Origin of the sequence: Pseudomonas serbica, from assembly GCF_028823535.1 — a bacterium.
Lineage (GTDB): Bacteria > Pseudomonadota > Gammaproteobacteria > Pseudomonadales > Pseudomonadaceae > Aquipseudomonas > Aquipseudomonas serbica.
The window spans coordinates 115344-173014 of record NZ_JAQIYM010000005.1 but is presented as its reverse complement, the minus strand read 5'-3'; the positions used below and the strand labels follow the sequence as shown (position 1 = coordinate 173014).

The 57671-nt window shown below is 62.2% G+C and carries 47 protein-coding genes and 1 other RNA gene (1 of these 48 only partly in view); 19 read left to right on the top strand and 29 right to left on the bottom strand.

The annotated features are described in order from the left end of the window. The first annotated feature begins 247 nt into the window (after positions 1–247). The 3 genes from NQL71_RS09795 to fabF all read left to right on the top strand — a co-directional run bounded on the left by NQL71_RS09795 (position 248) and on the right by fabF (position 2894). Positions 248–583 (top strand): ComEA family DNA-binding protein, encoded by a 336-nt coding sequence (locus NQL71_RS09795; protein ID WP_274642576.1) that lies wholly within the window; start codon positions 248–250, stop codon positions 581–583. Between the two features lie 210 nt (positions 584–793). Then, the gene (locus NQL71_RS09790) at positions 794–1588 is read left to right on the top strand and encodes an SDR family NAD(P)-dependent oxidoreductase (RefSeq protein WP_274642575.1); all 795 of its coding nucleotides are present in this window, start codon (positions 794–796) and stop codon (positions 1586–1588) included. 31 nt (positions 1589–1619) lie between these two features. Continuing rightward, entirely contained in the window at positions 1620–2894 is a 1275-nt protein-coding gene (gene fabF, locus NQL71_RS09785) for a beta-ketoacyl-ACP synthase II (RefSeq protein WP_046819446.1), read from the top strand. Here the strand turns inward: fabF and NQL71_RS09780 are convergent. Continuing rightward, entirely contained in the window at positions 2875–3447 is a 573-nt protein-coding gene (locus tag NQL71_RS09780; protein WP_046819447.1) for a TetR/AcrR family transcriptional regulator, read from the bottom strand. The two genes, fabF and NQL71_RS09780, sit on opposite strands and share 20 nt — an antisense overlap. 175 nt (positions 3448–3622) lie before the next feature. On the opposite strand from NQL71_RS09780, the gene NQL71_RS09775 reads away from it, so the two are divergent. The 3 genes from NQL71_RS09775 (at position 3623) to ffs (ending at position 5512) form a co-directional block, all read left to right on the top strand. After that, the gene (locus NQL71_RS09775; RefSeq protein WP_077184005.1) at positions 3623–4276 is read left to right on the top strand and encodes a GntR family transcriptional regulator; all 654 of its coding nucleotides are present in this window, start codon (positions 3623–3625) and stop codon (positions 4274–4276) included. A gap of 15 nt (positions 4277–4291) precedes the next feature. Continuing rightward, positions 4292–5143: an urea carboxylase-associated family protein gene (locus tag NQL71_RS09770; RefSeq protein WP_274642574.1), complete on the top strand. Its 852-nt coding sequence runs from the start codon at positions 4292–4294 to the stop codon at positions 5141–5143. A gap of 272 nt (positions 5144–5415) precedes the next feature. Continuing rightward, positions 5416–5512: signal recognition particle sRNA small type (ffs, locus tag NQL71_RS09765), an RNA gene on the top strand. A gap of 179 nt (positions 5513–5691) precedes the next feature. On the opposite strand, the gene NQL71_RS09760 is transcribed toward ffs, so the two are convergent. Then, a complete protein-coding gene (locus NQL71_RS09760) occupies positions 5692–6006 on the bottom strand; it encodes a helix-turn-helix domain-containing protein (protein ID WP_046819450.1) in 315 nt (104 codons plus the stop codon). Positions 6007–6287: 281 nt separating this feature from the next. Between NQL71_RS09760 and NQL71_RS09755 the strand changes: the two genes are divergently transcribed. Continuing rightward, positions 6288–8024 (top strand): putative bifunctional diguanylate cyclase/phosphodiesterase, encoded by a 1737-nt coding sequence (locus tag NQL71_RS09755; RefSeq protein ID WP_166619403.1) that lies wholly within the window; start codon positions 6288–6290, stop codon positions 8022–8024. On the opposite strand, the gene NQL71_RS09750 is transcribed toward NQL71_RS09755, so the two are convergent. Beyond that, complete coding sequence (locus NQL71_RS09750; RefSeq protein ID WP_046819452.1) at positions 7991–8743, bottom strand: substrate-binding periplasmic protein; 753 nt, start codon at positions 8741–8743, stop codon at positions 7991–7993. The genes NQL71_RS09755 and NQL71_RS09750 overlap by 34 nt on opposite strands. A 123-nt stretch (positions 8744–8866) precedes the next feature. Here NQL71_RS09750 and dnaX point away from each other — a divergent pair, with 123 nt between their 5' ends. From dnaX to NQL71_RS09725, 5 genes are all read left to right on the top strand, one after another. Next, positions 8867–10936: a DNA polymerase III subunit gamma/tau gene (dnaX, locus tag NQL71_RS09745; RefSeq protein WP_274642573.1), complete on the top strand. Its 2070-nt coding sequence runs from the start codon at positions 8867–8869 to the stop codon at positions 10934–10936. A gap of 66 nt (positions 10937–11002) precedes the next feature. After that, a complete protein-coding gene (locus tag NQL71_RS09740) occupies positions 11003–11341 on the top strand; it encodes a YbaB/EbfC family nucleoid-associated protein (protein ID WP_007933349.1) in 339 nt (112 codons plus the stop codon). Positions 11342–11528: 187 nt separating this feature from the next. Beyond that, entirely contained in the window at positions 11529–12566 is a 1038-nt protein-coding gene (gene curA / locus NQL71_RS09735) for an NADPH-dependent curcumin/dihydrocurcumin reductase (RefSeq protein WP_077183983.1), read from the top strand. Between the two features lie 62 nt (positions 12567–12628). Continuing rightward, positions 12629–13231, top strand: coding sequence for a recombination mediator RecR (gene recR / locus NQL71_RS09730; protein ID WP_046819456.1), 603 nt, complete (start codon positions 12629–12631; stop codon positions 13229–13231). Positions 13232–13425: 194 nt separating this feature from the next. Then, positions 13426–14574 (top strand): acyl-CoA dehydrogenase family protein, encoded by a 1149-nt coding sequence (locus NQL71_RS09725; protein ID WP_046819457.1) that lies wholly within the window; start codon positions 13426–13428, stop codon positions 14572–14574. 117 nt (positions 14575–14691) lie between these two features. On the opposite strand, the gene NQL71_RS09720 is transcribed toward NQL71_RS09725, so the two are convergent. The 8 genes from NQL71_RS09720 to ccoG form a co-directional block, all read right to left on the bottom strand. Further along, positions 14692–15240 carry an adenine phosphoribosyltransferase gene (locus tag NQL71_RS09720; protein ID WP_046819458.1) on the bottom strand — a complete coding sequence of 183 codons (549 nt, stop codon included), beginning with the start codon at positions 15238–15240 and terminating at the stop codon, positions 14692–14694. Between the two features lie 79 nt (positions 15241–15319). Beyond that, positions 15320–16054 carry a fumarate/nitrate reduction transcriptional regulator Fnr gene (gene fnr / locus NQL71_RS09715; protein ID WP_046819459.1) on the bottom strand — a complete coding sequence of 245 codons (735 nt, stop codon included), beginning with the start codon at positions 16052–16054 and terminating at the stop codon, positions 15320–15322. Between the two features lie 91 nt (positions 16055–16145). Then, on the bottom strand, positions 16146–17528 hold the full coding sequence (hemN, locus tag NQL71_RS09710; RefSeq protein WP_077184510.1) for an oxygen-independent coproporphyrinogen III oxidase: 1383 nt from the start codon (positions 17526–17528) through the stop codon (positions 16146–16148). 116 nt (positions 17529–17644) lie between these two features. Further along, positions 17645–18328: a sulfite exporter TauE/SafE family protein gene (locus NQL71_RS09705; protein WP_274642572.1), complete on the bottom strand. Its 684-nt coding sequence runs from the start codon at positions 18326–18328 to the stop codon at positions 17645–17647. After that, positions 18321–18539, bottom strand: a complete 219-nt coding sequence (gene ccoS, locus NQL71_RS09700) for a cbb3-type cytochrome oxidase assembly protein CcoS (RefSeq protein ID WP_008057874.1) — start codon at positions 18537–18539, stop codon at positions 18321–18323. The genes NQL71_RS09705 and ccoS overlap by 8 nt, the downstream gene beginning before the upstream one ends. Before the next feature lie 22 nt (positions 18540–18561). Then, positions 18562–21012: a heavy metal translocating P-type ATPase gene (locus NQL71_RS09695; protein ID WP_077183978.1), complete on the bottom strand. Its 2451-nt coding sequence runs from the start codon at positions 21010–21012 to the stop codon at positions 18562–18564. Positions 21013–21147: 135 nt separating this feature from the next. Beyond that, entirely contained in the window at positions 21148–21687 is a 540-nt protein-coding gene (locus NQL71_RS09690; protein WP_046819462.1) for a FixH family protein, read from the bottom strand. Between the two features lie 11 nt (positions 21688–21698). Next, positions 21699–23114 (bottom strand): cytochrome c oxidase accessory protein CcoG, encoded by a 1416-nt coding sequence (gene ccoG, locus NQL71_RS09685; protein ID WP_166619400.1) that lies wholly within the window; start codon positions 23112–23114, stop codon positions 21699–21701. A 286-nt stretch (positions 23115–23400) separates the two neighbouring features. On the opposite strand from ccoG, the gene NQL71_RS09680 reads away from it, so the two are divergent. Further along, positions 23401–23556 carry a hypothetical protein gene (locus NQL71_RS09680; RefSeq protein ID WP_166619399.1) on the top strand — a complete coding sequence of 52 codons (156 nt, stop codon included), beginning with the start codon at positions 23401–23403 and terminating at the stop codon, positions 23554–23556. Positions 23557–23631: 75 nt separating this feature from the next. Here the strand turns inward: NQL71_RS09680 and ccoP (NQL71_RS09675) are convergent, their stop codons facing one another. The 8 genes from ccoP (NQL71_RS09675) to ccoN (NQL71_RS09640) all read right to left on the bottom strand — a co-directional run bounded on the left by ccoP (NQL71_RS09675) (position 23632) and on the right by ccoN (NQL71_RS09640) (position 30531). Continuing rightward, the gene (gene ccoP, locus NQL71_RS09675; RefSeq protein WP_046819465.1) at positions 23632–24615 is read right to left on the bottom strand and encodes a cytochrome-c oxidase, cbb3-type subunit III; all 984 of its coding nucleotides are present in this window, start codon (positions 24613–24615) and stop codon (positions 23632–23634) included. Then, positions 24612–24797 (bottom strand): CcoQ/FixQ family Cbb3-type cytochrome c oxidase assembly chaperone, encoded by a 186-nt coding sequence (locus tag NQL71_RS09670; protein ID WP_003175465.1) that lies wholly within the window; start codon positions 24795–24797, stop codon positions 24612–24614. The genes ccoP (NQL71_RS09675) and NQL71_RS09670 overlap by 4 nt, the downstream gene beginning before the upstream one ends. Before the next feature lie 5 nt (positions 24798–24802). Then, a complete protein-coding gene (ccoO, locus tag NQL71_RS09665; protein ID WP_046819466.1) occupies positions 24803–25411 on the bottom strand; it encodes a cytochrome-c oxidase, cbb3-type subunit II in 609 nt (202 codons plus the stop codon). After that, positions 25411–26853: a cytochrome-c oxidase, cbb3-type subunit I gene (gene ccoN, locus NQL71_RS09660; RefSeq protein WP_046819467.1), complete on the bottom strand. Its 1443-nt coding sequence runs from the start codon at positions 26851–26853 to the stop codon at positions 25411–25413. Before ccoN (NQL71_RS09660) ends, ccoO (NQL71_RS09665) begins: the two co-directional genes overlap by 1 nt. Before the next feature lie 486 nt (positions 26854–27339). Continuing rightward, on the bottom strand, positions 27340–28290 hold the full coding sequence (gene ccoP / locus NQL71_RS09655; protein ID WP_046819468.1) for a cytochrome-c oxidase, cbb3-type subunit III: 951 nt from the start codon (positions 28288–28290) through the stop codon (positions 27340–27342). Then, positions 28287–28484: a cbb3-type cytochrome oxidase subunit 3 gene (locus NQL71_RS09650; protein WP_046819469.1), complete on the bottom strand. Its 198-nt coding sequence runs from the start codon at positions 28482–28484 to the stop codon at positions 28287–28289. The genes ccoP (NQL71_RS09655) and NQL71_RS09650 overlap by 4 nt, the downstream gene beginning before the upstream one ends. A 3-nt stretch (positions 28485–28487) precedes the next feature. Continuing rightward, the gene (gene ccoO / locus NQL71_RS09645) at positions 28488–29096 is read right to left on the bottom strand and encodes a cytochrome-c oxidase, cbb3-type subunit II (protein WP_046819470.1); all 609 of its coding nucleotides are present in this window, start codon (positions 29094–29096) and stop codon (positions 28488–28490) included. Between the two features lie 10 nt (positions 29097–29106). Beyond that, positions 29107–30531 (bottom strand): cytochrome-c oxidase, cbb3-type subunit I, encoded by a 1425-nt coding sequence (ccoN, locus tag NQL71_RS09640; protein WP_046819471.1) that lies wholly within the window; start codon positions 30529–30531, stop codon positions 29107–29109. A gap of 81 nt (positions 30532–30612) precedes the next feature. On the opposite strand from ccoN (NQL71_RS09640), the gene NQL71_RS09635 reads away from it, so the two are divergent. Continuing rightward, on the top strand, positions 30613–31296 hold the full coding sequence (locus NQL71_RS09635) for an alpha/beta family hydrolase (protein WP_274642571.1): 684 nt from the start codon (positions 30613–30615) through the stop codon (positions 31294–31296). Positions 31297–31499: 203 nt separating this feature from the next. Beyond that, positions 31500–32033, top strand: a complete 534-nt coding sequence (locus NQL71_RS09630) for an REP-associated tyrosine transposase (RefSeq protein ID WP_046819473.1) — start codon at positions 31500–31502, stop codon at positions 32031–32033. A gap of 902 nt (positions 32034–32935) precedes the next feature. Here the strand turns inward: NQL71_RS09630 and aer are convergent. Further along, complete coding sequence (aer, locus tag NQL71_RS09625; RefSeq protein ID WP_046819474.1) at positions 32936–34501, bottom strand: methyl-accepting chemotaxis protein; 1566 nt, start codon at positions 34499–34501, stop codon at positions 32936–32938. Between the two features lie 383 nt (positions 34502–34884). Between aer and NQL71_RS09620 the strand changes: the two genes are divergently transcribed. Both NQL71_RS09620 and NQL71_RS09615 read left to right on the top strand, forming a co-directional pair. Continuing rightward, positions 34885–42441 carry a type I polyketide synthase gene (locus NQL71_RS09620; RefSeq protein ID WP_274642570.1) on the top strand — a complete coding sequence of 2519 codons (7557 nt, stop codon included), beginning with the start codon at positions 34885–34887 and terminating at the stop codon, positions 42439–42441. 2 nt (positions 42442–42443) lie between these two features. Further along, positions 42444–43793, top strand: a complete 1350-nt coding sequence (locus NQL71_RS09615; RefSeq protein WP_077183968.1) for an aminotransferase class I/II-fold pyridoxal phosphate-dependent enzyme — start codon at positions 42444–42446, stop codon at positions 43791–43793. A 669-nt stretch (positions 43794–44462) separates the two neighbouring features. On the opposite strand, the gene NQL71_RS09610 is transcribed toward NQL71_RS09615, so the two are convergent. From NQL71_RS09610 to NQL71_RS09580, 7 genes are all read right to left on the bottom strand, one after another. Then, on the bottom strand, positions 44463–44921 hold the full coding sequence (locus tag NQL71_RS09610) for an REP-associated tyrosine transposase (RefSeq protein ID WP_274642569.1): 459 nt from the start codon (positions 44919–44921) through the stop codon (positions 44463–44465). Positions 44922–45867: 946 nt separating this feature from the next. After that, positions 45868–47295 (bottom strand): capsular polysaccharide export protein, LipB/KpsS family, encoded by a 1428-nt coding sequence (locus NQL71_RS09605; protein ID WP_077183965.1) that lies wholly within the window; start codon positions 47293–47295, stop codon positions 45868–45870. A gap of 11 nt (positions 47296–47306) precedes the next feature. Further along, complete coding sequence (locus tag NQL71_RS09600; RefSeq protein WP_046819479.1) at positions 47307–47903, bottom strand: GNAT family N-acetyltransferase; 597 nt, start codon at positions 47901–47903, stop codon at positions 47307–47309. Beyond that, entirely contained in the window at positions 47893–49401 is a 1509-nt protein-coding gene (locus NQL71_RS09595) for an LTA synthase family protein (RefSeq protein ID WP_248686291.1), read from the bottom strand. The genes NQL71_RS09600 and NQL71_RS09595 overlap by 11 nt, the downstream gene beginning before the upstream one ends. 4 nt (positions 49402–49405) lie before the next feature. Continuing rightward, a complete protein-coding gene (locus NQL71_RS09590; RefSeq protein WP_077183963.1) occupies positions 49406–50182 on the bottom strand; it encodes an SDR family NAD(P)-dependent oxidoreductase in 777 nt (258 codons plus the stop codon). Beyond that, complete coding sequence (locus tag NQL71_RS09585; RefSeq protein ID WP_077183962.1) at positions 50179–51501, bottom strand: capsule polysaccharide biogenesis protein; 1323 nt, start codon at positions 51499–51501, stop codon at positions 50179–50181. Before NQL71_RS09585 ends, NQL71_RS09590 begins: the two co-directional genes overlap by 4 nt. Beyond that, positions 51438–53471 (bottom strand): capsule polysaccharide biogenesis protein, encoded by a 2034-nt coding sequence (locus tag NQL71_RS09580; protein ID WP_274642568.1) that lies wholly within the window; start codon positions 53469–53471, stop codon positions 51438–51440. Before NQL71_RS09580 ends, NQL71_RS09585 begins: the two co-directional genes overlap by 64 nt. Positions 53472–54117: 646 nt before the next feature. Here NQL71_RS09580 and NQL71_RS09575 point away from each other — a divergent pair. Next, on the top strand, positions 54118–54420 hold the full coding sequence (locus tag NQL71_RS09575; RefSeq protein WP_248686287.1) for a DUF6124 family protein: 303 nt from the start codon (positions 54118–54120) through the stop codon (positions 54418–54420). Positions 54421–54538: 118 nt separating this feature from the next. Here NQL71_RS09575 and NQL71_RS09570 read toward each other — a convergent pair whose 3' ends face one another. Further along, positions 54539–55519: a phosphotransferase family protein gene (locus NQL71_RS09570; RefSeq protein ID WP_274642567.1), complete on the bottom strand. Its 981-nt coding sequence runs from the start codon at positions 55517–55519 to the stop codon at positions 54539–54541. Positions 55520–55856: 337 nt separating this feature from the next. Between NQL71_RS09570 and NQL71_RS09565 the strand changes: the two genes are divergently transcribed. Beyond that, complete coding sequence (locus NQL71_RS09565; RefSeq protein WP_274642566.1) at positions 55857–56789, top strand: KpsF/GutQ family sugar-phosphate isomerase; 933 nt, start codon at positions 55857–55859, stop codon at positions 56787–56789. Between the two features lie 223 nt (positions 56790–57012). Here NQL71_RS09565 and kdsB read toward each other — a convergent pair whose 3' ends face one another. Then, positions 57013–57671, bottom strand: the 3' portion of a protein-coding gene (gene kdsB / locus NQL71_RS09560; protein ID WP_274642565.1) for a 3-deoxy-manno-octulosonate cytidylyltransferase. It continues 628 nt past the right edge of the window; the window shows 659 of its 1287 coding nt (coding positions 629–1287); its start codon lies off the right edge, out of view; it ends in the stop codon at positions 57013–57015.

The following is a 57671-nucleotide window of genomic DNA, read 5'->3' as shown; positions in this document are numbered from 1 at the left end:
GTTTCGGTACGTTATGACCAAGGCGCACATATTAAAGCAATGCCTTGGTCAGGCAATCGGATATTTCAAACTCCGTAACATACGCAATAGCCCAATTTCGACTGGATCTACCAGCAACGTCGCCTCGAACCCTGATTGTCTTACATTCCGCAACAGACACATTTTTGACACCCTCCCTACATCGCCTAACTTGAGGAAGCAGCTGCGGAAAAGCTGCTTCCTCAACCGATGTCATGGAGCGTCATTTATGCGTACAGGCTATTTCTATTCCCTGGTTTTTGCCCTGCTCACCAGTCTATCTATCCCTGCTAACGCTGCGCCTACGACCAAGACGGAGGCGTCCAAGGCTCCGGTGGCGATGGAGGCTTCGGCGGGTGCGCAAACCGCAAAGGTGGATCTCAACAAGGCCGATGCGCCGACCTTGCAGCGTGAGTTGTCCGGGGTGGGGGAGGCCAAGGCTTTGGCGATTGTTGCGTATCGTGAAAGTAATGGCCCGTTTGCATCCGTCGACGAGTTGCTCGAAGTCAAGGGTATCGGCAAGGCCCTTCTGGATAAAAATCGCGAGAAGCTTCAGGTGAACTAAGCTTGTCACTCAGCCTTGGAGGCCGGTCATTGACCGGCCTTTTTGCTTTCTGGCGATTGCTGCAAGGTTTTGCCATTCGTCAGCGTTTAAAAAATTACGGCTATCATACTGCGAATAAATTATGCATATAATAAATAACCTGTCCGCTCAAACGCGCTGAGATCTGGCGCCTATCTATCCATTCCTCTGGCATTTCCAAGGAGCAACCACATGACTCCCCTTCAGTCCCAAGGCACCGCCCTCGTCACCGGCGCCTCATCCGGTATCGGCGCTATCTACGCGCAGCGCCTGGCGGCGCGTGGTTTTGATTTGTTGTTGGTCGCTCGTGATCTGGAGCGGCTTGAAGCGGCGGCGAGCGCGTTGCGTGATGCCCATGGTGTGCAGGTCGAGGTGCTCAAGGCGGATTTGACGCAGAGGGATGACGTGCTGAAGCTTGAGCAGCGTTTGCGCAGTGATTCGAGCATCAGCCTGTTGTTGAACAATGCGGGAGTGGCGGCGGATGGGTTGTTGGCCAATGCCGATCTGGACCAGCTGGAGCGTATGATTCAATTGAATATCACGGCGGTCACGCGTCTGGCGTCGGCTGCGGCGGCGGGTTTTGCCAAGGCGGGGCGGGGTACGATCATCAACATTGCATCCGTGGTGGCGTTGTTTCCCGAGCGTTTTAATGCGACGTACAGCGCGAGCAAGGCGTATGTGTTGAGTCTGACCCAGTCGTTGAACGCCGAGCTCGACGGCACCGGCGTCAAGGTCCAGGCTGTGTTGCCAGGGGTGACGCGCACTGAGATCTGGGAGCGTTCGGGTATCGACGCTTCGCAGATTCCGGCGGAGATGGTCATGGAGGCGGGGGAGATGGTCGATGCGGCCCTCGCGGGTCTGGATCAGGGTGAGTTGGTGACCATTCCTTCCTTGCCGAATGCGGGCGACTGGGATGCATTTGTGGCGGCGCGTCTCGTCATGGCGCCTAACCTTTCCAAAAGCAAGGCTGCCGCGCGTTACAAATGACGCGGGCGAACCGGTATGAGGTGGTTGCGGTATGAGTGATCGTCGAGTGGTAGTGACAGGCATGGGGCTGGTGTCTCCCCTGGGTAGCGGCGTCGAAGCGGTCTGGGCGCGGCTGTTGGCCGGGCGTTCAGGGCTGCGCAACTTGCCAGCCGAGGTGGTGGCGGATCTGCCGACCAGTGTCGGCGGGGCCGTGCCGACGCTGGCAGAGGATCCTGAGGCGGGTTTCGACCCTGATCGGGCTACTGCGCCCAAAGAACAGAAGAAGATGGATCGGTTCATCCTGTTTGCCATGGAGGCGGCGCGCCAGGCTATCGAGCAAGCGGGTTGGCAGGCGCAAACCGTCGAGGCCCAGGAGCGCACGGCCACCATCATCGGTTCCGGCGTCGGTGGTTTCGGCGCGATTGCCGATGCGGTGCGCACCACGGACAGCCGCGGGCCGCGACGTTTGTCGCCGTTCACCATTCCTTCGTTCCTGGTCAACCTGGCGGCGGGTCATGTGTCGATCCAGCATGGGTTCAAGGGCCCGCTGGGTGCGCCGGTCACGGCCTGTGCGGCCGGCGTCCAGGCCATTGGCGATGCGGTGCGGCTGATTCGTTGCGGCGAGGCGGATATTGCGGTGTGTGGCGGGGCGGAGGCGGCGATCGATCGGGTCAGCCTGGCCGGCTTTGCGGCGGCGCGTGCCTTGTCCAGCGCGTTCAACGACACCCCGGAGCGCGCCTCGCGACCGTTCGATCGGGACCGCGATGGCTTTGTCATGGGCGAGGGTTCGGGCCTGCTGGTGGTTGAGTCCCTGGAACATGCCTTGGCCCGGGGCGCTCAGCCCCTGGCAGAAGTGGTCGGCTATGGCACCAGTGCTGACGCCTATCACCTGACCGCGGGGCCTGAGGATGGCAGTGGCGCTCGTCGCGCCATGTCATTGGCATTGGCGCAGGCAGGAATCTCGCCGGAGCAGGTTCAGCACCTGAATGCGCACGCTACTTCGACGCCAGTGGGCGACCTGGGTGAGTTGGCTGCCATCAAGGCACTGTTCGGTGCGAACAACGGCATTGCGGTGACATCGACCAAATCGGCCACCGGGCACTTGCTCGGTGCCGCCGGTGGCATCGAAGCCATTTTCACGCTGCTGGCGATCCGCGATCAGATCGTGCCGGCGACCCTCAATTTCGATAACCCGGACCCGGCTTCCGAGGGCGTGGACATTGTCCATGGCCAGGCTCGACCGATGGCGATCGAGTACGCGCTGTCCAACGGTTTCGGGTTTGGCGGGGTCAACGCCAGCGTGCTGTTCAAGCGCTGGGTTGGCTAGTCCCGGACAGATTGAGCCAGGTGCGTGTCACCTCGAGAATCTCGGCGGCCAGTTCGGGGTTCTCGACGCTGCGCGATAGCAACAGCGCGCCGATCAGTGTGGACATGATGACGATGCTGCGGTGCTCGGTGTTTTCACCCTCGAGCGTGCCTTGAATCTGGCGCAGTCGTGCCTGGAGTACCGCGTCTGAAGTCGGGCTCGGCTGGCCGCGCAGGCCGAGTTCCGACGACATGGTCGGCAGCGGGCAGCCTTCGTGGGGCGAAGTCTGGTGCCATTCGGACAGATAGGCATTGATGAACGCCTCCAGCGGACGGTCCTGGGCGAACAGCTCGGCGCATCGGACGTCCACTTCATCCCCGGCGGCCTGTAACGCTTTTTCCACCAGTTCATCCTTGGACTTGAAGTGTGAGTAAAAGCCTCCGTGGGTCAAGCCCAGCGCTTTCATCAGGGGCTGCAGGCCGGTCGCACCAATGCCGTCTCGGCGAAAGCGCACGGAAGCTTCCTTGATGATGCGTTTGTTGGTCTGGGCTTTATGGTCCTGCGAGTAACGCATCTGATATCTCCACATCAATGCGCCATATTAACCAATGAAAATTGGATGGTGACTGTACTTCTATTTCTAAAAAGCATGCAGATGCGTCGAACTTGATCCAAACGCCAATGAAATATGGCACGAATAGTGATTACTCATTCTTTACCGATTGTTGAACAATCCGAGGTAATGAGGCATGAGCAGCGGACTGTCACTGGCCGATCAGATCACTCTGGAGTTACGAGGCGACATCATTGGTGGGCGCTTGCTGCCGGGCATGGCCTTGGTGGAAAGCGATCTGGTGACCGCCTACAACGCTTCGCGCAACACCATTCGCGAGGCCCTGCATCGCTTGGGGCAGGAGGGGCTGACCCGCTATGTGCGCAACAAGGGAGTGATGGTTCGCCGGTTGGGGATCGAGGATGTGCGAGACCTGTTCCAGGTTCGCCGCACGCTCGAGTTGCAGGCTATCAGTACCGCTCGGCCCCTGCGCGAGTGCCAGTCCGACCGCATGCGCCAGGCCCTGGAGGCCGCCGAGTTGGCCCGGGAGCGCGAGGACTGGCGCGCCGTCGGCACCCATGGCCTGGCCTTTCACCAGCATATCGTCGGGCTGTTACACAGTACGTTGTTTGACGAGTTCTTCACCAACGTCGTCGCGCAGTTGCGCCTGGTGTTCTGCACCGCCCCCGATGAATCACGTTTCCAGGCGCCCTGGCTGGCTCGCGATCGGCAGATCCATGAGTTGCTCGCTGAGGGTGACCGGCGTGGGGCCGCAGAGGCCATGAACCTGTATCTCGACGATTCCGAACACTTGCTGTTGCAAATGCTTGCCCCTGCTTCCCATCACTGATTGAGGAACTGTGCCATGTACAAAGACTATCCGGCGGCCTATCAAGTCAGCAAAGGCTCGGCCTTGCAGGTGGACAAGGCCTTCTACGAGCGGGTTCGCGACGCGAAGGACGGGCGCACCCTGATCGAGTCGTTCGAAGTGCCGATTCGCACCGGCCGTGCCTGGAAGGTCCCGGCTGGGCATGTGTTTCGCATCACCACGCCGGTCGGGCCGCAAGTGGGGGATTTCAATGTCTGGAATGCCAACGATCCGCGCGAACGCTTGTGGGCAGCGCGGACCCGGCAATTGCAGGGCGCGCATGTCAGCACCCACGACCGACTCTGGTCGAATCTGCCTTTTTTGCGGCCGCTGGTGACCATTACCGATGACAGCCTCGCCGCGTACGGTATCGATGAGCATGGCGGGCGCCTGCACGACTTGCTGGGTACCCGCTGTGATCCCTATGTGAACAAAATGCTCACCGGCGAGGACTTCCATCATCACTGTCATTCCAACCTGACCCGCGCGGTACTGCCCCACGGCTTGACTGAATTCGACGTGCATGACGTGCTGAACATTTTCCAGTGCACGGGGCTCAATCATGACGACATGTACTTCATGAAGGCCTGTCCGGCGCAGAAGGGCGATTACCTGGAGTTCTTCGCCGAGATTGATTTGCTCTGTGCCTTGTCGACCTGCCCGGGTGGTGATCTGTCGCTGGCCATGTGGGGGCCGGATGCCCAGGACCCGCTGAGCGTGTGTAGGCCGCTGGGGGTGGAGGTCTATCGACTGGACGATGCGTTGCTCGAAGGCTGGAGTCAGCCAGAGCGAGCGTCGTACAAGGGGTTGCATGGGTTGCAGATTGCCAAGGCGGATTGGGAAATGTAGGCGCTGGCTTGCCGGCGAATAACGCAAGAGCGGTGCGGTGAACCAGTTAACACGCGTTATCGTTGACGACCTTCGCTGGCAAGCCAGCTCCTACAGGGGGATGCGTACAGATCACGATCAGGTCCGCCGGCCAACCCACTACGAGATTTTCAAGCCCATTGCATGTCCTTGAAGCAGCTCATATTTTTTAATCCGCTCGAACGGTTGTAACTTCGTCTCAGATAGGTACAATGGCGCGGCTCGCCGTCAGGTGAGCGTCGTTATGGTGACCCCATCGGTCCCCCCGCAACGATCAGCCGTGAACCCGGTCAGGCCTGGAAGGGAGCAGCCGCAGCGGTGACATTGTGTGCCGGGGTGTGGCTGGTGGGGTTACCACCTTAACGAACCGCGAGACCCTCTCTCGCGTCATCTGCCATAAACCATTTTTCATTTGCTGCCATGGCATCTGCCCATCGCGGTTTCTTGTCGTCCGCGATTTACCGGCGACATGAAAAAGGAGGGCGACCTGTCGAGCGCGACACGCCGGTCTCCTTTTTTCTTTACTGGCTCTAAGGCTTGGACAAGGCCTGGTCAACCGCTGCAATCAGCTTTCCCAGATCCTTTGGGGGGGCTTTATGTATGACATCGAATAGATACGCCCGCTGTTCATCCTCATCGCCCAGGTCGGCGAAGAAGGCTTTCAGCTTCACCCCCAGCACATTGGCAAACATGAACAGTGCGTCCACGCTGGGGGTATAGGTGCCGGTTTCGAAGCGGCTGATGGTTTTGGGGTCAAAACCGGTTTTTTCGCCTAGTTCAGCCTGAGTAAGCCCCGCGACCTTGCGGTACCGCCGGATGGCTGGACCCAAACTTGAAATGTGCATCGCTCAATTCCCATTTAGAATCAAGAACTTAACGACAGATTTTGGCATTAGACAACTGCATGATCCATCACCTCGCTTTGCAAAATGTGATGCATTTCGTAGAATTGCCGGTCAAGCGCGACATTGAGTGAGCTTGTTTCAGATTATGGAACGATATGAAAAAGCCACTATTGCGCGTTCACGCAAGGTGGCGAGAACTACTTGAAGCCTTGCAGAATATTACCAGCATCGGTGTTGCTGCCTTGAACGGGTTCCACCGCCAGCGACAGCGAGCCTGACTCATGGATGAGAAGTACCGCAGGGCGGTGGATGCCGCCGCGATTTTTTCCGAGACTGATCTGAGCGGCCGGATCACTCACGTCAATGACCAGTTTTGCGCGGTGTCCGGCTACAGCCGTGAGGAGTTGCTTGGGCAAAACCATCGCATGCTCAACTCTGGCATGCACGCCACTGAATTCTTCGTCGAGATGTGGCGCACCATCGCCCTGGGTCATATCTGGAAGGGCGAGATCTGCAACCGTGCCAAGGATGGCAGCCTGTATTGGGTCGAAAGCACCATGGTGCCGGTGATCGATACGGCCACCGGGCGGGTCGAGCGGTACCTGTCGATTCGTTTCGACATCAGTGAAAAACGTCAGCTCCTGCATTCCCTGCAATGGCGGGTCGGCCATGACGTGCTCACCGGGCTACCCAATCGTGCCTTTCTCTCGGATCTGCTGGACCAGGCGCTGGAGTTCTCCCGGCAGGAGAGCATACCGCTGGCGGTTTGCATGCTCGACCTCGACGGCTTCAAGGCGGTCAATGATGGCTACGGTCATGCCACTGGCGATCTTTTACTGGTGGAGGTGGCCAAGCGCCTGCGCAACATTGTGCGTGGCGAGGACGTGGTCGCGCGGCTGGCCGGCGATGAGTTCGTTCTGGTATTGCGTCATGTGCAAGACCTGCCGCAATTGCGGGCCACGCTGAGCCGGGTGCTGGGGGCCATATCGGTGCCGTATTCGCTGCACGGTAAGGACATCAACGTGTTTGCCAGCATTGGCGTCACGCTGTTTCCTGACGATGACGAAGATGCCGGAACCCTGCTGCGGCATGCCGATCAGGCCATGTATGTGGCCAAGCAGAGCGGTCGCAAGCGCTTTCATTTGTTCGACGTGATCCGCGACCGCCAAGTCCAGGCCACCCATGAGACGGTCGAGCGGGTACGCCAGGCGCTGGTGACCGGCGAATTGCGCGTGCATTACCAGCCCAGGGTCGACATGCGCCACGGCCGGGTCGTCGGCTTGGAGGCCGCACTGCGCTGGGAGCACCCGCAAAACGGCCTGGTCCCCGCGCGGGATTTTTTGCCCCAGGTGGAAGAAACAGACCTGATCATCGATATCGGTGAATGGGTACTGGACCGAGTGTTGGCCCAACTCGATCATTGGCAGCAAGCCGGCCATGACTGGCCGGTGAGCATCAATATTGCGGCGCGGCATTTTCAGCGGGCGGATTTCGTCGAGCGGCTCAAGAACCTGTTGGCGCGGCACGAGCGGGTCGCACCGCAGCGCCTTGACCTGGAGATCGTCGAGTCGGTGGCGATCGAGAACATCCAGCATGTCAGTGCGTGCCTGCAGGCCTGCCAGGCGCTGGGGGTGCAGTTTTCCCTGGGGGATTTTGGCACCGGTTACTCATCCCTGAGTTACCTCAAACGCCTGCGCACCCAGACCATCAAGATCGACAAGTCCTTTGTGCGCGACATTCTTCACGACGGCGATGACCTGGCGTTGACCACTGCTGTGATCGGTCTGGCCCGGGCATTTGGCCGCCAGGTGATCGCCGAGGGGGTGGAAAGTATCGAGCACGGCAAGTTGCTGTTGCGCCTGGGCTGCGAGGTGGCCCAGGGGAGTTTCATCGCGCAGCCGATGCCCGCTGTCGACGTGCCGGGCTGGGTCGCGGGTTTTGTCACGCCAGCGCAATGGCGGGTGGCGGATGCGACCGCCTGCGGTCACGGCGCGGCTTCAGCCTTGTCGCCAATGTAGAGCCGAATGATGTCATCGATCTCCCCTGACATCTTCATGCGTAGCAACGTGCGCAGGATGCGCTGCACCGGCACCTTGGGATCGTTGCGCACATAACAGCCGACCTTTTGCTCCTGCAAGAGAGCCACGCTTTGCAGTTGCTGCTGCGGTAGCAATCGCTGGTTGAACCAGTCCAGGGTCCATTGGTTGCTGACCGCATAACGGTTGCGTCCGGCCTGCAGCTTTTCCAGCACCTGTTCCTGGTTGCGGGCATCGTCGCGATGCAGCCGGTTGGCGTCGAACAGCGGTTGCAGGGTCGGGTAGCTGTAGCCGAGGACCGTGCCGATCGATTGATGCGCCAATTGGGTCGGGGTCACTGACGTCGTGGCGCCAGGCAGGCTGACCAGCAGGTCGGGTTGAGTCCAGAGCGGAATGCTCCAGATATAGTCGCCGGACTGGTTCGGCGTCCATGACTGCGCGGCGTAGCAGCGAATGTCGACCTCACCATGCTCCATAGCGTTCTGCACCCGGCCGCGGGGCAAGACGTGAAACTGCGCCGGTACACCGACCTGGGTGGCGAGGCTGAGCATCACGTCATACAGGATGCCCTGGGTCGGCCGCCCACGTTCGAGTTGCACCATCGGCATGGCCCAACTGTCAGGTATAACGAAGCGCAACGGCGCGTCAGCGGCCGCCCCGTCCAGGCTGATCAACAGCAGTGCCCCCAAGGCCAGCCGCATAAACGCTCCGATAAATCCTGCCAAAGTGCAGCTTAGCCAGATTAGACGAGCGCACCGGATGCAATTTGTGCCTTGCTCCGCTAGCATTAGCCGCTTCTGCTTCCTTCGCTGCGACGGTTTTCGATGAGTTATCAGGTTCTTGCACGTAAATGGCGTCCGCGCTCGTTCCGCGAAATGGTCGGCCAGACCCATGTGCTCAAGGCTCTGATCAATGCCTTGGACAGCCAGCGGCTGCACCATGCGTACCTGTTTACCGGTACGCGCGGGGTCGGCAAGACCACCATTGCGCGGATCATCGCCAAATGCCTGAACTGTGAAACAGGTATTACTTCAACGCCCTGTGGCGAGTGTTCGGTGTGCCGCGAGATCGATGAAGGCCGCTTCGTCGACCTGATCGAGATCGACGCCGCCAGCCGCACCAAGGTCGAGGACACCCGCGAGCTGCTCGATAACGTGCAGTACGCCCCCAGCCGTGGGCGCTTCAAGGTCTACCTGATCGACGAAGTGCACATGCTTTCCAGCCATTCCTTCAATGCGCTGTTGAAAACCCTCGAAGAGCCGCCACCCTACGTCAAGTTCATCCTGGCCACCACCGACCCGCAGAAACTTCCTGCAACGATACTCTCGCGTTGCCTGCAGTTCTCCCTGAAGAACATGACCCCGGAGCGGGTGGTCGAGCATTTGAGCCACGTGCTGAGCGTGGAGAACGTGCCGTTCGAAGACGACGCGCTGTGGTTGCTCGGTCGCGCCGCCGACGGTTCGATGCGCGATGCCATGAGCCTCACCGACCAGGCGATCGCCTTCGGTGAGGGCAAGGTCATGGCCGCTGACGTGCGGGCGATGCTCGGCACCCTCGATCACGGTCAGGTCTATGACGTGCTGCATGCGCTGATCGAAGGCGACGCCAAGGCCCTGCTCGAAGCGGTCCGCCACCTGGCCGAACAGGGCCCGGACTGGAACGGCGTGCTCTCGGAAATCCTCAACGTGCTGCACCGTGTCGCCATTGCCCAGGCCTTGCCTGAGGGCGTCGACAACGGTCATGGCGACCGCGACCGGGTCTTGGCCCTGGCCCAGGCCCTGCCGGCCGAAGACGTGCAGTTCTATTACCAGATGGGGCTGATTGGCCGCCGCGACCTGCCACTGGCGCCGGACCCTCGTGGCGGCTTTGAAATGGTGCTGTTGCGCATGCTGGCTTTCCGGCCTGCCGACACCGCGGAGGCGCCGAGGCAACCGCTAAAGCCAGTGGGGATCAGCCAGGCCACGGTTGATTCCGCCAAACCAGTGGCTGCCACGCCGGTCGTTGCGTCAGTAGCCGCTGCGCCCGTTACGGCGCAGGCTCCGGCACCTGCGCCAGCGGCTCCTGTCGTTGTGCCCGAGCCGGAACCCGAGCCGATGCCGGAGCCGGTCGTCGAGGCGGTCGTGGTCGAAGCAGTGGTCGACCTGCCGTGGAATGATCCGGTCGAGCCTGAAGTCGTTCAGCAGCCCGCCGTCGAGCCGGTGCTGGAAACCGCCAGCGAGCAGCCCGAGTTGCCGCCGATGCCGTTGCCGACGCCGGACAGCGTGGTGCCGGACGCGCCGGAGTGGGCTGCCGCGCCGATTCCTGAACCGACGGTGGCCGAAGTCGATGCCGGTACGCCGGGCATGGACCTGGATGACGAGCCACCGTTGGACGAAGATTACATCGAGCCTGACATGGACTCGGCCTACAGCTACCTCGACGAGTTGGCCAGCGAGCACGCCGCCGAGCCGGCCGCAGAGCCGGAGCCTGAGCCTGCCGCGGCACCTGCCACCGGCCTGGCCCTGCAATGGCTGGAGTTGTTCCCGAATCTGCCGATCTCCGGCATGACCGGCAGCATCGCCGCCAACTGCACGCTGATCGCCGTCGAGGGCGACAACTGGTTGCTGCACCTGGACCCGGCCCACAGCGCCCTGTTCAACGCCACTCAACAGCGGCGTCTCAACGAAGCGTTGAACCAGTATCACGGGCGGACCCTGACCCTGACCATGGAGCTGATCAAGCCTGAGCAGGAAACCCCGGCCCAGGCGGCCTCGCGCCGCCGTGCCGACCGTCAGCGCGAGGCCGAGGAGTCGATCCACGGTGATCCGTTCATCCAGCAAATGATGCAGCAGTTCGGTGCGGTCATCCGTAACGATACTATTGAACCTGTCGAGGCCCTGGTCAGTCAGGGCTAATAACTGAAGGCGTTCGCCCGAGCGGGCCGGGCGCCGTTTAATCCAAGTACTTTTGAGGTGATTCCCATGATGAAAGGTGGCATGGCCGGCCTGATGAAGCAGGCGCAGCAGATGCAGGAAAAAATGGCCAAGATGCAGGAAGAGCTGGCCAACGCCGAAGTCACCGGTAAAGCCGGTGGCGACATGGTCACCGTGGTGATGACCGGTCGTCACGACGTCAAGCGCGTGACCATCGACCCAAGCCTGGTCGAAGGCCTGAGCGAAGATGACAAGGAAATGCTCGAGGCGGTGTTCGCTGCGGCCGTTAACGACGCCGTGCGCAAGATCGAAGCCAACAGCCAGGATAAAATGGGCAGCATGACCGCAGGCATGCAACTGCCACCGGGCATGAAACTGCCATTCTGATTCGCCATCAGGCGTCGGATGAGCTACAAAAAATGCCAGGCATCGCGCCTGGCATTTTTTTTGGCCGAGTCTGATCGTTCCCACGCAGCGCGTGGCGATCAGGGCGAGACAGAAACATCGAACGCGACCCCGCCCCAACGGTCTGCTCCCTATACCGCTGAATTCATCGATCAAAGGAGACTCTGCCATGTCCGACCCCATGACCCTCAACCAACGAATCGTCCTGGCCTCGCGCCCGGTCGGCGCGCCAACGCCGGAAAACTTCCGCATGGAGCGGGTGGCGCTCCCTGATCTGGAAGAGGGGCAGGTGCTGCTCAAGACCCTTTACCTGTCGCTGGATCCCTACATGCGCGGGCGCATGAGTGATGCGCCGTCCTACGCCGCGCCGGTGGAAATCGGCGAGGTGATGACCGGCGGCGCGGTCAGCCGGGTCGAGCGTTCGCGCCATCCCAAATTCCATGAAGGCGATCTGGTGGTCGGCGCCACGGGGTGGCAGAGCCACAGCATCAACGACGGCCGCAGCATCATCCCGATACCTTCGGGGCTGCCCAGCCCCTCCATGGCCCTGGGCGTGCTGGGCATGCCGGGCATGACCGCCTACATGGGCCTGATGGACATCGGCCAGCCAAAGGAAGGCGAGACCCTGGTGGTCGCGGCGGCTTCTGGCGCCGTGGGCTCGGTGGTGGGCCAGGTGGCGAAGATCAAGGGCCTGCGCGTGGTCGGTGTGGCCGGTGGCGCGGACAAGTGCCGTTACGTGGTCGAAGAGCTGGGCTTCGATGCCTGCGTCGACCACAAGAGCCCCGACTTCACCGATGAGCTGGCGCAGGCGTGCCCCAAGGGCATCGATATCTATTACGAGAACGTCGGTGGCAAGGTGTTCGACGCCGTGGTGCCGTTGCTCAACCCCAAGGCACGGATTCCGCTCTGCGGCCTGATTGCTTCCTACAACGCCAGCGAAGCGCCAAGCGGCCCGGATCGCCTGCCGCTGTTGCAGCGCACGCTGTTGACCAAGCGCGTACGCATCCAGGGCTTCATCGTGTTCGACGACTACGGTGACCGTCAGCCGGAGTTCATCAGCGCGATGGCGCCATGGGTGCGCGATGGCAAGGTGAAGTTTCGCGAAGACGTGGTCGATGGCCTGGAGAATGCGCCTGATGCGTTCATCGGCCTGCTCGAAGGCCGCAACTTCGGCAAGTTGGTGGTACGGGTCGCGCCAGCGCAATAATTGACGCTTACCAGAGGCGCGGGTATAAACCGCGTCTCGTTGTTTTCGTCGGACTTTTCCCCATGAGCTTCAGCCCTTTGATTCGCCAACTGATCGACGCCTTGCGAGTTTTGCCAGGTGTGGGTCAGAAAACCGCCCAGCGCATGGCGTTGCAATTGCTCGAGCGTGATCGCAGTGGCGGCTCGCGCCTGGCGCTGGCCCTGAGCCAGGCCATGGACGGGGTCGGTCACTGCCGCCTGTGCCGCACGCTGACCGAAGACGACCTCTGCCCGCAATGCGCCGACACCCGCCGCGACGACACTTTGCTCTGCGTGGTGGAAGGGCCGATGGATGTCTACGCCGTGGAGCAGACCGGTTTCCGTGGCCGCTACTTCGTGCTCAAGGGGCACCTGTCGCCGCTTGACGGGCTGGGGCCGGACGCCATTGGCATTCCGCAGTTGATGGCACGGATCGAGGAGGCGGGCACCTTCACCGAAGTCATCCTGGCCACCAACCCGACGGTGGAAGGTGAAGCTACCGCGCACTACATCGCCCAATTGCTCAGCAGCAAAGGCCTGGTCGCTTCGCGCATCGCCCATGGCGTGCCGTTGGGGGGCGAGCTGGAATTGGTGGATGGCGGGACACTGGCGCATTCGTTTGCGGGGCGTAAGCCGATCTCCCTCTAAGTTATAGGGTGTTTTTTAATGACGCCTTCGCGAGCAAGCCCGCTCCCACATTGGTTTTGTGCACGCCGCAGATCTAATGTGGGAGCGGGCTTGCTCGCGAAGGCCGCGACTCGGTCCAACAGATTGACTCATTCCTGTTGAAAACCAAGCAAGCGCTCGGTTAACTTCGTTGAACCCTTCAGTGGAGTTCGCCGATGCCTGCCTTTCAGGAATACTTCGACCCCAGCCACCAAATGGTCCGCGACAGCGTCAGACGATTCGTCGAGCGTGAGATCCTTCCGGACATCGACCAGTGGGAAGAAGCCGAAAGCTTTCCCCGGGAGCTCTATCTGAAGGCCGGCGCGGCGGGCATCCTTGGCATCGGTTATCCAGAAAGCCTGGGCGGCAGCCACGAGGGCGATGTGTTCGCCAAGGTCGCCGCCAGCGAAGAACTGATGCGCTGCGGCTCCGGTGGCCTGGTGGCGGGGCTGGGTTCGCTGGACATCGGCCTTGCGCCAATCCTCAAGTGGGCCAGGCCTGAAGTTCGTGACCGGGTCGTGCCACAGGTGTTGTCCGGCGAGAAAATCAGCGCCCTGGCGGTCACCGAACCCGGAGGCGGGTCCGACGTCGCCAACCTGCAAACCCGCGCCGTGCGTGATGGCGACTTCTATCGGGTCAGCGGCAGTAAAACCTTCATCACCAGCGGCGTCCGGGCGGATTTCTACACCGTTGCGGTGCGCACCGGCGAGCCAGGTTTCGCCGGCATCAGCCTGTTGTTGATCGAGAAGGGCACCCCGGGCTTCACCGTCGGACAGCCATTGAAGAAAATGGGCTGGTGGGCGTCAGACACGGCCGAACTGTTCTTCGATGAGTGCCGTGTGCCTGTAGGAAATCTGATCGGCAGTGAAAACATGGGGTTCGCCTGCATCATGGGCAATTTCCAGAACGAACGCCTGGCCTTGGCATTGATGGCCAACATGACCGCCCAGCTTGCCCTGGAGGAGAGCCTCAAGTGGGCTCGTGAGCGTGAAGCCTTTGGTAAGCCGATCGGCAAGTTCCAGGTGATCAAGCATCGCCTGGCGGAGATGGCCACGGCACTCGAAGTCTCAAGGGAATTCACCTACCGGCAGGCGGCGAAGATGGCCGCAGGCAAGAGCGTGATCAAGGAAATTTCCATGGCCAAGAATTTTGCCACGGATACCGCAGACCGGATCACCCACGATGCCGTGCAGATCCTCGGTGGCCTGGGTTACATGCGCGAGAGCCTGGTGGAGCGGTTGTATCGGGATAACCGGATACTTTCGATTGGCGGGGGGACGCGGGAAGTGATGAACGAGATCATCAGCAAGCAGATGGGGCTCTAAGCTTTGTGGTGTGGCGGATGACGCCTTCGCTGGCAAGCCAGCTCCTACAGAGATCTTCGTCCCGCAGATTAACTGTAGGAGCTGGCTTGCCAGCGATGGCGTCAGTACAGGCGCTACTTATTTATCGGTCAGGGCAAACTGCGTCAGGCAAAAAGTCGGAATCCCCATGTCTTCCAGGCGCTGCGACCCACCCAGCTCCGGCAGATCGATGATCGCCGCCGCTTCATGAACCCGCGCACCCATGCGCCGAACCAGGTTCGCCGCCGCAATCAGGGTGCCGCCGGTAGCGATCAGGTCATCGAACATCACCACCGAATCGCCTTCGCACAGGCTGTCGGCGTGCACTTCAAGAAACGCTTCGCCGTACTCGGTCGCATAACCTTCGGCCAGCACGTCGGCCGGCAGCTTGCCTTGCTTGCGAAACAGCACCAGCGGCTTGTTCAGCTGGTAGGCCAGCACCGAACCGATCAGGAAGCCCCGGGCATCCATGGCGCCAATGTGGGTGAAATCCGCCTCGACATAGCGGTGGGCGAAACTGTCCATCACCAGGCGCAGGGCCGTGGGCGACTGAAAGAGCGGGGTGATGTCGCGAAAGATCACGCCGGGCTTGGGAAAGTCGATCACGGGGCGGATGAGGGATTTGATGTCGAAGGAGTCGAAGACCATCGCGGAGGTGTCCTGGCAGGCTGCAAACGACACAGTATAACGGCGGCTGAACCCTTTCGCTCAGCCGCGATCGACCCAATCAGCCTTCGAGGGAGCCACCGGCCAGGGCGCACAGTTGGATCGGGTCGAGGATGCGGATTTCCTTGCCCTCGGCGGCGATCAGTTCGTTCTGCTGGAAGCGCGTGAACACCCGCGACACGGTTTCCACCGCCAGGCCCAGGTAGTTGCCGATCTCGTTGCGCGACATGCTCAGGCGGAACTGATTGGCCGAGAAGCCCCGGGCCCGGAAGCGCGCCGACAGGTTGACCAGGAAGGTGGCGATGCGCTCGTCGGCGGTCTTTTTCGACAGCAGCAGCATCATCTGCTGATCGTCACGGATCTCACGGCTCATCACGCGCATCAGCTGACGGCGCAACTGCGGCAGTTGCAGGGCCAGTTCATCGAGACGCTCGAAGGGGATTTCACAGACCGAAGTGGTTTCCAGCGCCTGTGCCGACACCGGGTGCTTTTCGGTGTCCATGCCCGACAGCCCGACCAGTTCGCTTGGCAAGTGGAAACCGGTGAGCTGTTCTTCGCCGCCATCACTCAGGTTGAAGGTTTTCAAGGCGCCGGAGCGCACGGCATAGACGGAGTCGAACTTGTCGCCCTGGCGGAACAGGAACTCACCTTTTTTCAGTGGTCGACCACGTTTGACGATCTCGTCCAGAGCGTCCATATCTTCCAGATTCAGAGAAAGTGGCAAACACAGCGGGGCCAAGCTGCAATCCTTGCAATGTGCCTGAGTGTGAGCGCGCAGTTTTACTGGCTCGGACATTTCTTCAATCCTTGTGGGAAACACACATAAGACGTAAGGGTAACCCACTGCAGGACATTGAGGCCAGCACGCGGCGGATTTGTCGCAGTATCTAGATCACTCGGGAAAACCGCTGCTGGCTGTGTTGCTCCAGGTAGGCATCGAAAACCATGCACACTGAGCGAACCAGCAGGCGACCTGCCGGCAACACGGTGATGCTTTCGTTATCGAGCTCAATCAGGCCATCCTTGGCCATGCACTGCAGTTGAGGCCAAAGTTCGCCGAAATAGCCTTGAAAATCGATGTTGAAAACTTGTTCGATGCTGGCGAATTCGAGGCTGAAATTGCAGATCAGTTGCTGGATCACGGCACGCCGCAGACGGTCATCGGCATTGCACAACAGACCGCGGCTGGTGGCCAGTTGCGACGAGGCCAAGGCGCTCTGGTATTGGTTCAGGTCGCTGCTGTTCTGGCAGTACAGGTCGCCGATCTGGCTGATCGCCGAGACGCCGAGGCCGATCAGGTCGCAATGGCCGTGGGTGGTGTAGCCCTGGAAGTTGCGTTGCAGGGTGCCTTCCTCTTGGGCAATCGCCAGTTCATCATCGGGCAGCGCGAAGTGGTCCATGCCGATGTAGCGGTAGCCAGCGGCGGTCAACTGTTCGATGGTGCCCTGCAGCATTTGCAGTTTTTGCGCCGGCGTCGGTAGCTCGTTGCTGTTGATCCGCCGTTGCGGCATGAAGCGTTCCGGCAGGTGCGCGTAGTTGAACACCGAGAGTCGGTCCGGCTGCAGGCTGATGACTTCATCGACGGTGCGGGCGAAGTTTTCCGGGGTCTGCCTGGGCAGGCCGTAGATCAGGTCGATGTTGATCGAGCGAAACTGCAGGGTGCGGGCGGCGTCGATCACCGCGCGGGTTTCCTCCAGGCTCTGCAGGCGGTTGACCGCACGCTGCACGGCCGGGTCGAGGTCTTGCAGGCCGATGCTGACCCGGTTGAAACCCAGCTCGCGCAGCAGGCCCATGGTCGACCAGTCAGCTTCCCGCGGGTCGATTTCAATGCCGTAGTCGCCGCTGTCGTCGTCGAGCAGATTGAAGTGCTTGCGCAGGTGCGCCATCAACTGGCGAAGTTCGTCGTGGCTGAGAAAGGTCGGGGTGCCGCCGCCGAAGTGCAACTGCTCGACTTTTTGCGTCGGGTCGAGGTGACAGGCGATCAGCTGGATCTCCTGTTCCAGGCGCTGCAGGTAGGGCAGCGCGCGGCCGCGATCCTTGGTGATCACCTTGTTGCAGGCGCAGTAGTAGCAAATGTTCGCGCAGAACGGTACGTGCACATACAGCGACAACGGGCGCACGGCCTTGCGGCTGTCGCGCAGGGCATGCAGCAGGTCGAACGGGCTGATCTGGCTGTGGAATTGTACGGCGGTCGGGTAGGAGGTATAGCGCGGTCCCGCCAGGTCATAACGGCGGATCAGATCGGTGTCCCAACGAATGGCGTCGAGCATCATGCGGGCATTCCCCCGGATAGGCTGGCAGTGTGGGCCAGTCTAGGGGGTGGAGTGGTGGGGCATCTTGATTTGCGTCAAGGGTGGATACTTGTGTTGTCTGTGCGGGCCGCCGATCAATGCCCCATGAGCCAATGCTGATGCGGCCCAGGTAACGTCCAGACCCCAAACAGCATCACCAACAACCCACCCGTCATGCGCACGCTGCGTTTGCGCAACAGCGCCGTCACCCGTTCAGCGGCCAGCCCGGTGGCGAGCAGTACGGGCCAGGTGCCCAGCCCGAACGCCAGCATCAACAACGCACTGTCCAGTGCATTGCCCTGGCTGGCCGACCACAGCAAGGTGCTGTAGACCAGTCCGCACGGCAGCCAGCCCCAGAGCGCGCCCAACAGCAGCGCGCGGGGCAGGCTCGACACTGGCAGCAGCCGGTTGGCAATCGGCTGGATATGCCGCCACAGGCCGCGACCGAGGCTTTCGATGCGCGTCAGTCCGCTCCACCAACCGGCCAGGTACAGGCCCATGGCGATCAGCAGCAGGCCGGCGAGTACGCGCATGAACATCGCCGCCGGGCTGTTGGCCACCGCCCAGCCGGCCAGGCCAATCAGCAGGCCGGCGGTGGCGTAGCTGAGGATGCGCCCCAGGTTGTAGGCCAGCAGCAGGCGAAAGCGCCGGTTGCGTTGCTCCTTGGGGATGGCCAGCGTCAATGCGCCCATCAAGCCGCCGCACATGCCCAGGCAATGCCCGCCACCGAGCAGACCGAGGATGAGCGCCGACACCAGCAGCGGCGCCAACTCAAGCATGGGGCGGTGCCTTGTCGTCAGGCTTGGGCGGGTGGCCGCTGGCCTCGTCGACCGCCGCGGTGTGGTTCGGATCCTGGTCGTCGAACAGGATGCTGTGGGCCGGGCCGTCGAGGTCGTCGTACTGGCCGCTGTCGACCGCCCAGAAGAAGATGTAGACAGCGATGGCCACGATCAACAGCGCGGCCGGAATCATCACGTAGAGAGCTGGCATCTGGACTCCATGCCCGCGCGGCTCAGGCCGGCAGCGGGCGGGTTTCTGGCGTGGTGCGGGCAACCGGCGCGCTCGGCAGGCGAGTCAGGCGCAGGGCGTTGAGCACCACGGTCAACGAACTGATCGACATGCCGACCGCGGCCCACACCGGCGTGATCCAGCCGAGGGCGGCGAACGGCAACATCAAGCCATTGTACAACCCGGCCCACAGCAAGTTCTCGATGATTACCCGACGGGTGCGCCGTGCCAGGCTGAAGGCTTGCACCAGGGCATCGAGGCGGTTGGACAGGAGCACGGCGTCGGCGCTGGTTTTCGCCAGGTCAGTGGCCGAGCCCATGGCCACGCTGATATCGGCGGCGGCCAGTACCGGCACATCGTTGACCCCGTCACCGAGCATCAACACCTTGCGGCCTTCCTTGTGCAGTTGTTGCAGGACCTGCAGTTTGTCGTCCGGGCGCAAGCCACCACGGGCCTCGTCGATACCCAGTTCGGCCGCCACACTGGCAACCATCGGCGAGCTGTCGCCAGACAGCAACAGGGTGCGCCAGCCGCGTGCCTTGCAGGCGGCGAGCAGGGCAGGGGCATCAGCGCGCAGGCGGTCGTCGAGAACCAGCCACGCCAGCGGCCCCTGGCTATCGCCGAGCAGCAGCCATTGGCCGGCTTCGTCAGGAATGGCTGGCACGGCAGCGCCGCTGAGTGCGCAGACAAAACCGGGCTGGCCGATGCGCAGGTGCTGAGCGCCGACCCGGCCTTCGAGGCCAAGCCCCGGTGTGCTGTGGACGTCCTCGGCGGCCATTGGCGCGCGACCAAAAGCGCGGGCAATCGGGTGTTCGGAGCGGTTCTCCAGGGCCGCGGCGAGACTCAGGCAACGATCGCTGTCGAGGGCGCCGAGGGGGCGGATCGAACGCAGCGCCAGGCGACCTTCGGTGAGGGTGCCGGTCTTGTCGAAAATCACCGTGTCGATCTGGTTCAGGCCTTCCAGCACATGGCCGCGCGTCAACAGCAAACCCAGCTTGTGCAGGGTGCCGGTTGCCGCGGTAAGGGCGGTCGGCGTGGCCAGGGACAGTGCGCAGGGACAGGTCGCGACCAGCATGGCCAGCACGATCCAGAACGCCCGCGAAGGGTCCAGCTCCCACCACAGCAGACCGATGGCGGCGGCGGCGATCAACGACAGCAACAGGAACCATTGCGCGGCGCGATCGGCGATTTCCGCCAGGCGCGGTTTTTCCGCCTGGGCGCGATCGAGCAGGCGGACGATGGCCGAGAGGCGGGTGTCCTGGCCGAGGGCCAGGACTTCGACGGTCAACGGGCCTTCCACATTCAGGGTGCCGGCGGTGACGGCGTCGCCCGGCGTGCGTGGCTGCGGCAGGTATTCGCCGGTCAGCAGCGACTCGTCGATGCTCGACTGACCATTGAGAATCTTGCCATCGGCCGGGAGGATCGCCCCGGGATGCACCAGCACCCGATCGCCGACCCGCAGCTCGCTGAGCAGGATGCGCTCGCTCTGGCCGTCGCCACCCAGGCGCAGGCATGAAGCGGGCAAGAGATTGACAAGTTGCGCGGTGGCGGCGGCGGTGCGTTCCCGGGCGCGCCGTTCCAGGTAGCGGCCGGCCAGCAGAAACAACGCGAACATGCCGACGGCATCGAAATACAGCTCGCCGACCCCGGTGATCGAGGTCCAGATACCGGCGATGTAGGCACTGCCAATGGCCAGCGACACCGACACGTCCATGGTCAGGTGCCGTGTGCGCAGATCGCGCATGGCGCCCTTGAAGAACGGCGCGCAGCTGTAGAACACGATCGGCGTGGTCAGGAACAGCGCGACCCAGCGCAGGATGGTGTGCAGCTCGGGGCTGAGGTCGATGTTGAATTCCGGCCAGGTGGCCATGGTCGCCATCATCGCCTGGAACCACAGCAGCCCGGCCACGCCGAGTTGGCGCAGGGCCAAACGGTTTTCGCTGGCCAGTTGTTCGCTGGCGCGGTCGGCCTGGTAGGGGTGGGCGGCGTAACCGATGTGGCGCAACTCGGCGAGCACCCGGCTCAGCGGCAATTGCGCGTCAGCCCAGCGCACGTGCAGGCGATGGTTGGACAGGTTCAGCCGCGCCTCGGCAATGGCGGGCAAGGTGCGCAGGTGTTTCTCGATCAGCCAGCCGCAGGCAGCGCAACTGATGCCTTCCATCAGCAACGTGGTTTCGGCCAGTTCGCCTTCGTGGCGAACGAAGGGCTGCTGCACGTCGGCGCGGTCGTACAGCGCCAGCTCATCGACCAATTGCACCGGCAGCGCTTCGGGGTTGGCGGAGGCTTCGCTGCGATGCTGGTAATAGCTTTCCAACCCGCCGGCGACAATGGCCTCGGCCACGGCCTGGCAACCCGGGCAGCAGAATTCCCGTGGCTCCCCAAGCACGGCGGCGGTGAAGCGGCTGCCGGCCGGGACGGGCAGGGCGCAGTGGTAGCAGGGGGTTGGGGTGGTCATGAGGCGTTGTCCAATGATCGTTCCCACGCTCTGCGTGGCAATGCCTCCCCGGACGCTCTGCGTCCGCTTCGGCTGGGACGCGGAGCGTCCCTGGCTGCGTTCCCACGCAGAGCGTGGGAACGATCAGGATAAGGCTTATTTCTTCAGGTCTTCCGCGCCTTGCAGCGGCTCGTCACCCAGTAGCAGCTCCTTGTCGTGGCTGACCAGTTCTTCCTCGAACATGCGCCAGATGTGGTCGTCCTGGCTGCCGAGCAATTCGATGAAGCGCCGGCCTTCGATCTTGTCGCTCAGCTGGCCGATGTAGCGGCCCTGTTCGGTGTCGCTGCGGGTGAGGGTGATCTTGCGGTCCTTTTCCGGTTGCGTCGGCGAGATCAGGTTCAGCTCAAGTGTCGCAGGCTGGCTGTTGCCGCTCAGGCGCACGTCGACTTCACCGGTCACGTCATCCAGATGAATGCTGGCGCGCATCAGCAGGGTCTGCGCCAGCAGCTCACGGTCCAGGGAGCGGTTGATGCCCTTGCCAGCCTCGTAGTAGTTGTCGTTGACCAGGTTGTCCGGGTGGTTCACTGCGATGGTCACCATGGACAAGGTCAGGGTCACCGAGCAGGCCAGGATCCCGATGATGATCCACGGCCAAAGGTGCTTGTACCAGGGGCTTGCGGCAGTTGCTGCGGGCATGATCACTTCTCTCAACGATTTTGTGGGCCGATGAATCGGCTCTTGGCTTCAACGTGGATGCTGGGGTCATCGGCGTCCTTGAGGATGAATTTCACCTCGTTGGTGCTCGATGGCAATTGTTCCGGGGCCACCGAGAGTTCGACCGGTTGGCTGACGATGTCGCCGGCCGCCACCTTGATCTCGCGCCGACCCTGCAGCTTGAGGTCCGGCAGGCCGGTGGCGTCGAGCACATAGCTGTGGTCGCGCTGGTCCTTGTTCATGATCTTCAGGCTGTAGACGTTCTCGATCCGGCCTTCGGCGTTCTCACGGTACAGCACGCGGTCCTTGCTGACGTCGAAACCGACCAGCGAACGCATGAAGAATGCAGTCACCAGCACACCGATCATCGCCATCAGCACCACGGCATAGCCAATCAGGCGCGGACGCAGTTTATGGGTTTTCTGCCCGGACAGGTTGTGCTCGGTGGTGTAGCTGATCAGGCCGCGCGGGTACTCCATCTTGTCCATGATCGCGTCGCAGGCATCGATGCAGGCGGCACAGCCAATGCATTCGATCTGCAGGCCGTCGCGGATGTCGATCCCGGTCGGACAGACCTGGACACACATGGTGCAGTCGATGCAGTCGCCCAGGCCCTGGGCCTTGTAGTCGATGCCTTTCTTGCGCGGGCCACGGCTTTCGCCGCGGCGCGGGTCGTAGGAGACGATCAATGTGTCCTTGTCGAACATCACGCTCTGGAAGCGGGCGTACGGGCACATGTAGATGCACACCTGCTCGCGCAGCCAGCCGGCGTTGCCGTAGGTGGCGAGGGTGAAGAAACCGACCCAGAAATACGACCAGCCATCCGCTTCGCCGGTGAAGAACTCGATCACCAGTTCGCGTATCGGCGAGAAATAGCCGACGAAGGTCATGCCGGTCACGAAACCGATCAACAGCCACAGGCTGTGCTTGCTGAATTTGCGCAGGAACTTGTTGGCGCTCATCGGCGCCTTGTCCAGCTTGATGCGCTGGTTGCGGTCGCCCTCGGTGACCTTTTCGCACCACATGAAGATCCAGGTCCACACGCTCTGCGGGCAGGTGTAGCCGCACCAGACCCGGCCGGCGTACACCGTGATGAAGAACAGGCCGAAGGCGGCGATGATCAGCATGCCCGACAGCAGGATGAAATCCTGGGGCCAGAAGGTGGCACCGAAGATGAAGAACTTGCGCTCGGGCAGGTTCCACCAGACGGCCTGGTGCCCGCCCCAGTCGAGCCACACCGTGCCGAAATACAACAGGAACAGGAGCGCGCCGCCCGCCATGCGCAGATTGCGGAACAGGCCGGTGAAGGCGCGGGTGTAGATTTTTTCCCTGGAGGCGTAGAGATCGACGCTGTTGCTCGCGTTCTTGGCGGGCGGGGTGACGTCGTGTACCGGTATCTGGTTGCTCATCATTGCATCCCACGGCAGTGGAAAAATGCCTCGGTCAGTACATGCCGACCGCGGTCAAAAAAGAGGTGTTGCAGTGGCCCAATGATACGCCTGTCGCTCTAGCTCAAGGGTGCGACCTTTGGTCGCGTTGGGGAAAAAACCCGAATGGTGTAGCGAATGTAACAAAACATGATGCAGGTCAATTGACTATAGCTCAATGGTTTGCCCGGCCGAGCCGTCGGGGCCTGGCTACGGAGCGCAGCGGAGGTTCGCCGCGCTCACAGGTCACGGCTTAAGGCAGGTTGCCTTGGCCCAGGCTGTCGATCCCGCTGCCCTTGCCGCCGGCGGGGGCGGCAAAGCTGGAACGACGCTGTGCAGTTTTCTCACGTTCCTCGGGTATTTCGCACTCGGTGATGGCGCGCTCAACATCCGCAACGATCTCAATATAGGTTTCAGTTCATGAACCGGACGCCCATGACAAAACGGCCCCGCCAATTCACATTGGCGGGGCCGTTCGTTATTGCTTCAGGCGTATGCCTTACTGGGCGTCCGCCGCCGGAGCCTTCTCGCCATGAGACAGGCTGTAGACGTAAGCGGCCAGCAGGTGAACCTTGTCGTTACCCTGCATCTGCTCTTGCGCAGGCATCTGGCCCTGACGGCCGTAGCGGATGGTCTGCTGCAGTTGCGCGAAGCTCGAACCGTAGATGAACCCAGCCGGGTGGGTCAGGTCGGGTGCGCCCATTGCCGGGGTGCCTTTGCCTTCCGGACCGTGGCACGCCACGCAGTTGGCGGCGAACAGTTTCTGCCCGGCAACCGGGTCGGCCTTGGTGCCTTCCGGCAACTTGCGGCCATCGAGGTTGGTCAGGACGAAAGCGGCAACGTCCGCAACGCCTTGCTCGCCGATCACTTCAGCCCACGCCGGCATCACCGCATGGCGACCGCCCATGATGGTGGTCTTGATGGTTTCCGCTTCGCCGCCCCAGCGCCAGTCGGCGTCGGTCAGGTTAGGGAAGCCATAGGCACCCTTGGCGTCGGAACCGTGGCAGACCGAGCAGTTGGAGGCGAACAGGCGGCCGCCCATTTTCAGCGCCTGTGGATCCTTGGCGACTTCTTCGATCGGCATGGAAGCGAACTTGGCGAAGATCGGACCGAACTTGGCGTCCGAGCGGGCCATTTCCTTTTCCCACTCGTGAACGCCGGTCCAGCCGGTCTGGCCGTTGGCGAACGCGGTCTGCTTCTCGTTATCCAGGTAGTTGTAACCCGGCAGCAGGCCTTTCCAGTTGCCCAGGCCCGGGTACAGCACCAGGTAGCCCAGGGCGAAGATGATGGTGCCCACGAACAGCATGAACCACCATTTCGGCAAGGGGTTGTCGTACTCCTCGATCCCGTCGAAGGAGTGGCCAACCGTCTCTTCGGTTGCCTCGGTGCGCTGGCCCTTGCGGGTCGACAGCAGCAGCCAGGTCAGGGAAAAGATCGTACCGAGACTGAGGACTGTGACATACAGACTCCAGAATGTAGTCATTCTTTGTTACTCCTAGAAGCTTGCTCGACGTGCTTGATGGCTTCGGGATCATCCGCAAAAGGCAGCAAGGTCGCGTCTTCGAACTCCGACTTGCGCTTGGGACTGAATACCCACAACGCCAGACCGATGAAGGCCACCATCACGACAACGGTGCCCAGGCCACGAATCATCCCGATATCCATTTAGATCACCGTTTGCTTTTGATGATGGTGCCCAGGCCTTGCAGATAGGCCACCAGCGCGTCCATTTCGGTTTTGCCCTTCACGGCTTCCTGTGCACCGGCGATGTCTTCGTCGGTGTAAGGAACGCCGAGCGTGCGCAAGACTTCCATTTTCTTGGCGGTGTCCTTGCCGTCGAGCTTGTTTTCCACGAGGAACGGGTAGGCCGGCATCTTCGACTCAGGCACTACGTTGCGCGGGTTGTACAGGTGCGCACGCTGCCAGTCATCGGAGTAACGACCGCCGACACGGGCCAGGTCCGGACCGGTACGCTTGGAACCCCACAGGAACGGGTGGTCCCACACGCTTTCACCGGCAACCGAGTAGTGGCCGTAACGTTCGGTTTCAGCACGGAACGGGCGGATCATCTGCGAGTGGCAGCTGACGCAACCGTTGGCGATGTAGACGTCGCGGCCTTCCAGTTCCAGGGCAGGGCGGGGCTTCATGCCCTCGACCGGCTTGTTGGTGACGTCCTGGAAAAACAGCGGAACGATCTGGGTCAGGCCGCCGACACTGACGGCGATGACCATGAAGAAGGCCAGCAGGCCAATGTTCTTCTCGACTGCTTCATGCTTCATCAGTGAGCTCCAACTACAGCAATCTGTTCGGCAGCTTTAGCTTCTGCCGGGTTCGAGGCACGTACGGTACGCCATACGTTGTAGGCCATGAACAGCATGCCGGTGGCGAAGAACGCACCGCCCAGGGCACGCACGATGAAGCCAGGGTGGCTGGCCTGCAGGGCTTCGACGAACGAGTAGGTGAGGGTGCCGTCATCGTTGATTGCACGCCACATCAGGCCCTGGGTAATGCCGTTGACCCACATCGAAGCGATGTACAGCACGGTACCGATGGTCGCGAGCCAGAAGTGCGTGTTGATCAGGCCGATGCTGTGCATCTGCACGCGACCGAACAGTTTCGGGATCATGTGGTAGATCGCGCCGATCGAGATCATCGCTACCCAGCCAAGCGCGCCGGCGTGTACGTGGCCGATGGTCCAGTCGGTGTAGTGCGACAGCGAGTTCACGGTCTTGATCGCCATCATCGGACCTTCGAAGGTCGACATGCCGTAGAACGCCAGGGACACGACCAGGAAGCGCAGGATCGGGTCGGTACGCAGCTTATGCCAGGCACCCGACAGGGTCATCATGCCGTTGATCATGCCGCCCCAGCTCGGTGCCAGGAGGATGATCGACATGGCCATGCCCAGCGATTGGGCCCAGTCCGGCAGTGCGGTGTAGTGCAGGTGGTGAGGACCGGCCCAGATGTACAGGGTGATCAGCGCCCAGAAGTGCACGATGGACAGGCGATAGGAGTAGATCGGACGCTCGGCCTGTTTCGGCACGAAGTAGTACATCATCCCCAGGAAGCCCGTGGTCAGGAAGAAACCTACGGCGTTGTGGCCGTACCACCACTGGATCATCGCGTCGGTCGCGCCCGAGTAGGCCGAGTAGGACTTGAACAGGCTGACCGGCAGCGACATGTGGTTGACGATGTGCAGCATCGCGGTCACCACGATGAAGGCACCGTAGAACCAGTTGCCCACATAGATGTGCTTGGTCTTGCGCTTGACGATGGTGCCGAAGAACACCAGACCGTAGGTCACCCAGACGATGGCCAGCAGAATAGCCAGGGGCCATTCCAGCTCCGCGTATTCCTTGGTGGTGGTGTAACCCAGCGGCAAGGTAACGATGGCGCCGACGATCACCGCTTGCCAACCCCAGAAGGTGAAGGCCGCGAGGCTGTCGGAAATCAGTCGCGTTTGGCAGGTTCGCTGCACGACGTAATAGGAAGTGGCAAACAGTGCACAACCACCGAAGGCGAAAATCACCAGGTTGGTGTGCAACGGGCGCAAGCGTCCAAAGCTCGTCCAGGGCAGGCCGAAGTTCAATTCCGGCCAGACCAGTTGCGAGGCGATGAAGACACCGAGCCCCATGCCAAGGATCCCCCAGACCACCGTCATGATGGCGAACTGGCGGACTACCTTATAGTTATAAGCAGTCGGACTGATTGCTGTGCTCATTCTAAGGTTCCACGGTTTGGGTGTTTTATTAGGATTAAAAATCGGCCGCAAGTATGTAGAAAGCAGGGGGTCATTGCAACGCGCCATGACCTGGGTCAATGCTTTCAAATGCTGATTCTGCGGCCTTTCCATGCGCCGCGTAGGGTCAAAATTGGCCTCGGACAATATGTCGCAGGGAACGGAAAAAGCGAGAGGGTTCAGGTCACTTGTAACGGGGTGTGTTGAAAAGGCCTGATCGGCCGACCGACGGCATTTGGCACGACAGCCGGTATCTACCTGCCTTTGCGGCCTTTCCATCAGCCGTTTCGGTGAACCCATCGCGCAAGCAAGACCTGGAACCGGCACGGGCCAGTCCGCATCGACCAAGCGTAGACCCGAATCCGGGGATTCGAAAGGTGAGGTTTTAAGGGGGTGCGACAATGGGTCGCAAAGGGGCGGGGAACTGCCGCATTCGAAAGAATGCGGCAGTTGAGGTGTTGCGAATGATTACTTTTTGCCTTCCGCTTGCAGATTTTCTGTATTCAATCCATGCGACAGGCTGTACACATAAGCTGCTAGCAATTGTACTTTATCGTTACCCAGTAACTCGTTCTGCGCCGGCATATGACCCTGGCGACCGTGGCGGATGGTCTGCTCGAGCTGGGTCAGGCTTGTTCCGTAGATGAAACCGGCCGGGTGCGTCAGGTTCGGCGCCCCCATGGCGGCGGTGCCCTGGCCGTTGGCCCCGTGACAGGCGGTGCAGGTGGTGCTGAAGGCTTGCTGCCCGGCTTGCAGGTCGGCCTTGCTGTCTGCCGGTAATGGCAAGCCGGCCAGTTCATGGCGTACATAAGCAGCGACGTTCTTCACCCCCGCTTCGCCGAGGATTTCACCCCAGGCCGGCATCGCCGCCATACGGCCACCGAGGATGGTGGTCTTGATGGTGTCGGCGTCGCCACCCCAGCGCCAGTCGCTGTCCGCCAGGTTGGGAAAGCCGAACGCGCCCTTGGCATCCGAGCCGTGGCACACCGAGCAGTTGGAGGCGAACAGGCGCCCACCCATTTTCAGCGCTTGCGGGTCCTTGGCCACTTCCTCCAGTGGCATGGCGGCGAATTTGGCGAAGATCGGTCCGAATCGGGCGTCGGCCCGGTCCATCTCCTTTTCCCACTCATGCACGCCGGTCCAACCGTTGGCGTAGCCGGGCAGGATGCCTTTCCAGTTGCCCAGGCCGGGATAGAGGATCAGGTAGCCGACGGCGAACACCAGGGTGCCGGCGAACAGCATGAACCACCATTGCGGCAACGGGTTGTCGTACTCCTCGATGCCGTCGAAGCTGTGGCCCATGGTCTGGTCGACGCTGCCCTTGGTTTCGCCCTTGCGGGTGCCGATCAGCAGCCAGGTCAGGCCGATCAGGCTGCCGATGGTCAGTACGCAGATCCACGTACTCCAGAAAGTGGTCATGGCCGGGTGCTCCTTGTGGCGGATTCTTCGGGGATCTCGGGTTGGGGTTCGTCGGCGAACGGCAGCAGGCGCGCTTCGGCGAATTGCGCGCTGCGCTTGCCGTTGAACACCCACAGCGTCAGGCCGACAAAGGCCACGAACACCACGACCGTGCCCAGGCCGCGGATCATTCCAGTACTCATTTCAACGACCATGGCTCACCTCTTGCTCTTGATCGCAGTGCCGAGCACCTGCAGGTAGGCGACCAGTGCGTCCATCTCGGACTTGCCCTTGAGCGACTCGGCCGCGCCAGCGATGTCGTCGTCGGTATAGGGCACACCCAGGGTGCGCATCGTCTTGAGCTTGGTTTCGGTATGACCGCTGTCGACCGCATTGGCCACCAGCCACGGGTAGGCCGGCATCTTCGATTCCGGCACCACGTTGCGCGGGTTGTACAAGTGCGCGCGGTGCCAGTCATCGGAGTAACGCGCGCCCACCCGGGCCAGGTCCGGACCGGTGCGTTTCGACCCCCAGAGGAACGGGTGATCCCACACGCTTTCGCCGGCCACCGAGTAATGCCCGTAGCGCTCGGTCTCGGCGCGGAACGGACGGATCATCTGCGAATGGCACCCCACGCAACCTTCGCGGATATAGATGTCGCGGCCTTCCAGTTGCAGGGCGGTATAGGGCTTCATGCCTTCCACCGGTTTGTTGGTCACGTCCTGGAAGAACAGCGGGACGATCTGGGTCAGGCCTCCGATGCTCACGGCCAGGATCATCAGCAGCAGCAACAGGCCGACGTTTTTTTCGATTGTTTCGTGTTTCATGGCGGACTCCTCAGGCCATCTGCGCGGCAGCGGCGGCTTCGGCAGGCTGCGAGGCCCGCACGGTGCGCCAGGTGTTGTAGGCCATCAGCAACATGCCGCTGAGGAAGATCGCCCCGCCCACCAACCGCACGACGAAGCCTGGGTGGCTGGCCACCAGGGTTTCGACGAAGGAGTAGGTCAGCGTGCCGTCCTCGTTCACTGCACGCCACATCAGGCCCTGGGCGATGCCGTTGACCCACATCGAGGCGATGTAGAGCACGGTGCCGATGGTGGCAAGCCAGAAGTGCGCGTTGATCAGGCCGATGCTGTGCATCTGCGGGCGACCGAAGATTTTCGGGATCATGTGGTACAGCGCGCCGATGGAAATCATCGCCACCCAGCCGAGGGCGCCAGCGTGTACGTGGCCGATGGTCCAGTCGGTGTAGTGGGAGAGGGCGTTGACCGTCTTGATAGCCATCATTGGCCCTTCGAAGGTCGACATGCCGTAGAAGGCCAGCGACACCACGAGGAAGCGCAGGATCGGATCGCTGCGCAACTTATGCCAGGCGCCGGACAGGGTCATCATGCCGTTGATCATCCCGCCCCAGCTCGGCGCCAGGAGGATCAGCGACATCACCATGCCCAGCGACTGCGCCCAGTCTGGCAGGGCGGTGTAGTGCAGGTGGTGGGGACCTGCCCAGATGTACAGGGTGATCAGCGCCCAGAAGTGCACGATCGACAGGCGATAGGAGTACACCGGGCGCTCGGCCTGTTTCGGCACGAAGTAATACATCATCCCGAGAAAACCGGCGGTGAGGAAAAAGCCCACGGCGTTGTGGCCGTACCACCATTGCACCATCGCGTCGGTGGCGCCGGAGTACAGTGAATAGGACTTGGTGAAGCTGACCGGCAGCTCCATGTTGTTGACGATGTGCAGGATCGCCACGGTGATGATGAAGGCACCGAAGAACCAGTTACCGACATAGATGTGCTTGGTCTTGCGCTGCATGATCGTGCCGAAGAACACCACGGCGTAGGCGACCCAGACGATGGTGATCAGGATGTCGATCGGCCATTCCAGCTCGGCGTACTCCTTGGAACTGGTGTAGCCCAGCGGCAGGCTGACGGCCGCCAGCAGGATCACCAGCTGCCAGCCCCAGAAACAGAAGGCGGCGATTTTCGGTGCAAACAGCTGGGTCTGGCAGGTGCGTTGCACCGAATAGAACGAACTGGCGAACAGGGCGCAACCGCCGAAGGCAAAGATCACCGCGTTGGTGTGCAGCGGGCGCAGGCGGCCGAAGCTGGTCCAGGGCAAATTGAAGTTGAGTTCGGGCCAGACCAACTGGGCAGCGAGAAAAACCCCGAGCCCCATGCCGACGATGCCCCACACCACCGTCATAATGGCGAATTGGCGGACCACCTTATAGTTGTAGGCGGTACTGATAGAAGTGTTCATGGTTCCCCATCCACGGTTCAGCCCAAGTGTGCAAGCGCACCCTTCGGCCTGAGTTATAGGCAGACTAAAAGCGAGGCAAGCATGGACAAACAGCACAAGGCCGGTATTGACGGGGATCAATGGGCGCAGTGCGTGCGCGAACATGGATGGAAGTGGGATGCGGCGTCGGGCAAGGCCTCGGCGACCCTGATCCTGGCGCATGGCGCCGGTGCACCGATGGACAGTAACTGGATGAACGACATGACCGCACGCCTTGTGGCGCAAGGTGTCAGCGTGCTGCGCTTCGAGTTTCCCTACATGGCGCAGCGGCGCATCGATGGCGGCAAGCGCCCCCCCAATCCGATGCCCAAACTGCTGGAGTGTTGGCGCGAGGTGTACGCGCAGGTGCGACGCCATGTCACTGGGCCCCTGGCCATTGGCGGCAAGTCCATGGGCGGTCGGGCGGCCAGTATGCTCGCCGATGAATTGGGCGCCGATGCGTTGGTGTGCCTGGGTTATCCGTTTTATGCGGTGGGCAAGCCGGAAAAACCTCGGGTCGAGCATTTGGCTGGATTGAAGACGCCCACGCTGATAGTGCAGGGCGAGCGGGATGCGTTGGGCGATCGCGAGGCGGTCGAGGGTTACTCGCTGTCCCCGAGTATCGACGTGTTCTGGCTGGTGGCGGGGGATCATGATTTGAAGCCGTTGAAAGCTTCGGGGTTTAGCCATGAACAGCATCTGGCGCTGGCTGCAAAGCGTGTTGCGGATTTCATTTGCCATACGTGACAGTTGCGGTGTCGCAGAGCGTCCCTGGCTGCCTCCCTTTGAGGGTCACCTGCTGACATTTCCTACCTGTGCTGTCGCGCTCAGCCACTTGCTCCTTTGCCTGGCTACCACGCACCCTGATTGTTCCCAGGCGGAGCATTGGAATGCATCGAGGGAAGCTCCGCGTTCTATCCCGCCACACCGCAAGATTCAAGGACGAATCCATGGGCCGAAGCCGTTACTCCATCACCGAGCCTGACAAGCCCCACTTCCTCACCTGTACCCTCATGGAATGGCTTGCGCTGTTCATCCGCCCCTTCATCGTCGACCACCTGTTGGACTGCTGGCGTTACCAGCAAACCCACCACAGTCTGCAGCTGTACGGTTACGTGATCCTCGAAAACCACCTGCACTTCGTTGCCCAGGCACCTGACCTGAGCAAGTGCCTGAGCCAGTTCAAATCCTTTACCGCAAGACAGATCATCAACGACCTGCAACGTAAAGGTGCGCATAGAGCCCTGCAGCGACTGAGCTTCAGCAAACGGGCGCACAAGCAGGATCGGCTTTATCAGTTGTGGCAGGAAGGCTCGCACGCGGAAATGGTTTACAGCGAATCGGTGATGCGCCAGAAACTCGAGTACATCCACAACAATCCGGTGAAGCGAGGGTATGTGGACTTGCCGGAGCACTGGCGTTACTCCAGTGCGAGGAACTATGCGGGGATGGACGGGTTAATAGAGATTCAGCGCTGGTATTGACGTGCCGCCCACAAACTGCGGCGCGACGGGGGACGCAGAGCGTCCCGGGCTGCATTCCCACGCAGAGCGTGGGAATGATCAGGCTACGCGGGGACGATGATCGTTCCCACGCTCTGCGTGGGAATGCATCCAGGGACGCTCCGCGTTCCGCTTTTGGAGGTAACGCAGGTGTCACGGGGTGCAATCTTGTGCTGCGCGCGGGAGCGATCAAGCCATGCGGGGATGGACGTGCCCCCCTCAAAACTGCGGCGCGACGGGGGACGCAGAGCGTCCCGGGCTGCATTCCCACGCAGAGCGTGGGAACGATCTTGGGGGGGGCAGGTCGGCGATGATCGTTCCCGCGAAGAGCATGGGAATGATCAGGCTACGCGGGGACGATGATCGTTCCCACGCGCAGCAAAGGAATGCATCCGGGGACGCTCCGCGTTCCGCTTTTGGAGGTAACGCAGGTGTCACGGGGTGCAATCTTGTGTTGTGCGCGGGAGCGATCAAGCCATGCGGGGATGGACGTGCCCCCCCTCCAGACTACGGCGCGACTGGGACGCAGAGCGTCCCGGGCTGCATTCCCACGCGGAGCATGGGAACGATCTGGGGGGGGGGGGGCAGGTCGGCGATGATCGTTCCCGCGAAGAGCATGGGAATGATCAGGCTACGCGGGGACGATGATCGTTCCCACGCTCTGCGTGGGAATGCATCCGGGGACGCTCCGCGTTCCGCTTTTGGAGGTAACGCAGGTGTCACGGGGTGCAATCTTGTGCTGTGCGCGGGAGCGATCAAGCCATGCGGGGATGGACGTGCCCCCCCCAAAACTGCGGCGCGACGGGGGACGCAGAGCGTCCCGGGCTGCATTCCCACGCAGAGCGTGGGAATGATCTGGGGGGGCAGGTCGGCGAAGGGGCGGGTCAGCGATTAAACCGCTCCACCAACGAGTACTGCGTATTCGCCGTCTTGGTCAGCTCTTCACTCAACAGCGCCGAGTTCTGCGCCTGTTCCGAGGTCTGGTCCGCCAGTGCCGAAATGTTGCTGATGTTGCGGCTGATTTCTTCGGCCACGGCGCTTTGCTCTTCGGTCGCGGCAGCGATCTGGGTGGTCATGTCGGTGATGTTGGCCACCGCCTCGCTGATGCCGACCAGCGCCTGATCCGCTTCCAGCACCCGCGCCACGCCTTCTTCGGCCTGGCGATGTCCGGCTTCCATGGTCTGCACCGCGGTGTTCGCGGTTTGCTGCAGCTTGGCGATCAGGGCATGGATCTGCCCGGTGGATTCGCTGGTGCGTTGGGCCAGTTGGCGAACTTCGTCAGCCACCACCGCAAAACCACGACCCATCTCGCCGGCACGCGCCGCTTCAATGGCCGCGTTCAGTGCCAGCAGGTTGGTCTGGTCGGCAATGCCCTTGATCACGTCGACCACGCCGCCGATTTCGTTGCTGTCCTTGGCCAGTTGGGTCACGGTCACCCCGGTTTCCCCCACCACCACCGACAGGCGCTGGATGGCTTCGCGGGTTTCCCCGGCGATGTCGCGACCGCGACCGGTCAGGCGATTGGCTTGCTGGGTGGCGTCGGCAGTGCGCTGCACATGGCTGGCGACTTCCTGGGTGGTGGCCGCCATCTGGTTGACGGCGGTGGCGACCTGCTCGGTTTCAACGCGCTGGCGTTCCAGGCCGCTGGAGCTGTCGTGCGCCAGGGCGTCGGACTGCTTCGCCTGGTCGGTCAGGTGCTCGGCGGTGTCCTGCAGGCGGGTCAGACAGGTTTTCAGGCGTGCCTCCTGGCTGAGGATCGACATTTCCAGGCGTGCCTGGGCACCGCGGCTGTCGGTGTACATCTGCGCGATCAGCGGGTCGGACGTGGTCTGCTCGGCCAGGCGCAGCAAACGCTTGATGCCGCGTTGCTGCCAGCTCAGGCCCAGCAGGCCCAGTGGCACCGAAAGACCGGCCGCCAGGGCGAAGCCCCACTGGGAGGTCAGTGTCGCACCGATCATGAAACTCAACTGGCTGACCAGGATGAAAGGCAGCCAGTCCTGCAGCACCGGCAACCATTTATCGGTAGCAGGGATGGCTGGCTTGCCCTGGTTGATGCGTTGGTAGAGCGCTTCGGCGCGGCGAATCTGTTCGGCGGTGGGCTTGACCCGCACCGACTCGTAACCGATCACCTGGTTGCCTTCGAAGATCGGTGTCACATAGGCGTTCACCCAGTAGTGGTCACCGCTCTTGCAGCGATTCTTGACAATGCCCATCCATGGCAAGCCTTGTTTGAGTGTGCCCCACATGTGCGCGAAGACCGCAGCGGGTACGTCGGGGTGACGCACCAGGTTATGCGGCGCGCGGATCAGTTCCTCACGAGAAAACCCGCTGATCTCGACGAAATCGTCGTTGCAGTAGGTGATCATGCCCTTGGCATCCGTGGTGGAAATCAACCGTTGCTGAGCCGGAAAGGTCCGTTCGCGTTGTGTAATGGGCTGGTTATTACGCATGGCTTGTTTAATCCGCAAGGCTTTGACGGGTTGTCGGCCGTGCAGCGGCTTTATTGAATTTATTTTTTTTTACCGGGCGCCCGGCGTCGATCAAGGCGAATAGGCGACGACGGGTCGTACTGTAACGGTTTGTAAGGGTTTCCCTGCAAGGGCGCTCAGCGTATGATTTTGCGCCCCCGGCAGTGGCGTTTTAGTAGCTCACCCTTGAGTGGCACTGGAGTCGATGCCGGGCAAAAAGTACTCCTAATAATAAATACAGAGTCACTACCCAACGGAATTCAGCAAGTTTCTCAAGGTTATGTCGGACCCATGAGGGTGTTCGATGCACCCATCGCACGAAGCGATGGCGGTACCGTTGAGAATATAAAAAGGTGGAGAAAGTCATGCGTAAAAAAGTTGCAATAATTGGGGCTTCGTTTCGTTTTCCCGGCTCCACTTCCGCAACTTTTTGGCAGAATCTGCTGGAAGGGCACGACTTCATCACGCAAGTCGACCCGTCCCGCTGGTCCCGCGATGCGTTTTTCCACCCGGACAAGGCCAACCCTGGCACCGCCTACACCCTGGCGGCTGGCACGCTGGGCGACATTTCCACCTTCGATGCCGGCTTCTTCAGCATTTCTCCCCGCGAAGCGGCGATCATGGACCCCCAACAGCGCCTGTTACTGGAGCTGGGCTGGGAAGTGTTCGAGAACGCCGGGGTAAAACCGTCGAGCGTGCGCGGCAGCAATTGCGGTGTGTACCTGGGCATTGCCAGCACCGACTACGCCTATCGCCTGTCCCATGACCTGTCGCTGGTGGATGCCTCGACGGCCACGGGCAACACCTTCAGCATCGCGGCCAATCGCCTGTCGTATTTCTATGACCTGCACGGCCCGAGCATGGCGGTCGACACCGCCTGTTCCTCGTCGCTGGTCGCATTCCACCAGGCCTGCCAGGCCATTCAAAGCGGCGATATCGACCAGGCACTGGCCGGCGGTATCAGCCTGCACTTGCACCCATTCGGCTTCCTGATCTTCTCCAAGGCCTCGATGCTGTCGCGCAAAGGGCGCTGCAACGTCTTCGACGAAGCCGGCGACGGTTATGTGCGTTCCGAAGGGGCAGGGCTGTTCTACCTCAAGGATTACGACAAGGCGGTGGCCGATGGCAACCAGATCCTCGCCGTCGTCGCCGGCAGTGCGGTCAATACCGATGGGCGCAAATCCGGGCTGACCGTACCCAGCGCCGATGCGCAGGCAGCGTTGATGACCCAGGCCTACGCCAGCGCCGGGATCTCGCCAGCCGACATCGACTACCTGGAAGCCCACGGTACCGGTACGCCGGTGGGCGACCCCATCGAAAGCCGGGCCATCGGCCTGGCCCTGGGCCAGGTGCGCGGCGCGGACAAGCCGTTGTTGATCGGCTCGGTCAAGAGCAACATCGGTCACCTGGAGGCCGCGTCCGGCGTGGCCGGCTTGATGAAGGCGCTGTACTGCGTCACCGAGCGCCAGGTGCCGGCCACCATCGGCATCAAGAACCTCAACCCGCGTATTCCGTTCGACGAGCTCAACCTCAACGTCGCCACCCGCAACCATGCCCTCAAGCCGGACGGCACGCTGGTGGTGGGGGTCAACTCGTTCGGTTTCGGCGGCGCCAACGCCCACGTCATCCTGCAAAGCCACACGCCGGGCGTTGTGCCGCCGGTTACCCAGGCGGGCGCGGTGCCGTTGATGGTCTCGGCCAAGGACAGCGCCGGGTTGGCGGCCATGGCCGAAAGCATTGCCCAGCACCTGGGCGATCACCCGGCAGCCAGTCTGTATGACGTGGCCTACCAGGCGATGATGCGTCGCGACCTGCATCCGCAGCGCGTAGTGGTGTTCGGCTCCGACCAACAGCAAAGCGCCCAGGCGTTGCTGGATTTCGCCCTGGACCCGGCCGTACCGGCCTTGAGCGCGGTGGTCGAAAGCGGTCGCGCGCTGGATCAGGCCAAAGGCCCGGTGTTCGTCTACTCCGGCAATGGCTCGCAGTGGCAGGGCATGGGCAAGGCGCTGCTCGCCGATGCGGTGTTCCATGCCGCGGTGAGCGAAGTCGACGCGCAGTTCCAGCCACTGGCCGGCTATTCGCTGATCGCCGAACTGGCGGGCGAATACGGCCAGGAGCGTTATCACCTGACTGAGCTGGCCCAGCCGGCACTGTTCGCACTACAAGTGGGCGTTACTCGCATGCTGGCCAGCCAGGGCGTGGTACCGCAGGTGGTGATGGGCCATAGCGTTGGCGAAGTGGCGGCCGCCTGGGCCTGTGGCGCCCTGAGCCTGGCCGACGCGACCCGCGTGATCTACCACCGCAGCCGCCTGCAGGGGCTGACCGCCGGCTCCGGGCAGATGTCCGCCGTGGGCCTGTCGGGCAGTGACACCGCGAACCTGTTGCTTGAGCTGGGCTTGGACGACGTGGTCGTCGCCGGCGAGAACAGCTCCAAGGGCGCCACCGTGGCCGGTTCCGTGGCCGGTCTTGAGCGTCTTGAGCAGGCGCTGACCGAACGCCAGGTATTCGTGCGCCGCCTTGGCCTGGACTACGCCTTCCACTCGCCGGCGATGAACGTGATCGCCGAGCAGGTGGTCGAGGCATTGCGCGAGATCGCGCCGCGCGCCAGCCAGATCCCGATGTATTCCACGGTTACCGGTGGCCTGCTCGATGGCGAGCGCCTGGACGCCGAGTACTGGTGGCAGAACATCCGTTTCCCGGTGTTGTTCCAGTCCGCCAGCGAGACCCTGTGCGAGCAGGGCTACAACGTCTTCGTCGAAGTCGGCCCGCACCCGATCCTGCGCAGCTATGTCAGCGATGCCCTGGCGGCACGCGAGCAACAGGGCGTGGTGATTGGCACGCTCAAGCGTCATGACGACGCGCCGCCCATGGTCACCCGCGCGGTGGCCAAGGTGCTGATCAGTGGCGCCGAGACCGACCTGGCGTGCCTGTTCCCGAGCACCGGCCGCTTCGTGCGCCTGCCCAACTATGCCTGGCAGCGCGAGCGGCACTGGCACGCCGATACGCCCGAGTCGGCGCGCACGCTGTACCTCGACCGGGTGCATCCGTTGCTGGGCCATGCGGTACCCGGCCACGAACTGACCTGGGACAGTCGCCTGGACACGCAATTGTTCCCGTCCCTGGAGGACCACAAGGTCGGCGACGCCGTGCTGTTCCCCGGCGCCGGTTTCACCGAGCTGGTGCTGGCGGCAGCGCAGTGCCACCAACCGGGTGAATTCGTCGACATTGAAGAGCTGGAAATTCACAGCCCGCTGGTGCTGCATGCCGAGTCGAGCAAGCGCGTGCGCGTGCAGATCGACAGCAGTGACGGCACGGTGTCGATCGTTTCGCGCAGCACTTCCCAGGAAGAACCCTGGGCCCGCCACGTGGTTGCCCGCCTGCCGGGCGAGGCCCGTGGTGTGCTGCTCAACGAACCGGCACCCTCGTTGCCAACCCGCGTCGCGGATTTCAGCCGTGCCGAACATTTGCAGCTGACCTCGGCGGTCGGCCTGAATTACGGCCCGGCCTACCAGGCCATCGAAGCCGGCTGGATCGACGGTGACCAGGTACTGGCGCAGCTCAGCGTGCCGAGTGTCATCGCTTGCGAACTGGCGGCCCTGCACTTGCATCCGGCGCTGCTGGACAGCGCGTTCCAGCTGATCACCCAATTGCTCAGCCGCGACCCGAAGGCGCGCAACGGGCTGGCGTTCATCCCGGTAAAACTGGGGCGCATCAACTTCGCCGCAGGCAGCCTGCCGCCGTGCCTGGCCAAGGTGCGCCTGGTGCGTCGTTCGGAACACTCGCTGCTGGCCGACTTCACCCTGTACGACGCCGAGGGGCGCGCCGTGGTGTGCATCAAGGACGCACGCTTCCGTGCCGTCAAGTTGCACAAGGACCGCAGCGGCGACCTGAAACTGGTGGACTTCGCCGGCATTGCCAAACCCTGGCCGCTGGCCGCCCGTGCGTTGCCGCAACCGGCCTCGCCATTGCGCGATGCACTGGCACAAAGCCTGGCGTCGGTGATCGATGAACCGACCCTGGTGCGTTACAGCCAGGAAGTCGATCCGCTGTTGGACAGCCTGTGCGCCAGCTTCGTGCTGGAAGCCATCGAGTCCCTTGGCGGCCAGCTCAGCGCAGCGCAACGGGCGACCTGGCAGGCCGCCGCGCAAGGCTTCTGCGGCTACCTCGATCATCTGCTGCAGCAAGCGCTGGACGACGGCAGCCTGATCGCCAGCGGCGATGGCTGGCAGTTGGCCGATCAGGGCGAGCAACCGAGTGCCCAGGACATCTGGCAGGAACTGTTCCGCAGTTATCCCGAGCACTTCCAGATCATTCACTCAGTGGGCCGTATCGGCATCCACCTGCTGGACCTGCTCAGCGGCGCGACGCAGATCGACGCGCTGTTGCCGCGGGAAACCTCGCCGGCGCAACTGGCCCGCCAAGTGCTGGGTGCCAGTGGTTACCACGCCTTGCTGGACGCGATCAAACGCCACATCGACCAACGCCTGGCCGTGCTGCCGGCCGGTCAGCGCCTGCGCATCCTCGAGCTTGGCTTCGGTGGATCGCCGTTCGCCGCGCAACTCTGTGCGCAGCTGGACTTCGACCGAATCGACTACCAGTACAGCGCCGACGACCTCGACCCGGCCAGCTTGCTGCAAGCCGACTTCCCGGACCTGCAGCTGCTCAACCTGAGCGACGCCGCCCAACTGCCGGTCGTACCCGCCCAGGGGTTTGACCTGGTGCTGGTCGCCAGCGACCTGGCGCCGCTGCAAGCCATCAGCGCAGGCGTGAGTCATGGTGCGGCGCGCTTGTCGGCAGGTGGCCAGCTGATGCTGGTGGCGCAGCACCCGGCCCGCTGGGCAGATTTCGTGTTCGGCGCGCAACCTTCGTGGTGGCTCGCCGGGCAGGGCCAGGACAGCCTGTCGGTGCAGCAGCGCCCGGGCTTCTGGCAACAGGAGCTGCGCCGTCACGGCCTGAACGTCGGCGAGGCGCTGGAATTGAGCCCGGCCATGTCCAGCGGCAGCTACGTACTGGTAGGCGCGGCTGAACAAGCGGCGGCCTTCGAGTCGCAACCCCTGCCGGCCCAGCGCTGGTTGCTGGTGGCCGATGAGCAGGGCGCGGAACAAGCCTTCGCCGAACAACTGGCTGCCGCCCTGCGCGAGCAAGGGCAAAGCGTTGACTGGTTGGCGCCGGCACCGGCTCAGGACCTGGCCGCGCAACTGCGCGCCACGCCCGCGCCACAGCACCTGCTGTTGCTCAGTGGCCTGTTCGGCAGCGAGGGCCTGGATGATCAGGCGCGGCGCTGCATGCTGGCCGCGGCACTGACCCAAGCGTGCGAGCAGGCGGGCATCAGCCCCGATTGCTGGCTGCTGACCCGTGGCGCGGCGGTGCATTTGCTGCCGGCCGCGGCACAGGTCGCCGGTAGCCTGGCATCCGTCGCCGACGCGGCGCTGTGGGGCTTTGGTCGCACCCTGGCCAACGAAGCCGTGGGTTGCCGCGTGCGCCTGCTGGACCTGGCCGAAGGGGCCGGTGTCGAAGCGTTGCTGCCGGCCCTGCTCAACGCCGATGACGAAACCGAACTGGCCATCAGTGCCGAGGGCGATCGTTACGTGGCCCGCCTGCGGGTGCGCCCTGATCATCAGGAGGCTGGCGCCGAGCAACAGCTCGCGACCCAGGTCAGCCTTGGCTTCGAGCTGCCGGGCCAGTTGCGCAACCTGCGCTGGGAAGCCCATGAGCCGTTGCTGCCGGCCGGCGATGAGCTGGACATCGAGGTGCAGGCCACCGGCCTGAATTTCCGCGATGTCATGTATGCCCTCGGCCTGTTGTCGGACGAAGCCATCGAGAACGGCTTCTCCGGCCCGACCCTGGGCTTCGAATTCGCCGGTGTCGTGCGCGGCAAGGGTGCGCAGGTGCAGGGCGACTTCCAGCCGGGTGACCGGGTTGTCGGCTTTGGCCCGTCGAGCTTCGCCAATCGCCTGATCACCAATGCCAATGCAGTGGCGCGGATTCCCGAGGGCATGTCCTTCGAGGCGGCGGCGACCATTCCGAGTACCTTCTTCACCGTGTACTACGCGCTGCACCACCTGGCGCGCCTGGAACCGGGCGAAAAAATCCTCATCCACGGCGCCGCGGGCGGTGTCGGCATTGCCGCGATCCAGATCGCCAAATGGTCCGGGGCCGAGATCTACGCCACCGCCGGCAGCGATGAAAAACGCGACTTCCTGCGCCTGCTCGGGGTCGAGCATGTGTTCGATTCGCGCTCGCTGGCGTTTGCCGACGAGATCCTCGCGATCACTGACGGCCGTGGCGTCGACGTGGTGCTCAATTCCCTGGCGGGCGAGGCGATCAACCGCAACCTGCAAGTGCTCAAGCCCTTCGGCCGTTTCCTGGAGCTGGGCAAGCGTGACTTCTACCAGAACACCAAGATCGGACTGCGTCCGTTCCGCAACAACATCAGCTACTTCGGCATCGACGCCGACCAGCTGATGAGCGAACGCCCGGACCTGACCCGCCGCCTGTTCGGCGACATGATGCAGCTGTTCCGCGATGGCATCCTCAGCCCGTTGCCGTACCGCGAGTTCGATGCAAACGATGTCGTCGAGTCGTTCCGCTACATGCAGCAGGCGCGGCAGATCGGCAAGATCGTCGTCACCTACCGCACGCCGATCCAGCAGGTGTTCCGCGCACCGCTGGCACAGGCGCAGGCATTGCAGCTGGCGGCCGACGGCACCTATCTGGTCACCGGCGGGCTCAGCGGTTTCGGCCTGCGCACCGCGCAATGGCTGGTGGACAAGGGCGCGCGGCACCTGGCGTTACTGGGTCGGCGCGGCGCCGCCACCGAAGAAGCGCAACCGGCGCTGGCGGCGTGGCGTGAGCAGGGCATCGAGGTGCAGGCGCTGGCTTGCGACATCACCGACAGCGCCCAACTGCGCAGCGTGTTGGCCAGCATCGAAGCCTCCACGGCGCCGCTGCGTGGCGTGGTGCATGCGGCCACCGTGTTCGAAGACGGACTGATCCGCAACCTGACCCAGGCGCAACTGCAACGGGTGCTCGAACCCAAGGCCAAGGGCGCGCAGTACCTGCACGAACTGACCGCGCACCTGGCGCTGGACTTCTTCGTGCTGTTCTCCTCGGCGACCACCCTGTTCGGCAACCCGGGGCAGGCCAACTACGTGGCCGCCAACCACTGGCTCGAAGCCCTGGCCCGTCATCGCCTGTTGCAAGGCTTGCCGGCCACGGCCGTGCTGTGGGGGGCCATCGACGATGCCGGTTTCCTCGCGCGCAACCAGGACGTCAAGGACGCCCTGCAAAGCCGCATGGGCGGCGCGGCCTTGCAGTCGCAAGCGGCGCTCGACACCCTGGAACGCCTGCTGCTGCAACAGCGCTCCGGGCTGGGTGTGCTGGAACTCGACTGGAAAGCCCTGTCGCGCTTCCTGCCAGCCGCCGGCTCGCCCAAGTTCAGTGAACTGGCGCGCCTGCACAGTGGCGAGCAGGAGGAGGAGAGCAACGTCGATGACATCCAGCGCCTGTTGCTGGAGATGAACGACCAGGAACTCACCGAGCTGTTCGCCGAGATGCTCAAGCAGGAAATCAGCGAGATCCTGCGCATGCCGACCAGCAAGCTCGACAGCAGCCGGCCGTTGCAGGAACTGGGGCTGGACTCGTTGATGAGTGTGGAGCTGGTGGTGGCGGTCGAGGAGCGCTTCGGCATTCGCTTGCCGGTGATGGAACTGAGCGAAACTTCGAGCATCGCCAAATTGACCGTGCGCATCCTCGAACTGTTGCGCGGCAGCCAGGATGCCGAGGCCGCCCCGATTGCCGAAGACAACTTGCAGGCGCTGACACTGGCGCGCCATGGCGCCGATCTGTCCGAAGCCGAGCTGGCGCAGGTCCGTGAAGGCGCGCGCGACCCTGATTCTCAACTATCCCGTTTGATCAATTGACTATGACCTCTAAAAGTACTTCAGGGCTTGGCGCTTCGATGAAAGACAAGCTGATCCAGCAAGCCCTGGAGCGGCGCCTGCGGCAGACCGGCGACGGCGCGCCGCCGGCCTCGCTGGCGGACGTCAGTCGCCATGCCCGGGCGGTGCCGGAGCAGTTCTACCGCTTCGACCAGCACCCCGGTTACCAGCAACTGCGGATCATGCATGACGGCGCGGCGCGCTTTGGCCTGACCAATCCGTTCTTCAAGCTGCATGAAAGCCTGGCGGGCGCCGAAACCACGATCGGCGGGCAACGCTTCGTCAACTTCGCCAGCTACAACTACCTGGGTTACTCCGGGCATCCGCTGGTTGCCGAGGCGGCCAAGGCGGCGATCGATCACTACGGCACGTCGGTGTCGGCCAGCCGCCTGGTGTCCGGCGACCGGCCGATCCATCGCGAGCTGGAGGCCGAACTGGCGCGGCTGTACGAGGTGGACGACGCGGTGACCTTCGTCAGTGGCCATGCCACCAACGTCACCACCATCGGCTACCTGTTCGGCCCGCGGGACCTGGTGATCCACGACGAACTTATCCACAACAGCGTGCTGCAAGGCATCCAGTTGTCCGGCGCGCGGCGCTTGAGTTTTGCCCACAACGACTTTGACGCCCTCGACCGTCTGCTGGGTGATCAACGCCAGCATTTCGAGCGGGTGCTGGTGGTGCTCGAAGGCATCTACAGCATGGACGGCGACTACCCGGACCTGCCGCGCTTCGTAGAGCTGAAGAACAAGCACAAGGTGTTTTTGATGGTCGACGAGGCCCACTCGCTGGGGGTCATGGGGGCCAACGGCAAGGGCATTCGCGAACACTTCGGCCTGGCGGGCAAGGACGTCGACATCTGGATGGGCACCCTGAGCAAGACCCTGGCCAGCTGCGGTGGCTACATTGCCGGCGAGTCGGCCCTGGTCGAACACCTGAAGTTCATGGCGCCCGGGTTTCTCTACAGCGTCGGCATGCCGGCCTCGGTGGCGGCGGCAGCACTGGCCGCCGTGCGCTGCCTGGCCGACGACGCCGAGCGCGTGGCGACCTTGCAGGCCCGCGGCCAACAGTTCCTCGCCCTGGCCCGTGAAGCGGGGCTGGACACCGGCACCAGCACCGGGCTTGCGGTGATTCCGGTGATCACCGGCAGTTCGCTAAAAGCCACGCAACTGTCCGGTGCCCTGGCCAAGCGTGGGATCAACGCGCAACCGATCCTGCACCCGGCCGTCCCGGAAAAAGCCGCGCGCGTGCGTTTCTTCGTCTCGTGCCTGCACACCCCCGAACAAATCGCCGAGACCGTGGCCATCGTTGCGCAGGAGCTGCAAAAGCTCTAACGCCGCCTCCGCCACTCGCTCGCGGCCGCTCCCGATCCAATGTAGGAGCTGGCTTGCCAGCGAAGGGTCCCTCAAGCCCAACACAAAATTCAAAACCGCCTTCGCCGGCAAGCCGGCTCCTACAAGTCCCGTGCAATGCCACGATTTTTTTGTAGGAGCTGGCTTGCCAGCGAAGGGGCCCTCAAGCCCGATACAAGATTCAAGCCCGCCTTCGCCGGCAAGCCGGCTCCTACAAGTCCCGTGCAATGCCACGATGTTTTTGTAGGAGCTGGCTTGCCAGCGAAGGGTCCCTCAAGCCCAACACAAAATTCAAAACCGCCTTCGCCGGCAAGCCGGCTCCTACAGGTCCCGTGCAATGCCACGATGTTTTTGTAGGAGCTGGCTTGCCAGCGAAGGGGCCCTCAAGCCCGATACAAGATTCAAGACCGCCTTCGCCGGCAAGCCGGCTCCTACAAGTCCCGTGCAATGCCACGATGTTTTTGTAGGAGCTGGCTTGCCAGCGAAGGGGCCCTCAAGCCCGATACAAGATTCAAGACCGCCTTCGCCGGCAAGCCGGCTCCTACAAGTCCCGGGCAATGCCACGATTTTTTTGTAGGAGCTGGCTTGCCAGCGAAGGGTCCCTCAAGCCCAACACAAAATTCAAAACCGCCTTCGCCGGCAAGCCGGCTCCTACAACCAAATGGCGTCCCACAATGGATAATCCTGTACCCGCCTGACCAGGCCAGCCCGCAATGGATTGGCAATGATGTAACGCGCCACGGTCCGTAAATCCTCCTCGCGACGAATCGCCCGGTCATGGAAACCTTTCTGCCACATCTGCCCGGTGCGGCCCAAGCGGGCATTCACGGTCCTTGCGCAACGGGATTTGGTCGCCCTCATCAAGCCAGCCAGCGTGTTGTTCTGGAGCTCGATCAGCCAGTGAAAGTGGTCAGGCATCACCACCCAGGCCAGGGAATTGGCCTGCTCCTCTGTCTGGGCCTGACGAAATTGCTCGACCACCAACCGTCCGACACGCCAATCGCTGAAGAGCGGTTCGCGCAGGCGGGTAACGGCGGTGAGCAGGTATATCTGTCCGGACTGCGAGTAGCGCCCGGAGCGCAGATGGTTGGCATGTGATCGAATGGACAATCCTTTGCCCTCCTTTATCAATCGAAAAAGGTAAGGCTAGTGCGCAGGAAATTTGACATTGAAAAGGTTTGGTTCCGGATATGACCAAGCCAGATACCACAATGGTTTTGTAGGAGCTGGCTTGCCAGCGAAGGCGTCCTTAAACCCGCTACAAAACTCAAGACCGCCTTCGCCGGCAAGCCGGCTCCTACAGGTCCCGCCAGGATGGTCCGGTGTAATACCACGCTGTTTGTGTAGGAGCTGGCTTGCCAGCGAAGGCGTCCTCAAACCCGATACAAAACTCAAGACCGCCTTCGCCGGCAAGCCGGCTCCTACAGGTCCCGCCACGATGGTCCGATGCAACACCACGCTGTACGTGTAGGAGCTGGCTTGCCAGCGAAGGCGTCCTCAAACCCAATACAAAACTCAAGACCGCCTTCGCCGGCAAGCCGGCTCCTACAGGTCCCGTGTAATGCCACATGGTCCGATGCAGTACCACGCTGTATGTGTAGGAGCTGGCTTGCCAGCGAAGGCGTCCTCAAACCCAATACAAAACTCAAGACCGCCTTCGCCGGCAAGCCGGCTCCTACAGGTCCCGTGCAATGCCACGATGGTCCGGTGCAATACCACGCTGTACGTGTAGGAGCTGGCTTGCCAGCGAAGGCGTCCTCAAACCCAATACAAAATTCAAGACCGCCTTCGCCGGCAAGCCGGCTCCTACAGGTCCCGTGCAATGCCACGATGCTCCGGTGCATACCACGCTGTATGTGTAGGAGCTGGCTTGCCAGCGAAGGCGTCCTCAAACCCGATACAAAACTCAAGACCGCCTTCGCCGGCAAGCCGGCTCCTGCAGGTCCCGTGCAATGCCACGATGGTCCGCTGCAATACCACGCTGTATGTGTAGGCGCTGGCTTGCCTGCGAAGAGGCCCTCGAGCTCGATATAAGAATCAAGGCCGCCGGCAATCCTCAGAACATCCCCTTGAGGTACCTGCGAATCTGTCGATAGCGTGCACAACTGTCGAGCAGACCAGGTTGGGGGCGGGCATTGTGAGCCTGGGCCTGTTGCGGGCTGCAAGGCAAACCGCGGATGTGTGCCAAGGGTTGTTCATTACCACACGGCCACTGCAACGCATCCGGGCGCAGACGCCACACCGGCACGCCATGGGCCTCGGCACCGGCCTGCAGGTCAGCTGATTCACAGGCATGCCACACCAACAACTTGCCGGTTTCGCGAGCTACCGTCGGGATCAGTTCGGCGTTATCGCGAGCGAACGTCAACTCCCCCCAGCGGCTGTTGAGCAACGAACGCATCGCCGACCGCTCGCGCCGCGGCACCCCAATCACCGTCACGCTGCCGGCAAACTGGCTGTCCTGCTGTTTTTGCCGGGCCAGTTGTCGGGCCACGGTCATGACGTCGCAGCGCTGGTCGGTCAACGGATCGACATAACGGCAATAGCGGATGTACGCGGCCGCCACCAATTGCTCCAGAGTCGGTCGGGCCTGGCGGCGGGGGATGGCCAGGCGGTCATCGGTCAAGCCCCAGCCTGCATAGAACGGCAGGCCGAAACAGGTCACCGGGATGCCCTGGATCAAGGCTTCGAGCCCGGCTTGGCTGGTGCCCACATAAACCCGCCGGGCCCGGCGCGCCAGGGAGGCCCAGGACACATGACGACTCTCAAGCACCAGGCCGCGCTCGCGTGCGGCATCGAGCAGGCAGCTTTTCTTGTGGCCGCTCACGCAGTCCGGGTGGATCCGCACCCGCACATCCGCCTCGGGGTTTTCCGCGAGGGCCGCGTCGAGCATGCGGATGAAATCCGCCTCACACAGCCCGCCACCGGGAATCGAAAAGTCGCCGTAGGTCTGATCCACCACCAGCACCAACGGCCGATCCTGCCCCAGCGGATCGTCATCGCTCAAGTCTGGCGCATTGTTGTACTTGCCGATGCCGCTGCTGCGCATCAGCGCAATCAGTTCCTGCGCGGTGGCCAGGTCCGCCGCGCTCAGGGTATGGGGCACCTGCAGGATGTTTTCCAGCAGCGACGGCCGATCGGCCAGGTAATGAATGCCGATCGGGTCGACCACCATCGACATCGGCGTATCGCCTTCCACCCCCAGCGACGAAGAACGCAAGAAGCCGTCCTCCAGCGCCACATAGGGAATCCCCCAACGCTTGCACAATACCCGCGCATGGTCGGACGAACTTTTGTAGCCGATCCCGGATATCGCCTTCAACCCCGCCGGCCGCTGTAGTCCGCGTCGCCACAGCCACTTTGGCGGCCCCTCAGGGTCGAGAAACTCGCCCAGGTGAAAGACTTTCCACATCACCCATTGCGACATGATGCCCACCCAGCCGGGACCTTCCACCAGGGACTCAAGGGCGACGGGTCGATGCATTTCGTGGGCACTCATGGGCGGGGCGACAACAGACGGCGCAGGTTGATCACGGTGGGAATCGGCATCAGGCGGCTGAGCCAGCTCATGGTGCGTATCGACACGAAACCGTGGTGGGCATAAAACGCCCGGGCGGCAAGGTTTTTCGCCTGCACTTCCAGCTCGATTTTTTCATGCTCGCTGTCCAGCGCCCGCGCACACACCGCCTGCAGCAAGGCGCTGGCGACACCTTGGCGGCGGTCGACTTTGTGAACGCGCAAGCCGTACAGGTAAAACCCGTAGTACCACTCGCGGCACTCGCTGATCATGAACAGCCCGTAGCGCAGCGTGCCGCCCAAACGGCCGAACTCCCGTACGAAGGGCCGAAGGCCTGGTGAAAACGGCCCGCGTCGATGGTGTTTGAACGTCGCATAGCCGACGGCGCCATCACTGCGATAGGCAAGCAACACCCGGTCCCAATTGATCCCGTCCGCCAACAGGCGGTGTCGGCAATCCTCGTCGCCGAGGATGAACTTCAGCGAGCCGCGCCCCGAGGTGATCCAGCGTGCAATCGCAGGCGTGCGCTCCGATGTATTCGAGGCGAGGACGATCTGCACCGGCTCACGCTGCATCGCGTGCCGACGCCAGGTGATCGATAAACGCCTTGGCCAGGTGCTCGACGCCCAGGTTCGCAGGGGCGCTGGCGCCATGCGTGGTATTGGACCAGATGAAGTACTCGGTATCGCCATCCGGCTCACCCAGGGCGGCATAGACGTCGGGCAGGATCGGCACATGGTCACCGAAGAAACACAGCCCGGTCGGCGTGCCGCGCGCCAGCATGTGCTCGCGCAACTGGCCGAGCATGCGGTCGGCGTTGCCCAGGTGGCGCACGTACGGGGCGAGGTCGCGCAGGTCATCAGGCAAAGGGCGGTCGAACCATTGTCCGAGATCGTCCGCCGCGACGCTTTCCAGGTGCAACGGCCCGTGGTTCTCCATGGTGATGGCATGGATGTACAACGGCTGCGTGCGGCCCGGGGCATCGAGCAGTTCGCGGATCTTGTCGGCCACCGCGCAGTCACCGATAAACGGCCCGGCCTTCTGCTGCTCGGTGAAGCTGCGCACGTCGATGAATTCGTCGAAGCCCAGTGCCGGCAATACCTTGTCTCGACCGTAGAAACTGCCCACATAAGGATGCACGCACACCGTGCGGTAACCACGGCTTTTCAGTTCCAGGGCGATGCTGGCAACGCCCTGGCGCGCCAGGTGGCGATAGGGGTTGAAGCGGTGTACGCCGAGTTGGTCGACCTTGATGCCGGTCAGGAAGGCGAACTCGGTCCGCACCGTATTCGCCCCCCAGGCCGCCACCTGCAACCGGCCCTGGGCCAGCGCTTCAGCGCGCAAGGTGTCGAACTGGCTGAGGACCTGCCCACGAATGCCGGGCCACACGCGGCGCGCATCGAAAAACGATTCGCTCTGCACCGACACCAGGTCCGCCAGGACGGTATCGGCCATGGGGCGCGCCTCCTCGCCAAGGAACGGCGAGTTCAACGACGCCAGCGCCACAGGACGCCGGGCAGCAAAAAAGTACGTCCACAAACTGCCCGCCAGGCCCCAGCGACCCAGGTCGAGGGCGGCGTCGAACGTCGGTTGCAGCGGCTTCAACCCGCCCAGCCAGAGCAGCGCCAGGCCACCGAGCAAGGTGCCGGTCGCCACGGCGCGGGCGTTGGCGCCGACCGGTTCGAAATACAGCCCGCAACCCAGATAGATGACAAACAACACCGCCAGGCCAATGGCCTTGCCGATACCGAAAAACGGCAGGTACAGGCGCGGATAACGCACCGCATCGCTGAAGTATTCGAAGTCGGCGCAGACGAAGGGCTCGCGCAACGAATGGTATTTGGCATTGCTCACCAGCACGATCAACAGCCACAGGGCCAGCACGTTCACTCCGCTGAACCAGGCGCGACCGGTGATCAGGTACAGCAAGCCGACGGCGAACGCCCAGGCGCCGGCATGCAGCAGCCAGGCGCGCAGCGGGCGACGCCAGCCGGGGCAGGGCACCAGCAGTTTTTCGAAGGCACACGACAGGACAAACCCGAGCACAAGCACCAGGCCAAACGCACTACTCAACACATCAGGCACCGTAATCCAGCCACCGCAAAATGATCGACGACAGCCGTGGCGGGATAACCCCCAGGGCCCAGCATCCGAGGTTCAGCGGGAACGGAAAACTGATCCGCGCCTGGTTCGCCGCCAGGCCACGCTGGATTCTTCGCGCGGCTTTGTCCGGGGCCCAGAGCAAGGGTTTGGGCCCGGGCATTTCAAAGCACATTTTCGACTCGACATAGCCGGGCATGATCACATTGACCTGCACGCCGTCCGCCGCCACCAGGTCGCGCATGGCTTCGCCGTAGGCCTTGATCGCCGCCTTGCTGGCGCTGTAGCTCGGGGTGGCGGGCAGCCCGCGCCAGCCGGCCAGGGAACTGAACAGGGCGATCTGCCCGGACTTGCGCGCGCGCATGAACGGCAACGCCGCCTGCACCGTGGCCAGGGCCGCCAGCACATTGATTTCGATCAGCGCCTGGGACAACTCCCAGATTTCACCCTCGCCATTGTCGCCGGTGGAGGTGTTGACCCCGGCGCCGACGATGATCAGGTCCGGCGCCTCGCTCACGCTGATCTCGCCAATCCACCGCCGCAAGGCTTCCAGGTCCTGGACGTCGAGCGGCTGCAGCAACACCCGGGCACCCAGGGCGCGGCATTGCGCGGCCATTTCTTCCAGGCGGTCCAGGCGTCGGCCTTGCAGGATCAAGGTCACCCCCGGCGCCGCATAGGCAGGCGCCAGGGCACCACCGATGCCGCCTGTGGCACCGGTGATGAGAATGCAGCGTGGAGACTTGTGCAGCGTCATAGGTACTGTTCGATCTTCGAGGTTTTGGCCATCAACACTTCCAGGGAATTATTCACCGCCATGTCGATGCCACAGCGGGTATAGAAGCCGCCGTTGACCTGGGTGGTATGAATCACCGTGCTGCGAAAGCGTTGAAAGAGCGTGGAGTCAGGTGGTTCCGGGTGATCCCAGAACGCGTCGAGGCCGCCCTGGTGGGTCAGCCCCTTGAGGTTGTAGATCGGGTCGCTGAGGGCGATGGTCGGCACGTTGTGCATCAGCGACGAGCCGCCCACGGTGCTGTTGACCGTGACCACGCCGGCGACGTGGGACAGCAGCGTCGGCATGTGCCCGCTTTCGAGGAAGTCCACGCGATCGGCGATGCCCAGCTTGTGGGCAATGCGCCGGGTGATGCGCTGGTAATTGATGATGCCGGGGGTCAGCGGATGGTTCTTCACCACCAGCCGCGTATCGCCGGCGGCATGGCGGGCGAACGAGCCCATTACGTGCTTGAGCACATCCTTCATGTGGCGGAACGGCGAGTGATCGCGGATCTGCGCATCGCTGTCCAGCTGCAGGGGCAAGAGGAAGGTGCGGTGACGATTGCGCGCCACCTCACTGATCACCTCGGAATCGCGACCCTTGGCATTGAGCAGGCGAATGCCCTGGCGAATGTAGCCCGCATACTCCACCGCCGCGTTGAACGGCGCGTGAGTCTTGTAATGCGGGAACACCACTTTGTTCAACGCGCCGCCGACGTGGTACATCACGTCGTGCAGGGCCCGGGAGGCAAAGGACAGGCGGAACTCGTTGCCATTGTGATAACGCGGGATGTACTTGCCCACCTCGCGATACCACTCCGGATCCCGCGGCAGCAGCGAGTGATTGTTCACGCCGTTGCGCTCAAGGGTGATCCAGTAGGGGCGGAAGTAGCCTTCCTCGAACACGTGCACGCGGATCCCCAGCGACTTGGCCAGCGTCACCGCCGGTTGATGCACCGGCCGGCAGTCGCCGAACAGCACCACGTCGGTGATGTGCTCCGCCTTGAAGCAGTGGCTGTAGAAGTCCGCCAGTTGCTCGGGGCGCGCCGAATAAAACACCCGCGCACCGCTGCCGTACAGGGTATCGCCCATGTTGAAGCTGACGGACTTGACCCGCTGTCCTTCGTTGCGCAAGGCCTGGGCCAGGCGCGCGAAAAACGGCGAACTGACGCCCTGCAAAAACAGGAACGAGTTGCGCGGCTTGACCGGCACCGGACGCAGAGAGCGTTGACGGGGAACTAGGATTTCCTGAGGCGTGGTTTCAAAACCGTAAGGAGCAAACGCTGAATCATCTCTCGCCATGTTGGAGTTCTTCCTTGCGTTGGTACTTCATCCCAGTTCTGGATCTCGATTAGCGTTCGTTCAGGAGTAGTAAATTTTCGGGTGATGCGGCTGACATAGGTCGGGTAGCGGATCAGCGTCGCGGCCACCAACTCGTCCAGGCTCAGGCGCCGGGTGCGGCGCGCCTGGACGTCCGGGCTTAAATCACGATCCTCGGTCAAGCCCCAACCGGCATAGAACGGCTGGCCGTAAGTGGTCACCGGCACGCCGCGCAACAAAGCTTCGAAGCCTGATTGCGAAGTCAGCACATGCACCTCGTCGACCTCGGACAACAGTGAGTGGAACGGCACATCACCCACCACCTGGTTGCACCAGTCGCTGGTGCGTTCTTCGTCTACGCCGGCCTCGCGGGTACCGGCCAATACTTCCGGGTGCGGCTTGTACAACAGCCACGCCATCGGATGACGCTCGCGCACTGCCTTGAGCAAATCCAGGTTGCGGCGGATCCGGTGCGCGCCATAACGAATCGACGCGTCGGACTCCACCTGGCCCGGCACCAGAATCACCCGCTCGACACCGGCAGGGCGTTTCCACGGCGTGCCGGGCAGGTTGTACTTGGTCACGCCCGCCGCGCAGATCGCTTCACGCAAGGCCGCTGCCCGCTGCAACAAGCCCGGTGCACAGGGCTCGTTTTGCAAGATGTGTTCCAGACGCGAAGGGCGGGTGGCGTCGTAGTAAATGCCCAAGTCGTCGAACACCCAGGACAAGGGGCGGGTTTTCTTTGCGCCCAGGCCGACGGAGCGCAGGAAGCCGTCTTCGACGCGGCCGAGGTGGCGGGTGTTGTTCTGTTCGGCAACGGCTGAATCGTGCTGGCAGCCCCAGGTCACCACCGCTGTCGGGGTCTTCGAACGTCTGGAAGGCCGGGCAAACTGAGCGGATGAGCCGTTGAAAAAGTCCTGCACCAGCGGCTGTTTCCACTTGCTGAAGCCGACCATGTGCAGGTTTTGCGGTAAACGACTGCGCATCCGTCGCTGCAAACCCAACCACGCCAGCACGGTCTCCACTTGGCATGGCGCGCCCGTCTCCGGGTCGACGTAACGCGGGTATTCCACCAACGCGGCATGCAGCAATTGCTCAAGACTGACGGGCTGACGTCGCTCAGGCGCGGGCAACGCATCCACGGTTAGGCCCCAGCCCGCAAAGAACGGCATGCCAAAAGTGTGCACCGGCACGTTCCACAACAGGGCATCGAAGCCCAGTTGCGAAGTCATCACGTACACCGCCTGCACGGCCGAGAGCAGCTCGGCGGGGTGCACGTTATCGCTGATCACCTGCACCCGTGGCTGCTTGCGCAACGCCGCCAGATCAAAGTGCCCCTGCTTGCGCCCGGCCACCACGTCCGGGTGCACCTTGACCACCACCGTGCACTGCGGGTGACGGGCCAGCGCGGCGTCAAGCATGCGCTGGAAATCGGTGGCACTAGCGCCTTGCAACGAGGCATCGCCGCGGGTCTGATCGGCCACCAGCACGCAAGGCTGCGGCAACACACAGGCCTCGATCCGCGCGCCGTTGTACTTGGATACACGCTCCTCACACCAACTTGCCTGCAAGGCACGCGCTCGCAACACCTGGGCTTGGGTCAGCGGCAGGGGAATCAGTTGTTCGAGGCGAGAAGGGCTGCTGGCGTCGTAATAGATGCCCAGCGGGTCGACGACCAGCGACAGCGGCGGGTCTTCCGCCCCCAGGCCCACCGAACGCAAAAAACCGTCTTCGACCGTAATCAGCTGCAACCCGGCAGCGTCGGCAGCCGCCTTGGCACGCAACGCGCTGGGTTTGCGTCCCCACGCCAACACGTCATCGGCCCGGGCAATGTCGCCCACAGCTCCACACAGCAGCCGATACTCAGGCAGCAAGGCGGGGAGGGTAGGGATCTGTTGCGCACCTTTAGACAGAATCAGCAAAGAGCGACGCGGTGGAGCAGCATTGTCCATAAAAAACAGCGGGTATCCATGACGGGCGCACTCTTCGCTCAGGCATGCATCAATGCGTGTGCCTGGAGGAAATGCTCAATGAAATTTGGCTCGAATGATAATACAAACAGATGGTAACCATTCACAAAAGTACGAAGAAACTGACGACTTTTTCACATAAATGGAGATTCCATCAAACACCTGCAGACCCTCCACTCAACGGCCCGATGAGCGGCATACCTGTAGCTAACAGCGCGATTGACAACCGCAAATAAACCAATCAAACGGCTTACACACCCTTGTAGGAGCTGGCTTGCCAGCGAAGGCGTCCACCCAGCCAACCATCTCACCCAGATTCACACATCTCCTCAAGAAACATCCGACAAACTTTTCAGGTTGTCCCTAGGAAGCAGCATCTCTAGCCTTTGTCCGCCGCTGCCAAATCAGTGGCCAGGCTTGGAACCCTGACGCGTAAACGACGCAAAAACGCCTTTCATGACGTATGCTTGCGCACTTTCAATGTGTGCACTCCGTTATGGTGGCTGTGCGCGGGAGACCTTAGCGTCTGCCGGGTATTCCGTTTTCCCCGGGTTCCAACCTGCGTACAGCTGCCTCCCTTCGCTTGGAACCGAATGGCGCAGCAATTACCTTCAAACGGAGCTCCACCATGCCCAAACCTTCCCCCAATCCCCCCGAACCTCAAATCGACCCCCACCTGAAACCCGCGATCCTCAAATCCAGCGCGCCTCACAATCCCAGCACGATGTTCCTAATAGCCCCGGGTATCGACACCGAAACGTTGCTGGCGCACGCCTGCGAATCCCTGGCGTCCGCCAGTGTCATGGCCACTGATTTCGCAACATTCGTGGATGGGCCACAGCGCAGCATGTTGCTGGGTATCCAGCAGGTGATCATGCTGGCCGACATGGCGGTGAATCGCGCGCTGGATAATCTCGACCCGCAAGGGTGATCAAGCACGCAAAGCCTCAGGCATGAGGACGCCCTCCCGACAATGACCCCCCTTGTAGGAGCTGGCTTGCCAGCGAAGGCGTCCTCATCCCAAACAACGAACTTGCGTATCGACTCGCCTAACGGCCCGAAATCAACGGCAGCGCCAACAAATACTCATACTTCTGAAGCAACAGCTCCAGCTTACCCCGTCGCTGATAGTCAGCAATGGTCTTGGGCCGCAGGAAATGCCAGAGGGAATTCTGCAGAAAAAAGTAATTCAAGTTGCGCAACGCCTGCTGCTGGTCGATTCGAGTGTCCAGAGCCTCTAGATAGGTCGCCAGGAACTCCTCGCGCACTGTGACAAAGCGTTCCATGTCGCTGCGCCTGAACACCGCACTCAGGTAGGAGCCACCGTCGAATCCAACACGCCCGACCTTGAACTCGCTCCAGTCGATCATTTGCAGACCTTGGGGCGACAGGAAAAAATTCTTGCGCAAATAATCCATATGACAAAAACAGCGCTGACTGTTTTTTGCCCCATTGGCTGCACGGCGCAACATCGGCCGCAACGCGCGAAGTCGGCGGGGCAGGTCGGCAAAACGGTCATCGTCTCGGGCCAACTCTTCAAGGGTGTGCAAATAACGCTCGTAATTGAAGCGCGAACGCAGCAGATACCACGGCCGAAAAAAATCCATGGTCCAGAACTTGGGTGCCTGCCACCAAGGCGCGAAGCCAAGATAACGACTGGACAGGGCCTCGATCTCGGCAATGCCCGGCGCCACGGTCTTTGCGATAGACGACATGGCTGGCGGACGGCCTTGTACGTATCCGGTAAAAATCAGGCTTTCCAACGGCGTTTCAATCACGCCCAGGCAAGGTGGGTGCTTGAAGTGAACGCTTGCGTTGAGCACGTTGCGCTCTCGATAAAAGCGTGACTCCAAACTGGTGATAAAAAGCGTTTTGCGAATCGACTTCTCGATCACATCCTGCGTTGCGCCGGTGGCGAGATCGGTCAGCCGATGATGACGCACGTAGCTGACGAACGAGGCATTGGACGCCAGGTCGGTGGTGACAATGCTGAACCCGTCAGCCCGATACCCTGGCAGGAGAAAGCTCAAGCGCTTTTCCAGTGTGGCGTGGCTTAACCAAAATACAGTCCTGCCGCTGGCGAGTGTTGCGGTGTTTGATTCGGTACCCATGCGTTCCAACTGTAAACAATCATCCATTTTTGCCTGACACAGCAGTGAAGGCGGCACGATCCATACCCACTTTCTGTAACAGTTGACCAGAAGGGGCGCGATAGTACGGATTCCAATCAGTGATTGCCAATTATCTGGCGCGCAACGCGATGCTTTTGGGAAATTTCCTACAGACGGAAGTCCAATGACGTTCCATGACTAGCATTGAGCCGTTACCATACGCGCCTTCAAAATCAAGGAACGATAAGGTCCCCCCATGAATCACCTCCCAATTGCCAAAGAAGCGCTCTTTGCCCAGGCGCAAGCAATCAGTCAGCTGGCGGAGCGCCTGGATGGCGAATTCCAGCGTGCAGTAGAACTGATTCTCGGTTGCAAAGGTCGCACCGTCGTGTGCGGCATGGGTAAATCCGGTCTGATCGGGCAAAAGATGGTCGCGACCTTCGCCTCCACCGGCACCCCGAGTTTCTTCCTGCACCCGGCTGAAGCCTTCCACGGCGACCTGGGCATGCTCAAGCCGATCGACGTGCTGATCCTCATCAGCTACAGCGGCGAGACAGAAGAACTGATCAAGCTGATTCCAAGCCTGAAGTCCTTCGGCAACAAAATCATCGCTATGACCGGCAACGGAAAGTCGACCCTGGCCAAGCACGCGGATATCTGGCTGGACATCTCCGTCGAGCGAGAAGTGTGCCCAAACAACCTGGCGCCGACCACCTCCACTTTGGCGACCATGGCCATGGGCGATGCCCTGGCGGTGGCCTTGATCGAAGCCATTCAATTCAAGCCGATGGACTTCGCCCGCTACCACCCCGGTGGCAGCCTGGGTCGTAAGCTGCTGACCCGCGTCAGCGACGTCATGCACACGCCAGCACCCATCGTCACTCCGGCCACCAGCTTTCACGACTGCTTGCTGGTGATGACCCAAAGTCGCATGGGCCTGACCGTGGTCATGGAGGAGGGCGCACTGGTCGGTATTGTCACCGACGGCGACCTGCGTCGTGCACTGCTGGAAAACGAAGGCGTGATCCACACCACCGTCGCCCACTTCATGACCGCCAACCCTCACACCATCAAGGATGATTCGCAGCTGTCGGAAGCGGAAGCCTACATGCTCGACAACAAGATCCGTGCCTTGGCCGTTACCAATAGCGAAAACGCTGTCGTAGGCGTGGTCGAAATCTTCGACTGATACTGCCAGCCACCTGGAACCGCAAACTCCTACGACCCCACGGGATCCCTGTAGGAGCTGGCTTGCCAGCGAAAGCGCCCGAAAGGGCGCCATCGACATCAGCTGTTACTACCCATCGGGCGTGAAAGCGCTGCGTCCCGCGTAGCCAAAATGTCGATCTGCACAAACGAAAACGGGGCCCAACATCGGCCCCGTATTTCTTTTCCATGAATGACTCGTCGGCTTACTGCGCCATCTTCGCCATCACCTGCGCATAACCCGCCGCAGTGCCCAGTACCGCATCCTTGCCTTGAGCAAACAGAATACTGTCCGCCACTTCACGGAACGCACCGGTACCGCCGGCTGCATCCAATACGTGGGTGGCAGCAGCTTTCACATACACTGGCGCATCCGCCACTGCAAACGACAAGGCGCACGCCGCGAAAGCCGGCAGGTCGATGCAGTCGTCACCAATGCATGCCGTTTGCGCGGCGCTGACACCGGCTTCAGCCATCAACTGGTTGCAGGCCGCCTGCTTGTCCTTCACGCCGAACTGGCAGAGGGTAATGCCCAGGTCAGCCACGCGCTTGCGCAGAGTCGCCGAATCACGCCCCGACAACACCGCCACCCGCACGCCGTTTTCTTCCAGCAACCGCATGCCCATGCCATCACGCACATGGAAACGCTTCAGGCATTCACCCGTGGCGTCGTAGTAGATGCCGCCGTCAGTGAGCACGCCATCCACATCGGTAATCACCAGGCGAATGTCGTTGAGAGTCGGTTGTGGCGCAGGGGCCAGCCCGCTCATCAGCGCCCGCACTTGCTCCAGGCATTCTGGGGTGTCCACGCCCGGGCCGGTCGGTTCGACCTGGTACGCCCGAATGCAATAACCCGCTGCCATCA

Bases quoted from the DNA above. Each gene is read 5' to 3' on its own strand.
- NQL71_RS09795 (WP_274642576.1), top strand. From the start codon at position 248: ATGCGTACAGGCTATTTCTATTCCCTGGTTTTTGCCCTGCTCACCAGT.
- NQL71_RS09790 (WP_274642575.1), top strand. From the start codon at position 794: ATGACTCCCCTTCAGTCCCAAGGCACCGCCCTCGTCACCGGCGCCTCA.
- fabF (WP_046819446.1), top strand. From the start codon at position 1,620: ATGAGTGATCGTCGAGTGGTAGTGACAGGCATGGGGCTGGTGTCTCCC.
- NQL71_RS09780 (WP_046819447.1), bottom strand. From the start codon at position 3,447: ATGCGTTACTCGCAGGACCATAAAGCCCAGACCAACAAACGCATCATC.
- NQL71_RS09775 (WP_077184005.1), top strand. From the start codon at position 3,623: ATGAGCAGCGGACTGTCACTGGCCGATCAGATCACTCTGGAGTTACGA.
- NQL71_RS09770 (WP_274642574.1), top strand. From the start codon at position 4,292: ATGTACAAAGACTATCCGGCGGCCTATCAAGTCAGCAAAGGCTCGGCC.
- NQL71_RS09760 (WP_046819450.1), bottom strand. From the start codon at position 6,006: ATGCACATTTCAAGTTTGGGTCCAGCCATCCGGCGGTACCGCAAGGTC.
- NQL71_RS09755 (WP_166619403.1), top strand. From the start codon at position 6,288: ATGGATGAGAAGTACCGCAGGGCGGTGGATGCCGCCGCGATTTTTTCC.
- NQL71_RS09750 (WP_046819452.1), bottom strand. From the start codon at position 8,743: ATGCGGCTGGCCTTGGGGGCACTGCTGTTGATCAGCCTGGACGGGGCG.
- dnaX (WP_274642573.1), top strand. From the start codon at position 8,867: ATGAGTTATCAGGTTCTTGCACGTAAATGGCGTCCGCGCTCGTTCCGC.
- NQL71_RS09740 (WP_007933349.1), top strand. From the start codon at position 11,003: ATGATGAAAGGTGGCATGGCCGGCCTGATGAAGCAGGCGCAGCAGATG.
- curA (WP_077183983.1), top strand. From the start codon at position 11,529: ATGTCCGACCCCATGACCCTCAACCAACGAATCGTCCTGGCCTCGCGC.
- recR (WP_046819456.1), top strand. From the start codon at position 12,629: ATGAGCTTCAGCCCTTTGATTCGCCAACTGATCGACGCCTTGCGAGTT.
- NQL71_RS09725 (WP_046819457.1), top strand. From the start codon at position 13,426: ATGCCTGCCTTTCAGGAATACTTCGACCCCAGCCACCAAATGGTCCGC.
- NQL71_RS09720 (WP_046819458.1), bottom strand. From the start codon at position 15,240: ATGGTCTTCGACTCCTTCGACATCAAATCCCTCATCCGCCCCGTGATC.
- fnr (WP_046819459.1), bottom strand. From the start codon at position 16,054: ATGTCCGAGCCAGTAAAACTGCGCGCTCACACTCAGGCACATTGCAAG.
- hemN (WP_077184510.1), bottom strand. From the start codon at position 17,528: ATGCTCGACGCCATTCGTTGGGACACCGATCTGATCCGCCGTTATGAC.
- NQL71_RS09705 (WP_274642572.1), bottom strand. From the start codon at position 18,328: ATGCTTGAGTTGGCGCCGCTGCTGGTGTCGGCGCTCATCCTCGGTCTG.
- ccoS (WP_008057874.1), bottom strand. From the start codon at position 18,539: ATGCCAGCTCTCTACGTGATGATTCCGGCCGCGCTGTTGATCGTGGCC.
- NQL71_RS09695 (WP_077183978.1), bottom strand. From the start codon at position 21,012: ATGACCACCCCAACCCCCTGCTACCACTGCGCCCTGCCCGTCCCGGCC.
- NQL71_RS09690 (WP_046819462.1), bottom strand. From the start codon at position 21,687: ATGCCCGCAGCAACTGCCGCAAGCCCCTGGTACAAGCACCTTTGGCCG.
- ccoG (WP_166619400.1), bottom strand. From the start codon at position 23,114: ATGAGCAACCAGATACCGGTACACGACGTCACCCCGCCCGCCAAGAAC.
- ccoP (WP_046819465.1), bottom strand. From the start codon at position 24,615: ATGACTACATTCTGGAGTCTGTATGTCACAGTCCTCAGTCTCGGTACG.
- NQL71_RS09670 (WP_003175465.1), bottom strand. From the start codon at position 24,797: ATGGATATCGGGATGATTCGTGGCCTGGGCACCGTTGTCGTGATGGTG.
- ccoO (WP_046819466.1), bottom strand. From the start codon at position 25,411: ATGAAGCATGAAGCAGTCGAGAAGAACATTGGCCTGCTGGCCTTCTTC.
- ccoN (WP_046819467.1), bottom strand. From the start codon at position 26,853: ATGAGCACAGCAATCAGTCCGACTGCTTATAACTATAAGGTAGTCCGC.
- ccoP (WP_046819468.1), bottom strand. From the start codon at position 28,290: ATGACCACTTTCTGGAGTACGTGGATCTGCGTACTGACCATCGGCAGC.
- NQL71_RS09650 (WP_046819469.1), bottom strand. From the start codon at position 28,484: ATGGTCGTTGAAATGAGTACTGGAATGATCCGCGGCCTGGGCACGGTC.
- ccoO (WP_046819470.1), bottom strand. From the start codon at position 29,096: ATGAAACACGAAACAATCGAAAAAAACGTCGGCCTGTTGCTGCTGCTG.
- ccoN (WP_046819471.1), bottom strand. From the start codon at position 30,531: ATGAACACTTCTATCAGTACCGCCTACAACTATAAGGTGGTCCGCCAA.
- NQL71_RS09635 (WP_274642571.1), top strand. From the start codon at position 30,613: ATGGACAAACAGCACAAGGCCGGTATTGACGGGGATCAATGGGCGCAG.
- NQL71_RS09630 (WP_046819473.1), top strand. From the start codon at position 31,500: ATGGGCCGAAGCCGTTACTCCATCACCGAGCCTGACAAGCCCCACTTC.
- aer (WP_046819474.1), bottom strand. From the start codon at position 34,501: ATGCGTAATAACCAGCCCATTACACAACGCGAACGGACCTTTCCGGCT.
- NQL71_RS09620 (WP_274642570.1), top strand. From the start codon at position 34,885: ATGCGTAAAAAAGTTGCAATAATTGGGGCTTCGTTTCGTTTTCCCGGC.
- NQL71_RS09615 (WP_077183968.1), top strand. From the start codon at position 42,444: ATGACCTCTAAAAGTACTTCAGGGCTTGGCGCTTCGATGAAAGACAAG.
- NQL71_RS09605 (WP_077183965.1), bottom strand. From the start codon at position 47,295: ATGCATCGACCCGTCGCCCTTGAGTCCCTGGTGGAAGGTCCCGGCTGG.
- NQL71_RS09600 (WP_046819479.1), bottom strand. From the start codon at position 47,903: ATGCAGCGTGAGCCGGTGCAGATCGTCCTCGCCTCGAATACATCGGAG.
- NQL71_RS09590 (WP_077183963.1), bottom strand. From the start codon at position 50,182: ATGACGCTGCACAAGTCTCCACGCTGCATTCTCATCACCGGTGCCACA.
- NQL71_RS09585 (WP_077183962.1), bottom strand. From the start codon at position 51,501: ATGGCGAGAGATGATTCAGCGTTTGCTCCTTACGGTTTTGAAACCACG.
- NQL71_RS09580 (WP_274642568.1), bottom strand. From the start codon at position 53,471: ATGGACAATGCTGCTCCACCGCGTCGCTCTTTGCTGATTCTGTCTAAA.
- NQL71_RS09575 (WP_248686287.1), top strand. From the start codon at position 54,118: ATGCCCAAACCTTCCCCCAATCCCCCCGAACCTCAAATCGACCCCCAC.
- NQL71_RS09565 (WP_274642566.1), top strand. From the start codon at position 55,857: ATGAATCACCTCCCAATTGCCAAAGAAGCGCTCTTTGCCCAGGCGCAA.